Consider the following 53,153-nt stretch of genomic DNA (forward strand, 5'->3'; position numbering starts at 1 on the left):
AGGTGCAATCGGCAATTCCTTGCATATTGACTCGACACTGTAATGCTTGCGGTAAGCATCAATAAAAGCCACGCTTATTTCTGTTTGCGGTCGAGTTCCGCTTGGGCGAAAAAAGCGGCAGCTTGCCTCAAGATATCATTGGTTCGTTTCAACTCTTTATTCTCGCGCTCTAATGCTGCAAGTCGCTCTTCGGCTGATTGAGAGTTTGAAGGTGATTTATGTAGCTGAGCTTGAGACTTCTTTACCCATGCTCTAAGTGTTTCTGGTGTACAACCCAGTTTATCGGAAATCGATACTAGCGCAGCCCAAAGTGAGGGATACTCATGCTGTTGAGTAGTAACAAGTCTTACTGCACGTTCACGAAATTCTGGTGTATAGCGATTTGATTTTTTCATAGTTCCAGTTTCTCAAGTTATTGAGTCTCTGGCAAACTCGGGGCGATTCAAGTTGATAGTTGTTATCTTTCTTATCACTAAGTTTTATCAGTTAAGATGGAAGCTTTTTTTTGGTGCAAGGAAAGACTTACCAACAATACAACATCACGAGCTTCATTCATGTTTTTTGTCTGCACTCTGTTTTTTTGATATTTCACCTGATCGGTACCGAAGTCGCGCGATACGTCTTAAGTTTAGAAATTGATAAGGTAGAACAAATAAAGCTGTTTTACACAAGCAGCATGATTACGACGTTTTCAATGCTTGTGACTCTTTTTGGACTTCACTTAATACGCGGTTGCACTTTCTCTCCCACTGCGCGCAGATGTGCGTATATTGTAATAGCCACTATCTTATTGAACATGATGCAAATTGTGGCGAGAGTGTATTTTGACTATCACGAACTCAATATCGTTTACTTAATCGGTGGATTGACTTGTAACTTCGCAATGGTTGCATCGGTATCTATCTACCCTGTTCGTGAATTTAAAAACTATATAAAACAAAAGCGAGCAACAGAATAATCCAGCACGATTTGACCTATAAACGGTAGCCCAGCCTACCGTTTATATGCCTAACTAGGCTGCAATAAGCTCAGCGCCACTCAACATTTAGCCTGCACTATTTAACGTTAAGGGCCAAATACTTAAACCCAGTAGCAAAAAACCAATATCCACCTATTCTTAACATCAGTCTGAGTAGTCTAGTTCGGTCGCACTTTTAGTGTCTGTCAACAATACAAAGCCCTACATGTATTTGCCGACATAGATGTGCCTGCATTGCTAAAAAATCAATGTGTTCGACATGCTGTTCACTGCCCAGAGGAATGACGCAAAAGTTTGCAACAGACTTGTTACTAAAGGATATAACGATGAAAACAAAAAACATATTGTCACGGATAAGCATCGTGGCGGTTGCCGTTGCACTATCAAGCAGCTGTTCGAATTCTGATAAACCAGCCAGCAACACACCCACTCCAACACCCGTAGCGCAACAAACCTATTCACATTTTGGACCCTATCAACCGCTGCCAACTTGGTCTGATTGGTGCCCAATCAATAGCGACCCAACAAAGTGTACAGCTGCATTAAACAACGCGGTACAACAGCAAAGTAAAGATAGCCGTAAAACCGTTCGCGCACACGGCTGGCAGCTGTGGGCTGGTATTTCTTCTCCCTTAGAGAACTCGGGGTACGATAGCAAAACAAATACCTCAACCATGTTTGGCACTCAAGGTTGCTGGGCTGAAAACACCAGTAAACAAAGCGCATGCAGCGGTGTGTTTCCGCTTTGGCTAAGCTGGCCAAATACGGGCTTACCCTACTCACCTAACAGCACCAGCACTTTAGGGGCAAGCAATACAAACAACAGCAACTCTGCTGTTGCGGGACTTATTCAAATTAACCGCAACTTTTCACATGCGATTGCAGCCGATGCATCATCGACCCAAATTCTTGATGCTCAAGCAAGTAAGCAAAACCCAGATCCAACTAAAACACAAACGGTGAACACCGTTGGCACCATTCCAACATACAAAGTACCTGCACTTGCCATAGTTAAACAATGTGGGTTGCAAGAAGAGCAAGTAAAACCGCAATTGGCGATTGCTTATGACCCTAAAAAATCAAGCAAAGACCAATTACAAGCATGGAAGACATTGGATCAATTGTGTACCGCGCAAGGCTACCCCGACCTCGTTTGCCCAAGCGCCAGCGGTATTTGTGATGGTACTGCCTTTGTGAATCAAGGCGATGTGATGATAGCGACAGAGTCACTCACCACTCAGGCGTGGGATGCCATTCAAAATAACGCGCTGTATTCTGGCTCAGCAACACTCAAAGATCTTTATGCAAAAGATAACGACAAAATAGCGGCCAACAAAGTCGCTAGCTGGTTTAACACGGAGTTTATATCAACCAAACACATGTTTTGGCCAGTAAAAGGCTGTAACCCTAACGCTCAACAAAACGAGCAAGGCTGCCGAGTACGCTATGGTGCACTACCACCATGGGTGCCCAAAAACTTCAAAGATAAAAGCTATGCCAGCAATGCCGACTACCTAGGCTACGAACAATGGGGTGAAGTGGTTGCCATTGATACCTGTGGTAAAAAGTGTACGGCGGCATCTAGCGCAAGCTTAGAACTTGCCCATGTAGAAGGGGCATCGGCCATCACCACACAATCTCCCAGCATATATAAAGTAAATGATTTTATGCACTTACAAGTATCTGAAGAAACGCTTAATAACGCCTTTACTGCCACCGATAGAGCACTGCTAGATCAAGCCACCATCTGGGCCTATGGCGATGATTCTAACGGCTTTGAAGCGGGCGACTTTTTAGTGGTAGTGGCCATGCATGTGAATACCAAAGAAATAGACACGTGGGCGTTTCAAAGTGTGTGGTGGAGCCCAATGAATGACAGCCTAAAAGACTGCCCTGTTGACCAATACAACCACTGTTTTGGCCAAGCTGGCGCTTACAAAGCAACCGCATACAAATACTCCGGTTTAAACCGTAAAACGGTTGCCTCACTGGACAAAAAAGTAGGTAAAACATGGCGCGAGAATTATCTGCTAACAGACAGCTACGGCATCAATTATGAAATCAACGGCGAAAAAGTCGTTGCCAGCAATTACTTTACAGATACCCCGCCAAAGTGGGCAACACAAAGACCTGATGGCGATGCAATCACCATGTTGCCTGTATCAATGAACCCCTACATTGAACCCGTGATCCACCCTCTGGGCACTAACTGCCAAAACTGCCATCGCCGAGCTGGCGCCGTAAGCAAAGCACCAGACCAAGGCGAATATGCCGCAGGCGTTGGCAGAGCCAACTATCAAAATGCACAATGCCCCAGCCTATTAGCAGACTACGGCATGCCAGGCAGCGATCCATGCATGATAAAACCATGGGCATGGAATCAAAATACCCAGTGGGATAAACCCGCAAACAACAACTGCCAAGCAAAAGACGGCACACTATGCAAAGGCAAAGAAGCCTACCCCATCGTTAATACCGACCTCTCTTGGTTTGTGGCCGACGGGCATGTGCAAAAAGCCAAATAATAGCCAGAGATATTGAGCAACCATATCGTCCATAGACATCACATCAATTTATGGTGTCTATGGGTTTTGGGATAAGCGTTTTTTTAATTGCTCCTATACTAGCTTCAGTTACTTGGAGTCAGCGCAAAAGTCGTGTTAGTTTCACTAAAGTTATTTAAACAACCTACCGATAAATAAAGCCTCTTCACGTATAAGGACTATGTTATGAAGATAGGTAACCCAGCCATTAATCAGGCCCAGCTTAATACCACAACGCAAGTATCTGACAGCAAAAAGCCCATTAGCGATGAGCTCAACATTGCCGCCCAACAACAGCATGCGCAAAGCGATATGAACGATGACCCAGCTCTGGTAAACAACCAAAACCTGCACGACATTGAAATAACGTCTGTGAGTGTTTATGAGCCAGAGCGGTTTGCGAAGGTGTCTCAAACACTTTATTTTGGTGAATTACCCAGTTTATTCAGAGATATGCAATCCCATTATCAAGACTTTATGAGCGAGCTGCAAAAATCAGATCCTGAGCTGGCAAAACTGGAATGGGGCTTTTCTGTTGATGAAGGTGGCCAACTGGTTGTAAGTGGCCCTATCAGTGATGAAAACAAAGCATTTCTAGAGGAAAAGCTCAATGAAAACACTGAGCTTGTGCAATTAGCCAAACAAATCCCCGATGTCATGATGAAAGGGCTCGCCTACGACAGAGGCGCTGATGGTAAGGCCAATGCGTGGGGCAAATATGATGTAAACACCGAAAACCTAAAAGATATTCTGGATTTTAGAGAAGTACTAGACAGCACTTACACCGAGCAAGATGATATTTCCTACTTTAAAGGCAACTTTAACACCTTTGAATTTGCCGAGAACGTGGCAAGCCAATTAAAAAGAAAAGCCGAGGTCAAATTTAGTTATTAAATTGATACTCAGCCAAGTGTGCAGTGCTTCACATTAGGGTAAATATGCATAGCTCTGTAAGTATTGCTCCACGCCCTGCCTTAATCCACTTACGATATTGCGCCTCAGTATGGCCAATCTTTCCAGACACACCAGAAAATCAATTAACGTCACATAAGTTGATATTCAAGCCCTATATAACTAAACTTATCTCCAGCGGTATAAAGTAGGATTTAATCCCCCTTAAGGTGTGTGTTTATGGCAATGGTAAAAAAGAGTATCACAGTAACTGAGCAGCAAGAGAAATGGATGCAAATGCAACTTGCGACGGGTGGTTACGCAAGTGACAGTGAATTATTACGTGATTTGATCAGAAAAGAACAAATGCGCAGTAATGAAATTGAACTGCTCAGACAAGAACTCATTAAAGCGGAACAAAGTGGTTTTAGCTCAAGAAATGCAGAAGATATTGTTAACACTGTATTAGCTAAAAAGCAGACGAATGACGGCATATAGATTAAGTTATGCCGCCGACAAAGACTTAGAACTGCTATTTGAATATGGTATCGACAATTTTGGCCTAACTAAAGCTAAAACATATGTTGATGGCTTAATCATTCAATTTCAAAATATCGCAGCAAACCCACTTCACTACCAAACTGTGAATCATATCCGTAAAGGGTATAGACGAAGTGTATACCAAAAGCACATGCTATCTACTTTAAAATAACGGGCGAAAGTGTTGATATCATGCGCGTACTGAGATCAGAAAACCTGTCGACAGCGTTTAAGTAAATGAGCTCAAGTATTGATTACTAGGTTTTTCACAAACAATATTATTGCCAGACCTCGGTCGCTTTCAAAACCAAACCCTTACTTATTCCACCGTGACCTATTTGGCTCGGTTTTTCTATTCGTCGAAAGTTGGGCATTTTACCTGTTCAATTCCATTAATTATAGTAGGTTGCGGTAAGCATTGATAACCATAGTCGCTTATAAGCCTCTTTTTGACCTAGCCCACGACCTTCTTTAACCCACTTTGCATACTTCCTTGCGTTTTGAACATAGTTCGCCATCCGCTTTACCTCCAAATTTAAACGGAAACTGTAAAACCTGATTCAATCCTTGAATCAATAGCAGTTTTTACGTGATCAAATTATAGCAAAATAAGGATCTAAATGGATCTACGAAAAGTCGTTAACTGTCTGAATTACAAAACATAACCATTGTTTTTATTAAAAACTCAGTATGTTAGAAGGTCAAAAAAATTGCAGTTCATGATGAAATAACAACATTTATGTTGTTGAGATACCAAAAATTTAGCTATTCGCGATCATCAAATGACCACTGTTGAGATACTCTGACGATAGTCTTTGCATATTATTGCCAAATTAGCTAATTTAGCTAAATGATAAAAACGAAGTCCTGAACATGTCTGAACAAACCATTTTTGAGCAAATCAAATTGGCACTCGCTAATGCACCACGCAATCAGTATATGGCTGAATTACACCTGCAAATGATCAAATTCGCCGATGAACTCAAGCACATCACGTCAAAAGAATTCTGTGAAGGTGTAGGGCTAAAACAAAGTTTGGGAACTGAGTTCAGCAAGATGCGTAACTTAACCTCCAGGCTTAAGGCTGCGGGTTTGGATACCAATAGAATTTAGGTTAAACGCGCAAATTGTCCCTCAAGTTAGAATTTTTCATACGTGTCGAGTGACACGTATTAGTATCAGTTTAATAGGAATTATAAATGACAAGTTTACAACAACGTGCCGAACTTCAACGCCAAATATGGGCGATTGCCAACGATGTAAGAGGCTCAGTGGATGGTTGGGATTTTAAACAATATGTACTGGGTACGCTGTTCTACCGTTTTATCAGTGAAAACTTTGTCAACTACATCACTGGCGGAGATGAGAGCGTTAATTATGCGGGCATGGTCGATGATGATGAAAACATCAAGTTTGCTAAAGAAGATGCCATTAAAACCAAGGGCTATTTTCTTTACCCTAGCCAGTTGTTTAGCAATGTGGCGGCTAATGCGCACAAGAATGAAAATTTAAATACGGATTTGGCGGCTATTTTTGCTGCAATCGAAAACTCAGCCAATGGCTATGAGTCAGAAAAAGACATCAAAGGCTTGTTTGCGGATTTTGATACCACCAGTAATCGTCTGGGTAATACGGTAGAGGCAAAAAACAAACGCCTTGCAGCGGTGTTAAAAGGCGTGGCAGGTTTAACCTTCGGTAATTTTGAAGAAAACCAAATTGATTTATTCGGTGATGCTTACGAGTTCCTTATTTCAAACTATGCCGCCAATGCGGGTAAATCCGGTGGCGAATTTTTTACCCCTCAGCACGTTTCAAAACTGATCGCGCAGCTCGCCATGCACGGCCAGACCAGTGTCAATAAAATTTATGACCCTGCGGCGGGTTCGGGCTCGTTGCTGTTACAAGCTAAAAAGCACTTTGATGCGCATATCATTGAAGATGGTTTTTTTGGCCAAGAGCTCAACCACACCACCTACAACTTGGCGCGTATGAATATGTTTTTGCACAACATTAACTACGACAAGTTTAATATTCAGTTGGGTGATACCTTAACCGAACCGCACTTTTTAGACGACAAGCCGTTTGATGCGATTGTCTCTAACCCGCCTTATTCAGTGAAATGGATGGGTAGCGACGACCCAACCCTAATCAACGATGACCGCTTTGCGCCCGCTGGTGTGCTCGCGCCTAAATCAAAAGCCGACTTTGCCTTTGTATTACATGCGCTCAGTTACCTATCAAGCAAAGGCCGTGCAGCCATTGTCTGCTTCCCCGGAATTTTTTACCGTGGTGGTGCTGAGCAAAAAATTCGCCAATATCTGGTTGATAACAACTATGTCGAAACCGTGATTTCACTGGCACCTAACCTGTTCTTTGGCACCACCATTGCGGTAAATATTTTGGTGCTGTCTAAACATAAAACCGACACCACCACCCAGTTTATTGATGCCAGCGGTTTGTTTAAAAAAGAAACCAATAACAACACCCTAAGCAATGAGCACATTGAGCAGATCATCAAGGTGTTTGCCAGCAAAGAGGACGTGGATCACTTTGCCAAATCCGTTGATTTGGATGTTATCGCAGGCAACAGCTACAACCTTTCGGTGAGCAGTTATGTAGAAGCGAAAGATAATCGCGAGTTAGTGGATATAGCAGAGCTTAATGCAGAGCTCAAAACCACTGTCGCCAAAATCGATCAACTTCGCAGTGATATTGACGCCATTGTCGCGGAAATTGAAGGTGAGGAGCTTGAAGCATGAGTCATTTGAGTTACATGGAAAAACTGCTAGATGGGGTTGAGGTTGAGTGGAAGCCATTGGGAGAAGTAGCGCGATTTATCAATGGTAGAGCATATAAAAAGCCGGAATTATTGGAGCAAGGTAAGTATCCTGTCTTGAGGGTCGGGAACTTCTTTACTAATGCAAATTGGTATTACTCAGACTTAGAGCTAGATGAAGATAAATATTGCGATAATGGTGATCTCTTATATGCATGGTCGGCTTCATTTGGACCGCGAATTTGGGAAGGTGGAAAGGTCATCTATCACTACCATATTTGGAAGGTTATCCCTAATGCTGGCCAGATATTGAAGAAATTCCTCTTCTATTTGCTTGAATGGGATACAAAAGCACTTCAAGGTGAGCATGCAACTGGTTCTACAATGATGCACGTGAGCAAAGGAGCTATAGAAAGCCGGTTAGTTCCTATCCCATGCCCAGATAACCCAGAAAAATCGCTGGCAATACAAGCTGAAATAGTGCGTATTCTGGACGCATTTACCGCCATGACCGCCGAGCTGACCGCCGAGCTTAACATGCGGAAAAAACAATACAACTACTACCGCGACCAGTTGTTGAGTTTTGAAGATGGTGAGGTTGAGTACTTACCTATGGGGCATGAAAGTGTTGGTGAGTTTATTCGTGGTGGTGGATTGCAGAAAAAGGATTTTACTGAAACTGGCGTTGGCTGTATTCATTATGGTCAGATCTATACGTACTACGGAACTTATACAAGTGAAACAAAAACTTGTGTTTCAATAGAGTTCGCCAAGAAAGCTCGTAAAGCAAAATCTGGTGATTTAGTTATAGCGACAACTAGTGAAAATGATGAAGATGTATGCAAGGCTGTTGCTTGGCTAGGAAATGATGATATAGCAGTAAGTAGCGATGCTTGTATTTATAGACATAAACTTAATCCAAAATATGTTTCATATTTCTTTCAAACAGAGCACTTCCAGAAACAAAAAAGGCAATACATTACAGGCACAAAAGTACGACGAGTAAATGCTGATAATTTAGCGAAAATACTTATTCCAGTTCCAACTCCAGAGGAACAATCTCGTATAGTCTCTATACTAGATAACTTCGATGCAATTACAAACTCCATCACCGAAGGTCTCCCACGCGAAATCGAGTTACGTCGAAAGCAATACGAGTATTATCGTGACCTGTTGTTGAGCTTCCCGAAATCTCATTCAGATGAGGCAGCTTAATGGCCTACCAACCACCTTTTACCATCACCACCGATATTCTTAACTTGGTGGCACAAATCAGCCAGCAGGTGGGTGAGTTAAACGCCAGCCAGCTCAATGCCTCGCCGCAACTGCGCAAGCAAAACCGCATTAAAACCATTACTGGTACGCTGGCGATTGAAGGCAATACCTTAACTGAAGAACAAATCACCGCCATTGTTGAAGGTAAGCCCGTATTGGGCAGTGTGCGTGAGCTGGCCGAGGTAAAAGGTGCAATTGCCGCTTACGATGCACTGCCAACATTTACCCCCGCCACCATTAACGATTTACTCACAGCTCACGGTTTAATGCTGTCAGATATTCTTGTAAATGCGGGTGAGTTTCGCAGTAAAGGCGTGGGTATCCATAAAGGTGGTGTGGTGCACCATGTTGCGCCGCCTGCGCATCAAGTATCCGGTTTAATGGCCGATTTGATCCAATGGCTTAAGCAAACAAAAGATCACCCATTGATCGCCAGTTGTGTATTCCATTACGAATTTGAGTTTATTCACCCCTTTGCCGATGGTAACGGCCGAATGGGGCGCTTATGGCAAACGCTGATTTTGTCCAAGTGGCATCCGTTGTTTTTATCTTTGCCGCTAGAAAGTGTGATTAAAGACCATCAGCAAGCCTATTATCACGCCCTTGAGCAGGCGGATAACCAAGCGGATAGCACGCCGTTTATTCATTTTATGTTGTCGGTTATTCAGCAAACGTTGGTGCAAAACGCCTCTGTAAACGCCCCTCTAAAAGAAGGTAAAAACGCCCCTGTAAATACCCTTATCAATGTAACGGGCCTTAAAACGCCTGAGGCTATTTTAGCCTTGCTTACTAGCACGCCCGAGCTGACCCGACAACAACTCGCTGATACCTTGAATAAAGACGTTAGAACCATTGGTCGCGCCATGAGCAAGTTGCAAAAAGAAGGTAAATTAACCCGAATAGGTTCAGATAAAACCGGCCATTGGCAAGTACAAGAATAATGCGATGCAGTGGCTGGTTCCATTTTGGAACATACCACTGTTTACACGAAAAAAGGATTTAAAATAATGACAACGTATAAAACAGTTGCAGAATCGAACAACTTTATTGTGTTAGATAAATACACACGCCAAGACCAAATTGCTGAGGGCTACCAGAGCGAAGGTGATTTAGAGCGTGAACTGATTCAGGACCTAAGCAACCAGGGCTATGAGTATTTACCTGCGTTAACGACACCCGATGCCATGCTGGAGAATGTGCGTAAACAGTTGCAAGCCCTCAATAAGGTCGAGTTTACCGATGCCGAGTGGGCTCGCTTTTGCGAGCAATACCTGAACACACCCAGCGACAATATTCTCGACAAAACCCGCAAGGTGCACAGTGACTATATCTTCGATTTTGTCTTCGATGATGGCCATATCGAAAACATCTACCTGTTCGACAAGAAGACCATTGCTCGTAACAAGGTTCAGGTCATTAAGCAGTTTGAACAAACGGGAAGCCATGCTAACCGTTATGATGTGACGATTTTGGTCAATGGTTTGCCTTTGGTGCAAATTGAACTGAAAAAGCGTGGTGTGGCGATCCGTGAGGCGTTTAATCAAATACATAGGTACAGCAAAGAAAGCTTTAATAGCGATCACTCCTTGTACAAGTTCTTGCAGCTGTTTGTGATCTCGAATGGCACCGACACGCGCTATTTTGCCAATACCACTAAGCGCGACAAAAACAGCTTCGACTTTACGATGAACTGGGCGAAGTCAGACAATACGCTGATTAAGGATTTAAAAGACTTTACCGCCACTTTTTTCCAGAAAGAGACCTTGCTTGAAGTGATCTTGCGTTACTCGGTATTTGACGTCAGCAATACCTTACTCGTGATGCGCCCTTACCAAATTGCGGCTACTGAGCGCATTTTATGGAAGATAAAGAGCGCGTTTAACGCTAAGAATTGGAGCTCTCCTAGTAATCAAAATAAGGAGAGCGGTGGGTACATTTGGCACACTACCGGTTCAGGAAAAACACTCACTAGCTTTAAAGCGGCACGTTCGGCCACCGATTTAGACTGTATCGATAAAGTCTTTTTTGTGGTGGACCGAAAAGACCTCGACTATCAGACCATGAAAGAGTATCAGCGCTTCTCACCTGATAGTGTGAACGGTTCAGACAGTACCGCAGGGCTTAAGAGTAACCTGGACAAAGACGATAACAAGATTGTTGTTACCACAATCCAAAAGCTCAACAACTTAATCAAAAGCGAAAGCGATTTAGCTATCTACAACAAGCAGGTTGTCTTTATTTTTGATGAGTGTCATCGAAGCCAGTTCGGTGAAGCGCAGAAAAATCTGAAGAAGAAATTCAAAAAGTACTACCAGTTTGGTTTTACCGGTACGCCAATTTTCCCTGAAAACGCCTTGGGTGCTGAAACCACGGGCAGCGTGTTTGGCCAGCAGTTGCACACTTATGTGATCACTGATGCCATTCGTGATGAAAAAGTACTTAAGTTCAAAGTGGACTATAACGATGTTCGTCCGCAATTTAAGAGCATTGAGACTGAGCAGGATGAAAAGAAGCTCAGTGCCGCCGAGAATAAGAAAGCGTTCTTACATCCAATGCGCATTCGTGAAATCTCGCAGTATATTCTGAGCCATTTTAACCAGAAAACGCATCGAGCCTATTCTGGTGCCAAAGGGTTTAACGCCATGTTTGCGGTCAGTAGTGTTGATGCAGCGAAAGCGTACTATGAAACTTTCAAAACATTGCAGGCCGAGGCTGAGAATGGACCCACAAGTAAGCCTCTGCGCATTGCGACTATCTTCTCATTTGCAGCCAATGAAGAGCAGGACGCTATCGGTGATATTTTAGATGAGAGCTTTGAAGTTAGCGCGATGAACAGCAGCGCGAAAGAGTTTTTGAGCGCCGCGATTACGGATTACAACGCCATGTTTAAATCTAACTATGGCGTGGACAGTAATGGCTTTCAGAATTACTACCGTGACCTTGCCCAGCGCGTGAAGAATCAAGAAATAGATCTGCTCATAGTGGTTGGTATGTTTTTAACGGGCTTTGATGCGCCGACGCTCAATACCTTGTTTGTTGACAAGAATTTGCGCTATCACGGCTTGATGCAGGCGTTTTCTCGCACCAATCGCATTTATGATGCAACGAAGACCTTTGGCAATATTGTTACCTTCCGGGACTTAGAGCAGGCAACCATTGACGCCATCACTTTGTTTGGTGATAAAAACACCAAAAACGTAGTGTTGGAGAAGAGCTACAAAGAATACATGGAAGGCTTTAACGATATTGCTACTGGCCAGGCGCGTCGAGGTTTTGTTGATATCGTCAAAGAGCTGCAAGAACGTTTTCCAAACCCGGAAAATATTGAAAAAGAACAAGATAAAAAAGAATTTGCCAAGCTGTTTGGTGAATACCTAAAAGCAGAAAATATTTTACAAAACTACGATGAATTTGCAGGCTTGAAAGCACTGCAAAGCCTAGATACCAGTGATGAACAAGCTGTTGAAGAGTTCAAGTCAAAGTACTATCTGGATGATGCTGACATCGAGGCAATGCAAACCATCGATATGCCAAGCGAGCGTGCTATTCAAGATTATCGCTCTACCTACAACGATACCCGCGACTGGTTGCGACGCGATAAAGAAGGTCAGGACAAAGATAAGTCAACGGTAGACTGGGACGATGTGGTCTTTGAAATTGATTTGCTTAAATCCCAAGAAATAAACCTCGATTACATTCTTGAACTGATTTTTGAGCACAATAAGAAGAACAAGAGCAAAGAAGGCTTGATTGAAGAAGTTCGTCGTATGATCCGCAGCAGCCTTGGCAATAGAGCGAAAGAGAGCTTAGTGGTTGATTTTATTAACCAGACAAACCTAGATGAGATCAATGACAAAGCCAGCATTATCGACGCTTTCTTCAAATTCGCCCAGGCGGAGCAGGTCAAAGAAGCAAAAGAGATTATTGAATCAGAGTCTTTGAATGAAGAAGCTGCAAAGCGATATATTTCTTTTTCTCTAAAACGAGAATTTGCGTCAGAAAATGGTACAGCACTCACTGATGCTTTACCAAAATTGAGTCCTTTAAATCCAAAATATCGCACTCTTAAGCAACTCGTTTTCCAGAAAATTGCTGCTTTTGTTGATAAGTTTAAAGGCGTTGGCGGTGAGATTTAATATTGTTTACACGACAATACAAAGTAAAAGGGCTCATTGAGCCCTTTTACTTTCCAACTTTATTCAGTTGTTTCCATCTTTATTTAAACGTTTCCAACTTTATTCAGAATCTACAAATGTAGCCCCGCAATATAGTTTCATACTGAGCGGGGCTATAGGGCTTATTCTTTGGCTTGGAAATTTGAGGTTAGGAAATAAAGTTTCATACTGGACTTAGATAGCAACATATGTTCGTGCTCAAATCAAATAATAAAGTTCCATCCCGAAAACTTAAAAAAACGCTGACTAAAAAGCGCCTATCAACGGAAAAGAAGCAATCCTAAAAATACCCCTTTAAAAACAGTTGCTTTGACATACCTTATTAATTTATAAGAGAAAAAACAAAAACACCCTCGATTTATTCAAATTCCTGATGTACAATAATAAAAGGGTATGTATATATAAATTTTAAATTCAATGGCAAGTATAGTCGGTGTAGATTTGTTTTGTGGCGCGGGAGGTTTGACTCGAGGGTTAATTGACTCAGGAATTCAAGTCTCTGCTGGATTAGATATTGAAAGCCACTGCAAGTACGCATATGAATCAAATAACGGTTCACTTTTTCACTGTAAAGATGTGACTTCTCTATCTGGTGATGAGCTGACAGGTATGTATTCTGCTGGTGATTTTCGTCTGCTTGCTGGCTGTGCACCATGCCAACCATTTTCAACCTACTCTCAAGGTAGAGACACAAAAAAAGATAAAAAATGGCCCTTACTGTATGCATTTTCTAAATTAATACGAGTAACTCAGCCCGAATTGGTCACCATGGAAAATGTACCAGATGTCACCAAACACACTGTTTATCATGACTTTGTAAGTAGCCTAAAAAAGCAAGGCTATAATATTTGGGCCAATACCGTATATTGTCCTGATTACGGAATACCTCAAACAAGGAGTAGACATGTATTACTCGCATCAAAACTTGGTCCCATTTCATTAGTAGAAAAAACTCACACTCCAAGTGAATATGTCACAGTAAAACAAGCGCTATCAAAATATCAGCTCGCAAAAATTAAAGCTGGTACAGCATCAAAAGCTGATCGCTTGCATAAAACGGCGGCTTTATCCGATTTAAATATGAAGCGAATGAAGGCATCAAAGCCTGGTGGTACTTGGAAAGATTGGCCTTTGGATCTAGTAGCTGACTGCCATAAAAAACCTAGCGGAAAATCATATTCTGGCGTTTATTCAAGAATGCGCTGGGATGAACCTGCTCCCACAATGACAACTCAGTTCTTTGGATTTGGAAATGGGCGTTTCGGCCACCCAAAAGAAAATAGAGCTATATCCTTACGTGAAGGAGCTATTTTTCAGACGTTTCCAGACTGGTATCAATTCATTGAAGATAATGTGCCAGTTCAAATTGGAAAGGTAGGTAAAATGATTGGAAATGCCGTTCCACCCAGATTAGGACAAATAATTGGTGACTCTTTTATAAACCATGTAAGAAATATTGAGAGCCAAGGAAAGCCCTAAATGGCCACAATATACCCTCCGTTTTTGCCAGATAATTGCCCTAGTTCAGAAAAAAAGGTAAGAACAGCATTTTCACAAATTGAAAATATCACTATATTCCACTCTTTGTGCTGGCAATCGCAAAGAAATAACCGCCAAGGAGATGGAGAAGCAGACTTTATTCTTTTGTTACCTAAAATTGGAGTTCTAATCCTTGAAGTCAAGGGCGGCTCAATTACCTTAGAAAATGGTACTTGGTACACAACAGATAGGTTCAAAGCCAAACACGTAATTAAAGACCCTTTTGTACAAGCTAAAGACTCTAAGTATGCTTTGTTAGCTTATCTAAATAAGGAAAACCAGTCGCTTACGAAAGTTCCAATTATACATGCTGTTGTGTTTCCTGATTTGGTTGTAACTAAATCACTATCAATTAACTCACCTCGAGAATTAATTATTGATAAGTACGACTTACAAAACCCCTATCGCGCACTTGTCAAAGTCGCTGAGCATTGGAAAGCCGTATATCACTTTCCAGAGCACTATTTGGATAAAATAAGTTCTCTTTTGGCTCCAACAATGCACGTAAGAAAACTGCCATCAGATGTCATTGAGGAAACTGAAAGAGGTATTATCAACTTAACAAACGAACAAATTAAAACTTTAATTTCTTTAAAAAGAGCAAAACAAGCCATTATTTATGGCACCGCCGGAGCTGGAAAAACGATCTTAGCTGTAGAGAAAGCACGGCAGCTAAATATGGGGAGCTATAAGACACTATTTCTTTGCTACAACAAGCTCCTTTGCGAAAAAATAAAAATAACACTTGAGGACACAGCGGTAGCGGTGGAAACATTTCACTCCCTAGCTGTTAAAGAAGCGAGACAAGCCAAAATAGCAATACCCAAAGAGCTAGATGCACAATGGTATGAAGAGCAAGCCTTAAAACTGCTTATTGAGTCAATATCCTCTAATCAATCACAGTTTGACGCGATTATTATTGATGAAGCTCAAGACTTTTCGTCTGATTGGATTAAGGTTTTACAAGGCATGATAGCCACAGAAGGAGTCTTTTATATTTTTGCGGACTCTCATCAAAACCTATATAGAAGAGGTTGGGCTCCTCCTTTAAATCTAACCCCGTATGATCTATTGAAAAATTGCAGAAATACCAAACAAATCGCGACAACTGTCGCTAATATTTATAAAGATGAACTTTTAGACAATGGGTTGTATGGCCCAGAGTCGGAGTTCATTGAATCCAATACCTACAAGGACTCTTTAGATCTGATATTCACAACCACTGAACGCTTGCTATCAAAGAATGTTGCATGTGAGCACATCGTAGTACTAACGAATTCAAATTTATTGGTAAATCAATTGAGAACTCATTGCATTAATGAATATATGTTTACCAGCTATGGAAAGTTAGGGATCTGTGTTGAAACAATTCGGCGATTTAAAGGATTAGAATGCCATACAGTGATTGTAGCTATTGATGATAGCGAGCTTGACGACCACACAATACAAGCCCTTAGCTACGTTGGCATAAGCAGAGCGAAGTCCAAAGTATATTTTATCGCTTCCAAAAAAGTTAAAGCCAAACTGAATTGGCTTTAACTTTTTTGGGTCAATTTATCTTAAGTAGCCAGATCGTCCAAATAAAGCAGAACGACTTAGGTTCATATTGAAGTGCCTGCACGAAGGCTCCCCTAAATGCAGGCACCCCATACACGCGCCACCAGAGTCACTACATGCTGGATCCATCGCACACCGGTGATCTTCAAACACCACTGCATCAAGTAAATGATGAAGCTCGGTTTCGAACACGGCTTGTAACCCACCTAATACGAAGTCACCTTTAGCAGCACCATATATGAAAAATCCAAGATGATATGGAACTAAAAGCTCAGACAAGCCATTTCTATCAATTCCAGAAAAGACTGAAGCAATTCGAACAAACCTATGAGCATATGAATGAACTAACTTGTGAAGGTTTTCCAGTAATGTATTGTCTTCAGTTGGAGATTCATTATCTGCTATTGCTTTTAATATGTTCTCTCTGGAGGACTGTTCATCAACTCCCACAGAAACATCATAGCCGATTTTTTTTAGCCAGCTAATCACTTCTATCGGGTCAAGTTGAATATATAAAGCTTCGGTTTGAGCCAAATCAGAATATACAGTGTACCCTTTACTACCTTTTGTTTTAAATGGTGTGAGCTTATCTTCTCCCGGTTTATGCCCACCTCTTGTGTAGCCAAATTGCGCTGTTAGTATGGGAAATTTATCGATTAGCTCTACACTTTTCAGCTTCGCCTTTTCCAAGCTAGCCACATACGCTTTTCTATAAATATCAGCATACTGACTTCCTAAAGCTGTTGAATCAATAAGGTTTTTTATTTGTATTCTGGATTCTAATGTTGCGAGCGCCAAAATTACTGCTTGAGCCTCCGCTTCTTCCTGGTGCTCCTTATTTAAAGTCAAATTAGAAACAGGCATAACACTGCTATCATTACCAGCAGCTTCCAACATCTTATCTATAATCTCTTCTGGAAGCCCTTGGCTTTGTAATGTCCTCCTAAGGGACTCAGAACTAGACTTTACTTGATCTATATTTTCCTCAATCATCCCATTAAGCACCCAAGACAAAGCCCTAGGTGGACCTCCAGCTTCGCTAAGAACTTTTATTTTTTCTTTATCTGGAGGGTTGACGATAACAACATTATGAGGTGTGTAGACCGATGCCGCTCTGTGAGGTAAAAACTTCAGATATCCTTGCTTACATTCACACTCAACATTGCCAAACCCTTTTCTCAACACGATGTTGCATACCGGACAGTCGAATATGATCTCGCTGGCTGTTGCGGTTCCAGGGAACCTAACTCTGACTTGTTTATGCTCTTCACAGCTGGGAATATATGGCTCTCTAATAGCACCGCATAAATTATGAAATCCTACGAAATACAAATTACTAGTGCCAATACTTGTTCCACATGGGCAAGGCGCTTGGGGTTGCTTGTGAATTCTGAAACAACTTCGACAAACCCACGTTCTGCTTGGGAAAGATTCAACTTGTACACCATTGTCTTCGTCTAATGTGACAACTTTTATCGGATAGTTCTTTCTCAGGTTAGCTATAAAGCCACCGTCGTTGCCACTCACCTCCCATGCAGAGGCTTGCCTAATGATCGCTCTGCGAATTGAGGCATCATCAATATCATTACGAGTAAAGTAAACCCAATCTTTTACTTTCCAAACCTGCCCTCTTAAGTCGACGGTTTGTTCGGGTAAAAAACCAAACAAAATCTGCGAAACACTTCTAAAATCAGCCATTAACGTCTTCTCCTTGAAGCATTCAAAGTACTCTTACGAATCGGAACTTGCTTTTCTACATCTCGTAGTGATCTCATTGGTTGCCTTTCTGTGGGCGACAGGTCTGATGGAAAAATAGCATCATTAGGTGGCTCTTTTATATTTGCTTCAAACCCCTCTAACCACTCTTTTATGTCAGCTCGGATATAATGGTCTAGATCGCCTTCCAGATCCAAAGCACTAATCAGTTTCAAAGACTCAATCTCACTATCAAAGTTGCCCTTTTGGTAGTAATCCTTTAGTGCTCCAACAGTAGTTAATGCATTTCCTCCATTGTACTCATGAATCATAAGTAGCCGAGCCAAGAGTAACCCAGATATTGTTCTATTAAGTACCTGTCTACTTCTCTTGCTTATTGGGATTGGGTCAACAAAACGATCCCCCTGAGAAACAAATTGTTTAAACGAACGGTAGATACCTGCGTCGCGCTCTCTGCCAATCTTATGAACAACAAATACTAAGCTTGGATAACGGCGACCAACCCGAGCTGTAGCCTGAATAAACTCTGCAGCTGACAGTGGAATACCTAACATAACCATTACATTCAATCGATCAATATCTACCCCATGAGACATCATTGAGGAAGCAGCGATTATATGTAGCCTATCATTAAAATTAGACTCAGGATTGTCTAACCTATTCAATATCTTACCGACATCTTTAAAATCCGTTTTACCAGTTAGCGATTCAATATTTACGTTTCCTTTCACTTCTGAAAGCTGAGTTTCAGCCGAACGAGTTACTGCTTCAAGGTCTCTAATAGTATTTCCGTAAACCACATTAGTCCCATATAGAGAAATAAGTTCATCTGCAAACTCTAGCGGAACTCCGATTTCTGAACACATATCTGATGGGTTGTCTTGTAAGCTTCTAATAGCATTCTGTAACTCAGCTAAAAGCCTGTCCACTGTGTACTCTATCGTCACTCCTTTAGGCGCTACAGCAATGAATTTCCTCATTTTTTCCGCAGAGTCAGCAGTCCAAAATCCCGCACCTTCTTTAGGTGGAGGTACAGGGAACACACGCCCTTTACGCCGATAAAGAACATCAACTTGCTTTTCATAGCCAGTTAAAGTTGCTGATGAAGCAAGTATTTTTGGCTTTCTACCACATAAATCTTGTTCTAGAGAGTCAAAAATAGCCTCATAGTGAGCATCCACAGCACCAAGACTATCTCGCAGAAGGTGAAGTTCATCCTGTAGCCTAAAAGAAGGTCCAAACCTGTGCTCATCCATACCCAAATCGATGATTTCTCCTTTACAACCGGGAACTAAACACCCGTTAGGCTTTTTGCTCCTTGGTGCATAGGTATAACCATGCCCTTTGGAACACTTCCCTTTTGGGGCTCCGAGTAAACCTCTCATGGCTGCTTGCATAGATATGGATGCAGCCTTATCAAGTGTCCCAACAACCACGGTAGGAAGAAATCTATATATTTCTTCATCAACAACATATACAGGTAAAGGCTCCCCCTGCGTCAAACATGAACTAGATTCGCACTTATGAATTAGCCTCCAACTGGCATTATCAAAATCCATTGTTATTGATTGCTCATGACAATATGGACAGTGATCAAGTACTTTATATTGGTTTGGCATATTTGCATCATATCGATCAGGATCGCCTGGCTGCGGGTCGACAGGAATAGAGTTAGGAGTAGCACCATTACCAACAAAAAAACCTAGTGAAAATCTAGCGCCACCAATTTTGTGCTTCTTCCTCACTATATCAGCCGCAGCGATGGCGTTTGCGAACCTCTGTGTCTGCTGCAAAGATAACATTCTTAATGGAAAACGACTCCAAGCGGTTATTCCAGAGCTCTTACCTGTCAAACGATCATAAATAGCCGCCGTAATTAAAAGCCCCAAATAGGTTTCCGTTTTGCCGCCACCAGTTGCAAACCAAACAACGTCTGCAACTTCTGGTTCAACTTCTTGATCTACTATGGAAGACAAGTTGGCAAGAAGAAAGCCAAACTGAAAACTCCGCCATGAGGAATATTTGCCATTAGAGCTTAAGCCCATTGCTTCATTCATACATTTAAAAGCCATAAGCAGGTTTTCATTATGCTCAAGTAGAGAAATTCCAGTTTCTATCCTAGTACATTCAACCGCAAACTCCTTTGCAGCCTCCTTAGCGCTAGCAAAAGCTTCAGGTGACCATTCTTCAATTTTTCTCCGAGTTTCAAGGGCTGTCTTAGACCAGTTTGATTCTCCCCATTGATACAAATAGCTGAGTAGTTGCCTAGATGATTGCAAAGGTTCATCAGCCAGAGAAGCAAATTCAAGTGAAGGAGGAACTTCATTCATGTTCCAATACTTAGGTCGATGCTTGTCTACTGTAATTGCATCTTCAGTATGAAAACTCCCATCATCAGCTACTATCACTCCACAATTTATCCCGTAAGCTGGCACCTTTCTATCATAACGAAAAGAGTCTTCAAGAGCTGATTGAATAAATGACTTTGTGGCTAATCCTTTAATCGACATATCAAATTGATAAAAGCGAGTATCTGGTATTTTTGCGCATTCTTTATCTTTCGGAGAAGTATTAACCAGAGTGACAAACAACTCGTATTCTGAATACTGATCTTTTTCCACTTCAATTTCTAATGCTGCGGATAACCCTTCAATTCCAATAACTTTTGCTATCTCTGAGGTAAACTTTTCTTCAAGGTGCCTCTTCTTTCCAACTTGGACTGGAATAGATATGTTCTCAGTGATTGAGATTTTCTGTGATTTAACCCAATCAGCCCCTCTTTTAGATTTCATCCACACATGAAATCCTGTAGAAACCTCAATATTCCATGTTTCTAAATCCAAATGTTTTGGTTTTAACTTAATACCAAAAGCACACGGTTCTAGCCTCTCGCCTTTTGTTCCCCATTCACTTTCCCTAACAGCTTTTTCTGACTGAATTCTTCCAAGCCAATATTTTCCAGAAGGTTTAACTGTTATTGACTGATCTAAATCTCCACGGCCAACCTTGGTCATTCGCTGGCCGAGCCATGTCACAAACTTTTCTTGAGCTTCATGTATATTCATGTAGCTTCCTTCTCTATAAATCATCTAAAAAGTTATTTTTTAAAACAGAAGCACTACTTGGTCGCCGGAGTTTTTTCAAAGCTTCAGCTTCAATCTGTCTAATTCGTTCTCGAGTAACACCAAACTTTTTGCCAATACACTCTAAAGTTTCCTCATCTTGAGATTCAGTCAATCCAAAACGATATTTAAGAACCTCGATTTCTTTTTCTTTCAATATCGACAAGTGCTTTTTTAGTCCTGAAACTAATTGTTGTGTGTTCATTACCTCTTCCGGTGAAGGAATTTCTGCAACTAGTATGTCTTTTAATGATTGCCCTCCTTCAGCCTTTGATTCATCAAGAGAGCTTGGTTGCATAGACGAAATTGCCCAGCAGAACTGGACGTCTGCAACGTCCCAGTTTAGTTCTTCCGCGACTTCTTTAGGCGAAGGGGTTTTGCCATAATTCAGAGCTGATAAACAAGCGACAGCTTTTCTATACTGAAGAATCTTTTTGTGCATATGCACAGGTACTCTAATCGTTAAGCCTTTATCTATGATCGACCTTTCTATTGCCTGTCTAATCCACCAAACTGCATATGTTGAGAACTTGTATCCAAGGTTAGGGTCAAATTTATCCACAGCTTTACTTAACCCAATTACTCCTTCTTGAAAAAGGTCTTCAATAGTGAGTTCAGCATGAACAGTAAAAAAGGATGCAACCTTTCTCACTAGCCTTAAATTAGCAAGCATCATGACTTGCTTAGCGTTTTTCCCATTTTCGAGAATTGTATTCGCGTGCTCACTTGAGTTCAGGTTTTCTTCCGCTACTCTGATCCCCAACTGTATAGCTCTACCTAACTTAATTTCTTCTTCTTTAGACAAAAGATCATAGTTATCAATAAATCGGAAACCTGACAATTCAGCCGCAACAGTGCTACCTTTTTGGTCATTTGTCTCATCAATTTCAGCCCATTCAACTGGTACATCAAGAGATATTAGTGTTTCAATAACTATCGCACTTTCATCTGCGGTCAAACCTCTTTGCAAAAAGATTCTTGTGAGTTGAGTTTGCGCTATTCTCTCCTCTGTTCTCTCAAAATCTCCAATTAAGTCTTTGATAGTTTTATCTACTAAATCACTTCTCATTCTGTTCCTTGCAAGAGTGTCCATAAAATGTAGACTTCGCCCACGAAGCTCTCGGCCATCAGTGCTCATCTATAAGTTGATAAACAATAAATATAGCTACTCTGTAATCACTCACACTACGCTTACTTATTCATAGTTTGTTTAATCATATCTCTCAAAGGCTTGTATAAGCCGCTCAGCCCACCTTTCTATCTTTTCCTCGGTCAGCTTTCCTTTATCTTTTGAAGGCTGATGCGACACACTCTTGTGATTGCCTTCACCAACCAGCGCATCAAAGTATTTCTTTGGCCAGCAGAATTGGTTGCTGAGCAATCTTCTTTCTATCTCCGGTATAAAGTCTCGTAACTTGCCTTTTGGCGCTAATGCTCGCGCTGAAATCACTTTGGTGGCAATGGAGGCTTTGCCATCGGAGGTATCCACCTCTAGTAAGAAATAACCTTCGCTTTGATGTTCAATCTTTACAATAGCCATACATCTAGGCGAACCGTCTACCATAAGGTGACTCTCGCTGCGCCCCACTTCTGGCAGCTTGCGAACGATGGGCTTACTTTGTTTAACACCGTGCTCTTTTTCTAATATCTCCAGCATTTTGAAGAAACTATCGAATTTGTTGAGATATAAATCGGCGTTGTCGGTTAAGTCATCTAAACCATTGATGGCGGCTCTGGGTGTATCGCCTCGCGAATTTGGATCGTCGGTGCTTACGGCAGGTGGTAAGTTGTTGGGTTTATCTTCGTCTTCTTTACCACCAGGGCTTTTTCTAGGCTGTGCATTGACTTTACGAGTGCGTGGCACCCTGTTGTATATTCGCTGTGTCGCATCACAGAATATCAATGCAGACTCGTTATCTTCGCTACCGTCGCTGTTTTCATCGATTTCTCGCTGTGTAGGCAGTTGTGGGTAGGTACCGCCTTTTCCTTTACCCGAACCTGGTTTATTTTCGGTGAAATCTGGATGTGAAAAGCCAACATCCGAAATATCAGGGAAGAACAAACCATCTAACAATTCTATACGATTGATAAACCATGTGCTTTCATCACGTGACTTCCAGCCTCTTGCCGCTACTTTTACACCCTTGAGCTGGGGTGGGTCGAATCGAAACGTCCAACGCTCAACGTTAGGTGCCCTAACTCGCTCTTGCGAAAAATACTGATAGATACTGTTAAACGCGTTTTTAATGTCACTGTTTAGTAATAACCAAGCGATTTGATGTCTAAACCCTTCATTATCAAACAGTACTTTTGGGCATAATGTTGTTGGTAAGGCGTTGATCACAAGATCTAAAGGAAACTCTTTATCATCGTTGTTTGGGTGGTGGTCAACGTAAAACTCTAAGTCGAGTGCACTGTTAATGAGTGCGGCGTTTGCCAGATAGTTGTTTGTAAAAAACAACGCTCTGGCCAGTTCCAACTGTGGCAAGTAAATGGTTTTGCCTGCACTTTCAAACACAAAGCATTTTTGCGATTGCTCTTCGCTCAGCTTATACGTCACTAAAGCGCTGTCGCCCACCGTGGCGGTTTGCCAAAATGCACGGTCGGGTAAAGTAAATTTAATCGGGAAGCCCGGAGGGGTGGCATCAACTGTTTGGTTTAGTACGACTTGTCGGCTTAAATAGGGAAGCTGGCTAAACTTAAGGGCTTTGCGAGTGGATTGCTTAAAACGAACACCAATATCCCACGTTTTGCGGTTATTGTATTTAAACAGATTGCCTATCGCCTGTATTCTGGCGTTGTCTGGTAGTGTTTTAAATCTATCAACTTGGTTCATACTTTACTGCAAATCCTAGCAATTGCGACGCGAGTGGTCGGGTCCTTTTCTCGTTTAGCCCTGCCATACGTTCAATTCGCCAAGTTCTGTGTATTTGATGTTTTGCAATACAACGAATACATGCCACAGCGATACGACGGCATTGGTATTCCTCTATAGTTTCACAATATTTATTAAAAAACAATTTACATAACGGCAACTTTTCTAAGTATTTGATCTGAGACAAAGGGATGTGTGCATGGGTAACTAGCCAAGTTACTGTATGACGGCTTGCACCAAGCTGAGTTTCTACTTTATTAATCAGTGAAATAAGTTGCCTTACGTATTTTTTGTCTCGTTTTGACCAATCAACTCGGTCTGTTTTTGCAACTTTTGGCTTAGCTGAGTCTTGATTAAATTGCATCAACCATTGTTTATCATGCCGATATAACCATGTGTACAGGTGAGCAAAACCGTTTTGCCTCGCGTCTTTAACGCCAAACTTGGCTGTAGCGTGTTGCCACTTTGCGCGACGAGTTTGGTCAACCACCACAGGCTCAGTGCTCAAGGCCATTTCATCGTATGGGGTATGCGGCAATGCTGAAGCTGTAGTGAGTATGTTCGCTATATCCAACTGCTGCTCATAGCATGCTTGCCATACCAATAGGTGCTGAAGGTAGCTAAAGGATTTTCTGTGCTTTCTAAACAAACACTTCAACCAATTACTTTCATCCACTTTGCTTAAGTTGAGCCCAAAGCTTGCTAGGGTATGACTGCCCCAATACCCTAAAACCAATTGTGCGATCAGCTCGTGCTCAACCAGCTTCCCCCTAACAAACCCCAGCTGATAAGCCAAATGATGATAAAAATAACGCCATTGCAACGGATGTATATGGTGCTCTGACAAGTTCAGCAACTGCTGCGCATATTCCGCTAGTAATGTGATTTTGTGGTTTGTTTGATTTGGATTTAAATGCAAAAGCACATGAGGACTTAGCGCAATAAATTGGTGCCTATGCAACTCGCTTATCAAAATAGGGCTGTTTATCAATTGCATGCCATGCTCTGCACATATCGATAAACCTGGCAGTTGCCAGCGCCGTGTCCAAAAAGGCTCGCCATATTGTTCTATTTGCGTTGTTACGCACAATGGGCAGTAACGCAGATAGTGTGGGCTTTTAACTTTAGATGCAGCTTTGCCTAGTTGTACTTCTGCCGAGTGCCTGCAATCAGTCAGCAACTCATGTTTAGCTTGAGCTTCAATCTTGGGATGCACAAAAGGTGAGTACAACGGAAAAAGCGTATGCCTCTGTAACAGCTTATATGGTTTTAAATCAGCGTTACCTTGATAATGAGCGGAGATCTGCGATAAATGCCCTTGAAAGGCTACTGAGGCGATTATTTGGCGGTTTTGGAATACCTCATCAAGCAATTGCTTGGGTGACGTGATGCCTGCATGTACGCCGTACCTTGCGATGACGCTATACAGCAGCTCATCAGGGTAAGGTACGGGTAAACAGGCCATGCTACACGCTTTGTTTAAGCCAAGCGGTCATATCAAAAATCTTTCCTTGTTGTTTGTAGTATTGATAAAGCTCACCCGATTGCTTTTTGTGTTGAGAATAGCCAAAACGCAAATCGTCACTCGGCAGTGTATGCCAGTCTTTTGGCTTGATGAGCACTGGCTTTTCTTTGAACTCCTCCACTTCGTCTGGCGTTTGCTCATACCATTCAAGAACGAGTGGAATAAGCGCTCTTACCTGCAGGTTTGGGTGATCTTTAATGGCTTTTTGCACTAATGGTACCAATAACTCTGATTCACACCCCATGCCTAGCAAAAGGTTATAAAGCCTCATGGCCTCTGAGTCGCTCGCAAAAGGGAGTGTGTCTGACTTAGCAGCGGCAACTTCAGAGATCTGCTGACTGAGTTCCAACAACCGCTTATCAATCTCTTTGTATTTTAAGTCTGAATACTTGGCAATGCTCTTTGCTTTACCAGACTTGAGCGCTTCAATCATGGGATGGATCGGCTGTAATTCAGATTCATACACCTTCAAAAATAGTTTTGAAGATAGCCGTTCAACGCCAGTAATAATGGCGCGTAGTTGTGCAAGCACGAATAACTTAACCACAATATCTAACACACCTTGTGACAGCTCAAACCAAGTATTGCGGATCTCTTCTGTGAGCGGTTCATCGCGGTGAATAAGCCATTGGTATTGCCACAGCTTGTCAGTCAACAACCGCCACTCTGTTGGCTTTGGTTTACCTGTTGCTTTATCGATTCGATTTTTGTGCTGTGGCAGGGGCTCCCACACCATAGAGCCAATGCCAGTACTGCGCCTTGCAGACTGCAACTCTAGTTCGAATATGGGCCTTGCTTTGGGAGTCCCCACTAAAATCACCGGCACACCAATAATATTCACCAAAGCCACAAAGAACTCGAGCATGCGTTCTTGCCCTTCTTTTTGCTTTCGAGCCAACCTTTGAACTTCATCAATCACTAACACGCCTATAGCATATTGATTGGCGACTTGTCCCATAAATGCTAAAAGCACTTCGGGACTATGCCGCTTATAGCAATACCTTTCTGTGAGTTTAGTATTTAGATGCTTATCAACCTCTTGAAAGAAATTTAAACATAGGCTTTTTAATGACCCATCCACGGGGCATTCGATACGCAAATAGGTAAGCTGGTACGTATTATATTTTTCGTGATAAATCGCTTGTGGGTAGGTGGCTAATATTCTTAGCACGCTGGAGCTTTTACCACACCCAGAGCAACCGATAAGTGACAAGCAACGTGCCGTAGAGGGCGCTTCGGCAAAACGAAAACTGCTTATATCGCCCGTCATCAAGCGCTCGTAACCGTTTTGCAAGTGTTGCTGTAGCTGGCCAGTTGCAATATTTCTGGCTACATAGCCGCCGCGGATCATCAGCGCTATTTTTTCCTCAAGCGCCACATGCATCGAAAGCGGTTGAAAAAAGTCATCAAGCAAACCACATAACTCGTGAGCACGCTGCCTTGCGTCTAAATAACCTGCCGCTGGGCTGTATTTTACTTTACCCTCCAGCTTAGTTTTTAGCTCTTCAATTTTGTTCACTTTTGGTAGCGCTTCAATAAACGGGTTGCCTTTATAACGCTCGATCTCAGACTCCTGATACACCGCGCGGAAGATATTAGAGGGTAAAGTCATACGTCGTCATCCTCCTTAAATAGCTGATCCGAAAAGTCAGGAAAGTCCAAATCGTCATCAGGCTCAGAGAGATAATGCACTTGCGCTGATTTACTGGTGTCGATGTCCACTGGTTTATAGGCCCGTTCTTTACGCTCTTTGGCTTTTTCTTCTGCTCGGTTGTCACGAATATTGCGAATACGCTCCGCATCCGACAAACCAATGTGTTTTGGCGCGGCCTTTTCCGCCTGCTTAACCACCTCTATCACTTGTCGCTCCAAGGCACGCTTTTGCTCATCGGCTACTAATTTTGCATCTGCATGAGTCTGTTTTAACTCATCATTTTGCTGCCACACATCCCAAAAGCTCGCGCCTGAAAACTGCCGTGAGCGTGTTGCCAACTGGCATACAAAATAGTCATTGCTGCTAGGGCCGTGATAAATGTAGATGTAGTCTGCGGTTGCTAAGTCATAGGCAACTTCTACACTTTTAGGGCGTTTAACCTCCTTGCCCCGATGCATCCAGCCTAATTTTAAAAGCTCTGCGCTGGTGTAATACACGCCAAATATACAAGCCCCCGAATCAGATATCGTTGCTCGAATTCTTGGCATCAATGCCACACGAAGATGCTCAGTTGCTGGCTTTTTCAACCGACCAGTGCGATGCTGCAAGCCCCAATTCCATAGTGCCAGAGGGTTATTTGGTAGGTCCGTTGGCATATCAGCCGCTTTGTCATAGCTTTCAATTACGTGATACTGGTTGTGGTAAAGCACTGCCGCTAAAATAATGCGAGTGAATTCTTGAATAGTCAGCTTAGCATCCAAGCGGTAATCTCTGTCACCTTGCTTTTTAATTTTGGTACCAGTGACCACGCCAGGTGCAAACGGTTTGAACGCTTGTTGGAAGGTGCGAAACGCTCGCTCGACAACCCCTTTGGCCTCGCTTCTAAATGGTGGCGTATTTTCAACGCGCACACCAAAGCCCTTTTCAAGGCATTCAATTTGATGACCCATCAACTCGCCTCTATCGGCCAACAATGCTGAAGGCAAGCCAATACACGGCCATTGCTGCGGGGTTACGTCAAAACCAAACTGACGGCAGTAGTCTGATTTATCCATCGTGGCCATATGTATTGCCTGAATGGCGGCAGCAAATGAAGGGTTTTCAAAACCAATATAAAACCCAGCCACCATGCGACTAAATACGTCAATCACCATGTAAATCACTGGGCGGCCAACAATATTGCTTCTTTGGGAGTCAGAGACTAAATAAATATCTGCGATTGTAGCGTCAATTTCATAGCGCATACCTGGGCCCAAAACATCTGCGGCGGCGGTACCTGTAAGCGGTCGAATATCTTTTTTCCGCTTTATCTCACCCGCCTGCGCTTCAATTTTGTCTACTTGGCGATATTCACGTTTGTAGAAATGTTCCATTTGCCTGAGTGTTGGCAACTCCTCTTCTGGTAAGTCAGGAAAGTACTGCTCATAAATATCTTTAAGTCGATTGTGCGCGTATCTAAATGATTTACCTTTGTCGGTTAATAGGTGTCGCTCAATGGCAATACGAAATAACTTCTCTGCAAAATCATCAATTAAAGCGCCAGTGCCTGACATGTACTTACGAGGCCGACCTAATTTTGTTGTTATGGCTCGGCGCTTTTGGCCCTTGGCACCTGAGTTTTTATAATCGGGTAATAATGCATTGGGGATCTGGCCACGTTGCCAGTATCTACGGGCAAAACGATAAATAGACTGTTTGGTTTTGCCTGTCTCAGTCATTATTTGATTTACCACTTTGCCACGCGCTTTCGGTTCATAGCAGTTCTCAAGTTCTACCAATGGCTTGATTGCGGCATAGTTTTCATCACGTTTTAACTGAGCGGTAGAACCTGCTTCTGGAATAACAGTAGCAATGTCGCTATATGGGTCGGCTGCACGTTTGAGCACTTCATCTTGAAAGCCCTGTTCTAACTCAGTTATTTCAACAAGCTCAGGAAAGACCTTGTCATCGTGCACTTTTATCCAAAGCACGTAATAATCAAACACCATTAAAATGCGATACAAGGTTTGTTCGCATTGCAATACTTCATTGATTTGAAACACGAAACACCTCCTGAATTTGTTCAACATCACCTAGCTTAAGATGACCAACTTGCAGCTTTTGGACTGGCGTAAAAATATCAAATGTAAAGTAACGGTCAGCCAGCAACGCTCTTATCTCAAACAACGACTCTCCTAAGTCTAGTCCATAGGCGGTATCTATCTCTTTGCAGGCGTTTATGAGGGTTTTGGTTTGGTGTTTTGCAAAGTAATCGGCATAGAATCTAGCTTGCTCAATGGCTGAGTCTTGAGCTTCTTCATGTTCACCTTGCAATGGGTAAATCCACTCAACATTCGCTTTAACAACTTTTGGGATCTCTTGCTCAGTGACTATTTGCCAAGGGGTCTGCTTTTCATGCCAAAAACGTTTCTCGAGTTCAAGTATCTCTATCTTTCGCTGCTCTTCAAAAGCGCTGACATATTTGGCTTGTAGCGCAAAATAGGGGAGATCTCGCGAGGTTGTTTCAACAAGAAAGTCGCTCGAAAGGTATTGGTCAACGCCCCGAACATTTGGGTGTTTGATGCCAGCAGATTCTGCTAACTCTTGTGTTATCTCACGTTCAAGCGGAAACTGCTCTTTGACTTGCAGCACATCCTGCCGCCACTCGAGCAAATAAAACATGGATAGTTCAAGATCGGATAATAAATGATGGGTTCGTTTGGACTTATAGCCGAAGACTCGATGTACACGGCCGTCGGATGGCGCATCATAAACCGTTAACCACGGCTTGTAATCCTGATACTCGCCAGTACCGCGTCCCTCTTTAATCCACTTAAGATATTGCGCCTCAGTATGGCCAATCTTCCTAGACATAATATACCGCTATAACTGATTGAAATTTCAGCATAGCTGATTTGGGAATGTATATGCAAACGAGTTGTTTAGTGCTTAGTAAAAGTCCATATATCTATTTAGCGAAATACTTATTCTGGTTTAGACAGCAAAGATGTCAGTTCAATTAAGGTATAGTTTTGCTCAGATATACCCAGCCCCAACAATATGTCCTCGATTTTTGCTTTCTCTTCTTCACCATAGTACGAGACATTCCATTGGCAATGTTGGGAAGCATGCTCTTTAATAACTTCAAAATACTCAATATCTACATCTGACATTGAGTGACCTAGAGTAAAAATATGCCTTACTTCTCCTAATCTGTTAAAAGTGCTCGAGTTAGTTTCAATGATTTCGCTAGCATTTTTAAAAGATCTGCCATAATAAGAAAACAATTCTTCTCTAGCTTCATCAAGAAATGGTACATACTGATTAGACATCTCTTCATACCATTGTTCCAACTGTTCAGAAGTTAAACCTTCAGGTGGGCTCTGATCATCTTGCTCTTCTATAAATATACTTGGATCAACAGCATGTCCCAAGACTATATTTTCTTTGTCATCATAAGTACCATGCATATACAAAATATTTTCGGCAGAGACGCCATATTGTTTTTCAAGTGTTCTGGTAAAGTTAAAACTGATGAAAAAGGCATCTAAATCTAAGTTTAATAAAAAATCAGTATCCACCTGGTATGAATCAGCTTTACGGATGTATTCTGCGAACTCATTTCGTAGCTCATGTGTCAAATAACCAACCAGCCTCTGAGCTTCAAGGACACAAGCATCCATATCTCTATCATAGTCATCGCTGGATGGGCAGGGTATGTATTCACTTATATGGTCCTCTAAATAACTAATATCAATCAATGAAAGATTTTCCTCAAAACGACTCCATAGATCATTATCGGTAATGGGGTAAGAGATGACATGAGCTAATATGTCAAAAATAGAGGGGTTCTTGCTTTTCAAATACTCACTAAAACCAACGTAAGTTGTGGGTAAATCATGATGCAAATCAAAACCGTTTCCAACAATATAAAGCGTTTCCAAAATAAATCCTTCCGTGTATACAACAAACTTGGATAAGTCTAGTTGGATTCAGAAAAAGGCCCAATACTTGATAAAGCAAAGTAGCGAGAAAAACAAATTAGTATGAAACTTTATTGTTTGGGATGATACTTTATTGTATGGGGTGAAACTTTATTATTCACCCACAACAAAAGGCGCTTTCGCGCCTTTTCTTATTCCACCGTGACCGATTTTGCTAGGTTTCTAGGCTGATCCACATCGGTGCCTTTAATCACCGCAACGTAATACGATAGTAGCTGTAGCGGGATTGTATATACAACTGGTGCGAGGATGTCTTCTACGTGGTTGACGTTGATAACACGCATAGTGTCGTCTGATGCAAAGTGTGAGTCTTTGTCAGCAAATACGTAGATGATGCCGCCGCGCGCGCGCACTTCTTCAACGTTTGATTTTAGCTTTTCAAGTAGTTCGTTGTTTGGTGCAACGACAATGATTGGCATATCAGCGTCGATAAGCGCCAGTGGGCCGTGCTTTAGCTCACCTGCTGCGTAGGCTTCGGCGTGAATGTATGAAATTTCTTTCAGTTTCAACGCGCCTTCCATTGCAATTGGGTATTGTGAGCCGCGACCTAAAAACAGTGAATGGTGTTTATCGGCAAACTCTTCTGCTAGCTCTTCAATGCCACCTGCCAGTGTTAGCGCTTCTTCTAACTTGTTTGGTAGGGTTTTAATAGCATTAACGATTTTGCTTTGATCTAGGCCTTTTTCTTGTGCGATTGATGCTGTTAGCATCAATAAACCCACAAGCTGTGTGGTAAACGCTTTGGTTGATGCCACGCCAATTTCAGCACCGGCTTTGGTCATAAAGGCTAAGTCTGATTCGCGCACCAATGATGAGCCTGGTACGTTACAAATAGTCATCGATGCCATGTAACCTTGCTGCTTAGCTAAGCGCAATGCCGCAAGCGTGTCTGCGGTTTCACCCGATTGTGAAATGGTCACAAGTAGGCTGTTTTCGTGTACAAATGACTGGCGGTAACGGAACTCAGAGGCAATTTCTACGTTGCAGCTTACGCCTGCAAATTGCTCTAACCAGTAACGCGCAACCATACCTGAATGGTATGACGTACCACAAGCGATGATCTGTACGTGTTTTACGTCTTTAAAAATTTGTTGTGCGCTGTCGCCAAAGGCATCAACGGCAACACGGTCATTGTCTAAACGACCTTCAAGGGTATTACGTACTGCCAGTGGTTGCTCGTAGATTTCTTTGAGCATGTAGTGGCGATATTCGCCTTTGCCTGAGTTATCTTGAACAATGTTCGATTCAATCACGTCACGCTCAACTAATTCGCCGTTGATATCGTAAATTTCAACGCTGTCGCGGGTAATACGTGCAACATCACCTTCTTCTAAAAAGATAAAACGGCGTGTAACTGGTAGCAGCGCAAGTTGATCAGAGGCAATAAAGTTTTCGCCTAAACCTAGGCCAATAACCAATGGGCTACCAGAGCGTGCCACAATCATTTCTTGGTCATTCGCTTTATCAAATACCACCGTGCCGTATGCACCTTCAAGCTGCTTTACCGCCGCTTTTACTGCGTCTAACAAGCTGTCGTGTTGCTGACGAAGTTGGTGAATGAGGTGCACCATGACTTCGGTATCGGTGTCTGATAAAAACTCGTAGCCGTCGCCTTTTAACGCATCACGAAGCGGCGCGTGGTTTTCAATAATGCCGTTGTGTACTAAGGCTATTTCGCTGTTTGATACATGCGGGTGAGCGTTGTTTTCAGTCACACCACCATGGGTTGCCCAACGTGTATGTGCAATACCTGTAGTGCCTTTTGCAGCTGCCTTTTCAAGCGCCTGCTCAAGGTTGACGACTTTACCCACCGCTTTTACTGTGTTCAATGTGCCAGCCAAGCTTAACGCTACGCCTGCTGAATCGTAGCCACGATATTCAAGGCGCTTTAAGCCTTCAATCAAAATTTGGTTTACTGGACGTTCTGCAACCGCCCCTACAATACCACACATAATCTCTCCATTTTGCACGTGAAGTGTGTTGTCATAATGATGTTTACTACGCACGATGTTGTCTCTCATGCGTAACGTTAAATTCTTTAAACGCTTGCGCGAATTACTGTTACACCGCTGCTTTCAATCGTTTGGCACAGCGCCAACGCTAAATTGTCGTCGGTTATCAAGGTTGTGACTTGCGACCAAGGCAATTCTAAGTTGGGAATTTTGCGCCCCACTTTGTCTGATTCCACCATTACGATAACTTCTCGGGCAGATTCAGCCATAACTTGGCTTAAACCCACCAGCTCGTTAAAGGTTGTTGTACCACGCGCAACATCAATGCCATCGGCACCAATAAATAGCTGGTCGAAGTCGTACGAGCGCAATACTTTTTCTGCCACCTGCCCTTGAAATGACTCTGAATGTGGGTCCCAAGTGCCGCCGGTCATCAAAAGTGTTGGTTCATTTTCTAGTGATAACAATCTGTTAGCTATATTCATTGCATTGGTCATCACCACTAGCCCGTGTTTGTTAGCAAGCTCGGGGATCATCGCGGCCGTTGTTCGACCACTATCGATAATGATGCGGTTGTGATCTTTAATCAGGTTAGCGGCCGCTTTAGCGATTGCCATTTTGCGAAGTGAATCGCGTTTATCGTTGCTTTTTGCAACGATCTCTTGCGGCAGAGCCACCGCACCACCGTAGCGGCGCAGCAACAGTCCGCTTTTTTCCAGCGCGGTTAAATCCTTTCGAATCGTAACTTCTGACGTTTCAAACTCAACGGCCAATGCATCCACACTCACTTCACCGCATTCGTTTACTTTCGATAGAATGGTATGGCGTCTTTGCTGGGTGTTTCGTTTAGTCATGTTTAGTTCAGGTAAGTTTCGTTTCGTAATTTAGATATAGTTTAAACGAAACTTAAGAGTTTTGACAACGTCGATTTTTAGTTTTGTTAAAATCAGCCCAAAAAAAGCAGGCTCTCGCCTGCTACCCAAACAGGAGGAGGGATTAATGGAGAAGGTTTAAACTCGTTTTTACATTGCCCACAGAGGCTGAGGCAACCATTTCATCATAGGCGCTTTGCATTTCGAAAGTCGCAATTTGCACACCTAGACTGGCTAGCATTACTTCGGCCTCTCGCAATGAGTTAAAGGTCATGGTTTTACCTTTGGCATCACTGAGCAAGTGATAGTTGCCTTGCGCATCAATACCGCCGGCTAAGTAATGATTAGAGTCGGCATAACTTAAAATTACCGCTTCAAGTGCTTGCTGATTTAGTTGGGCTTTTAGTTCACTTACACGCATGTCAAAACACCTATTTTACTTTGGTTGAATTTTAAACGATCAAAGCGTGTATTTAGATCAGCTGCAATTAAAGTTTTTATTCTGCATTTTGCTCTGTGTCATGGTTTTGTCATAGCGACTTATTAGGCTGGTTTAGTTGTATCTGCGTCTGAATAAAATGAGCTGCAGTAATAAAAGAGTTGGGCGCTGCAAACCCCTATGATGAAAGAGGTAAAAAGGAAGATCATGAGAAGAATTGTTGTGACTGGCATCGGCGCTATTTCTCCTATTGGTAATTCAGCACAAGACAGCTTTAAAAATTTATTGCAGGGTAAGCATGGTATTCGCCCCATCGAACACTTTAACCCTGAGCAATTTGCCTGCAAAACGTCTTTTGCCGCCCAAGTAAGTGCCCATTTAGACCCATCAACGCTTGCGCCTTTTAAAGATATGGATGACAGCACCCGCACTAAGTTATTAAAAAAATTAGACCGTCATCAGCTATTTGCCATGATAGCGGCTGCTGAAGCCATCACTGAAGCTGGCCTTGATAAAATCACTAATGAGCAACAGTTGCATCGCATTGGCGTAAACATTGCCACTGGGGTTGGTGGGCTCAATAGCCTTGAAGTATGCGCAGGCAAGGCCGCCAACGGTAAAAAGCAATCGCCATTTGGTAATTTGATGTTTTTGCCCAACTTGGCAGCGGGTTATGTGGCCAGCCACTGGAACTTTGGTGGCCCTAATAATTCACACTCAACAGCGTGTGCGGCAAGTGCCCACTCAATTATTGATGCCTGCAATGCAATTAAGGGGGGCGAGGCAGAAATCATCGTAGCAGGTGGTGCTGAAGCATCGGTCACTCCGGTGGGGATCTCAACTTTTAACGCGCAAAATGCGTTATCTACCAGAAACGATGACCCCCAAGCTGCATCTAGACCCTTTACGCAAGACCGAGATGGTTTTGTTATGGGTGAAGGGGCGGCTTGCTTAGTGCTAGAAGAATACGACCATGCTATCACCCGTGGCGCGCCTGTTTATTGTGAAATCGTCGGCTTTGGTCGCACCAGTGATGGGTTTACCGGACAAGCACTCAGCGCGCCCCACCCGCAAGGTTTGGGAGCACAACGTGCAATGCAAACCGCGCTTAATATGGCTGATATTAATACCACAGAAATTGACTACATCAATGCCCACAGCACCAGTACTGCGGCAGATAGCATTGAGGTCATGGCAATCAAAAATGCTTTTGCTGACCATGCCAAACATATAGCGGTATCGGGCACTAAGTCGCAAACGGGTCATTTACTCGGTGCAGCGGCTGCTATCGAAGCGGTGTTTACCGTGCTGGCGCTCAAGCATCAAACCCTACCTTATACTTTGAATCTCACCCCTGATAACGTGGACGCAAATTGCCAAGGCGTTGATTTAATAATGCAAAAACCAATGCAAAAACCTGTTCGTTACGCCTTATCTAACTCATTCGGCTTTGGTGGCACCAACGCATCGCTTGCGTTTAAAGGGTTTTAGCCACTGCAACAATGATGCAGGCAATGCTATTTGCCTGCATTTGTCTTGCATCTCGCTACTCGCCATTTAAAATACCTTTATTTGGAACGTGGTGTCTCGCATGCAAGAGTTCAAAGCCCATATCAGCACACCTGATCAACGTACAAAATATCAGTGGCTACTTTGCGCTTTGGTATGGACCTTAGTTATCTTAGTGCTCAGTGCCATTGAGGGCTTGCACGATCTGCTGGTTGCTGCTGACAAAAAATACAACAACCCATGGTGGTGGGCACTGCAAGAGTGGTTCATCTGGTATCTATTCTCACCCATTACTTTTATGCTGCTAGATAAACTACAGCATCTTAACTTACTCAATAAAAAAGGTTATTTGCTCACTCTGCTACCCATGTTTTGCACCACCATGACGTATCAAGCTATTTTTGATGTGTTTGTTTATCGGGATCATATCCCAAGTACCATGGTGTACTTTGCCCCATCACACTTTCTTATTCTTCTTATCAGTACGGTGATATGGCATAAACTCTGGAAAACCCCACAGCTAGATCACCAGAGCACCATGCTACTGGTTGATCAAGGCCGACACAAAACCCTACTGGCTTTGGATGATATTGTTAATATTAATGGTGCAAGCAACTATGTTGAAATTCACACCCAACAAGATACCTATATCAAACGTGCCACGTTGACTCACATAGAGCAGTCTCTGCCCGCTTCATTGTTTCTGCGCTGCCATCGCTCTCACTTGGTTAACCTTCGCTGCATCGCCCACATTGAACGCAAACCTTCCGGTAGTGCTGTGATCCATTTAAGCAACGGGCAAAGCGTACCGCTCAGCAAACGCTACTACTCACAAGTAAAGTCTTTAAGCGCAGCGTAAGCGTGAATCCTACCGCTAACACTGCGGTGCATTCGTCCCAGCATATCTCCAACCAGCCCTAATCTATTGTTTTATATAGTTTGATATTTTCAAATGGCAGACAGGATCACATGGAGTAAAAATACAGACAATGAAATCAATTCAGATAACCGCACTGGGTGCGCTGTTATTTTTCAGCGGCTCGGCACTTGCAATAAGCGAATCAACGGATGACAAACACCAAGCCCAGCGCTTTTTAGCAAGCCATTTTAACCAGTTTAACGCCCAGCACGCTTTGGATATGATCACGCAAACGCCGGGGTTTGTATTACAAGAAGGAAGTACACAAAGAGGCTTAGCAAATACATCTGGCAATGTGTTAATTAACGGCATAGCGGTACAAAGCAAAACCCAATCGTTGAGCGATATATTGGCAAAGCTCAGCCTTGATCAGGTGGAATATATTGATTTTTATCAGGCAAATCACCCTTTTAGCAGTGCATCTCAACACACCCAAGTTATTAATATTAAAGTTAACAATGCATCAACTACCATTGATGTGCAGTCAAGCCTAGCGCTTCGAGACAGTAAGCGTGCTGTGACAGGGCTCGATGCTCAGATACGCTCACCTTGGTTAAACTGGCAACACCAGTTAAGTATCAAAGCACGCAATAATCGTTATGAGTCTAACTACATTGCCGACGAATATACTCAGCAAGGGATGTTACTTGAGCAACAAACAGAAGACTTCATTGAACAGCTTGGCGAGTTTCAACTCGGCACGCAATCCACCATGGCCACCGATACAAGCAACCTGCAACTGACCAGTCAGTTTTGGACCGAGCGCTGGCAAACCGACTTTATACATGCCTATTTTGAGCCCAACAGCGCTGCAGCTTATGATAACTCACACACTCTAGAGTGGCTTGATATGGATGAGTATCAACTAGGCGTTGATTGGCAAACGACCGTGTATGACAGCTTTGAGTTGCAGCTAACAGCTTTAGTAACCGACAACCAACAGGCTAAAACTATCACCGAGTTAAATGTGCAGGCTGAGCCATTTATTCAAAATAAACACCATAAAGAACATGCAGTTCAGTTGTCTATACAAGCTAAAGATTGGTATTTTGAGCCACAATGGGGTTTAGAGTTTAGCCACAATCAACTACAGGCAAATACGCATTCAGCCAACCAAGTGGTGTATAACCAAGTATCGGAAACACGCTATCAGCCCTTTGGCGCTATAAACTGGCAAATCAACGATGCTTGGCAACTTTATAGTAAGTTAAACGTCGAATTTGCCACTTTGAACACACATACACACGACGCAAACGAACACTCAAAGCGCCATATTAAACCTTTGCTAAGACTCTCTTACGATACAGAGCATTGGAATATAAACTGGCAATTTAAGCAGCATGTTGAGCAATTAGACTTTGCCTTGTTTGTGGTGAGCCAAGACATCAGCTTTGATCGTGTTCAACTTGGCAATAACAATATAAAACCGAGTCGTTATAGCGAGTTATCCATGCAGTTAAATTACGCTACGAGTGAGTATGTCACCATTAACAGTAAGGTATTCAGACAGTGGCAGCGAGATATTCATGAATCGATGCAACTCAATGACAGCAACGAAGGCATCGCCAATGCAGGACGTGCTCACCTCAACGGCCTAGATGCTGTTATTGATCTTAAAACGGATGTGTTATTAGCCAATAGTACCCTCTCGCTTGACTATCAATATCGCCAAGCTCGCTATCATGATCCGCTCGGTGGTATACGCGCTATCAATGAGCTTACCCCGCATACCTTGAGCGCCGAGTTTAGACATAACTATGACACGCTCTCATGGGGCATTGAATTGAGTGCACGCACGCGCGAAACACAATACTACGTTGCTGAAAAGTCGCTTGAGCGCGATAGCGCAAGCACATCGATATTTTTCGAAATGCCTTTGGCCAGCAAAACTCAACTGCGAATTGAAGCAAACGCCGTTGAAAAAGAAAAGACCCAGTACTTACGACAATTTTACCAACCAACACGCGCGGGTAAATTAGATGGCTATCAAATAACGAATGAAACAACCCAAAGCGAGCTGAGGTTGACGCTGCGAAGCCAGCTTTAATTAGTGCGATTTTATAACCAATGAAGTGCTTATTTGTTATCTAGTCAGGCATCAATGGTGTTGGTAACTTTGTACCTAAATTAATAAAGGAGTGATACATGTCTACTAACACCGTTTTGCTTACCGGCGCGACAGCGGGGATTGGTTTAGCGACCGCCAAACATTTACTGCAACTAGGCTGGAGCGTCATATTTACCGGTAGAAATAGCGATAAAATAGCAGCGACTATCGACCAACTGAGCCCTTTTGTTGGGCAAGAACAAACCCTCAAAGGGGTACTTTGCGACAACAGCAATTATGATCAGATCCAAACCCTCGCAGCCTCGTTAGAGTACGATAACATCACGCTAGATGCTGTGATACTCAATGCTGGCGTGTTTTATCCGAATCAATTTGAGCATGAGCAATTAGCTAATTTTGAAAAAACTATGAGCGTCAACTTCACCGGGCCTGCAATGATGCTGCAAGCTTTGCTACCACACCTGAATAATCCAACCAGTGTGGTGTATGTATCGAGTATCGTAGTTGAAAAAGTATTCGCTAACACCGCAATTTACTCAGCGAGTAAGGCGGCATTTGAGGCGCTTGCCAATACCTTGAATGTTGAATGGGCTGAGCGTGGCATTCGCATTAATTACCTGCGCCCAGGTGTTACCCTCACAGAAATACAAGCAAAAGCAGGGATGCAACCTGAGCAAATTGATGAGTTTGAACAAAGCCTAGCCACTACACCTGCAGGGCGTATTCTTGAACCACACGACATGGTCAGCGCACTTGCATTTTTAATCTCTCAAGGCTCTAACATGATGCGCGGCGCCCATATTAGAGTGGATGGTGGTCATTGTTTATAAGTTTTTAATGAAGCCCTCCGTGGGCTTCTGCTGCTATATTTTCAACATTCATACCTGATTAATCCCACCACTTTAGAGTAAGTGAGCCTTATACAACCCGATCACCTTAAGTTACAATCGGTACAAACAACGATAAATAATATGGCTGACTATGCATTTTTTTCGACCCTTTTTCTTAGTGCTTGCGCTGTTTTTGAATGGCTGTGTAAGCGTCTCTAAACAGCATGTTGAACCGCAAGAGCCTGCGCACACAAACCCCTCGGTTGCTAAGCAACAACCAAGTTCACCCAAACCAGAGCGCACTCAAACTACGCCTTTGCAACCTCATGAGTATCAGGACGTATGGCAACGCATTCGCGCACAATTGGCCTTTGCACCGAGTAACCATCAAGCGGTGCAAGATAGGGTTGATTGGTATATGTCTCATCCAAACTATATGGATGTAATAAGCCAACGTGCCGCACCATTTTTACATTATGTGGTAAAACAAGTAGAAAGCCGTGGCTTACCGATAGAATTGGCGCTCATGCCACTGATCGAAAGCGACTTTGATACCTCAGCCTATTCGCATAAGCATGCTTCGGGTCTTTGGCAGCTAACGCCTTTAATCGCCAAACATTACGGTGTAAAAATTAGCCCTTGGTATGATGGTCGCCAGGATATCGTTGATGCCACCAACGCTGCACTTGATTTTTTAACCTATTTACACAAGCGCTTTGATGGTAATTGGTACCATGCGATTGCTGCCTACAATACTGGTGAGGGCCGAGTCGCCCAAGCAATCAAAAACAATCAGCGCCGCGGTAAATCAAGCGACTTTTTTGCTTTATCTTTACCCAAACAAACCCGCCACTATGTGCCTAAGCTACTTGCTGCAGCGCAGCTATTGCGTGAGCAAGAGATGGTTTTTCCAAAAATAACTAATCGACCAGCAATTGCTATCAGGGCATTACAGCAAGGTGTGATTTTAAATACCGATAAGCAATGGCAAGCGCTACAAACACTCAACCCCGGCTATACCCGCTTTCCTGCCCTATTAGATGGGCCCAAACATATCGTCCTGCCAATAGAACAAGCGCCTCAATGGCAGGCGTATTTAGCGCATTTACCCGCAATGCCCAGCTCACAATGGCAGCAGTACACTGTACAGCGTGGGGATAGTTTAAGTGTGATTGCCAAGCGCCATGCTTTGAGTGTGGCTCAGCTGAAAACCTTTAATCAATTGAACTCTAATCATATACGCGCAGGAGACACGCTGTTACTGCCGATTTTGGCAGATCAACAGCTTGATTACACCGTTCGCTCGGGGGATAGTTTATGGCGCATCGCCAAACACTTTAAAGTCTCAATCAGCAATATAAAAAAATGGAATGCGTTATCTAAAGATACATTGCGTGTTGGCGACACGCTGACCTTGTTTTTAGCTGACCGTTAATAAAATGACGGCCGAGCATTAATAAACACTCGGCACAAACAAGTAACTTAATGAAATTTTACGGTTTTATTTGAAGGTTCATACTCTCGCGTTTCGGGCTTGGTCCAAGTGCCATATTTAAGATATTGCGTGGCAACACGCAATTTCCCATCAACAAAACGACTGGAAGATTTTACCTTACTAATACCATCTTGGTTGCCCGCAACATCTTCGTAGGCAATAAAGCTGCCATCATCTGAAGTAGTAATGGTGCCTGTGGTATAAAACCCCGCGGTAGTAAAGTAATAAAATACAATCTGCTGCTTGGTTTTATCCCAGAAAATAAGCGACTCGCCCCCATACTCGCCAGCATTAATTGAGTGTAGCGTTCGTACTGCGGTGCCATTTAGCGTTCTTTCCCAGTGACTAACATCTTGCATCACTGGCTTGCCTTGCTCAACAGGAAAGTCAGCCTGCCACGTGCCTAAGTAAGGCTCGAATACCTTCAGCTCATTCACCAATCCCTGCGCCCAAGCGCTTAGGCCATAGACTAACATGACTGCGATAAGCAAAAAGACCTGCGCCTTTTTCATATACTTGCCTCTAAGAACCCATTTTGTTTGTTCAACTGTAGTCGAATATCGTCAAAAATGTGCGGCTCTGTGACTAAGCTGCACATTACTCAATGATATTATTGCTGTTTATTGGCCGAGAAATACTTTCTGCGCAACAAATCGTGGATCACCAGCTCTTGCTCACGGCCATAGGCTTTGAACATGCGGTTATTGTGCATATGCAATAGTGACCCTAATAAAGAGTCTCTGCTACAGTTTAGAGCGTCATCACTAATGAGTTGATTCAATTGTTCCACCACAGGTTCAGCCTGCTCTTGCCACTGCACAAGCAAAGCAAACAAATCATTTTGCAGCTCATCGCTGGCTTGTACCGACGACTGATTAAACTGCGCAAAATCTTTGTCTAAGTCTTGCTGATAATCTCGATAACGATTGCCAAGCTGTTTTCTCAGTACACTACTGTCGCCAAACTCTTGCCCAAATCCGTCTCTAAGTCTGCTTATCAACGCCAATTTAGCATCGTGATCATAGTTAAAGAGCGTGAGTAACCTGTCGGTGTAGAGGAGCGCAGCACGCCAGCGTACTTGCTCACCATGCTCTTCAATGAGCGCGCACACTTTGGCTATAAATACGCTGTCGAACATAAACAAAGATTCAACCAAGGCCATTGACTGCGGCCCACCATAACGCTCCACCTCGCGCTCGTAAGTCATCAACTCCACTTTATGTAGCTCACCTTGCTCAATCATCGGATCAAGTAGCTGATTAAGCAGAGGTAATAGCTGACCACATAGCACCTGCGGCTCACCAAAAAAGCGCAACCTTAAGTGCCAATCGGGATCGCTATAACGAATAAAAAACCACTTGTCGTATAGCTCACTATGTTGCTCAATCAGTGGCTGTAGTTGCTCACTGAGCAGTTGTTCAACTAACGAGTTACCCGAGTATATTTTTAAGCTCAACCACTGCGAACCGGCACTAAAACGACGCTTAATCGGCTCTGCTGTAATATTGGCAATCGGATTGTCGGCAAAGTGTACATGCTTAGCGGCATTGGCATTGAAAAGAGGTACTATCAGCTCGTTGTTATAGTGCTGACCTTGTGCGTCTACTACCCTTGATTGATATTGACTGCTAAGTACTTCTTTGAGCTCAACGCGCGTTGCGCCTTGGGTTTCGGAAAGTAAAATGGCAAACATATCTGGATTGGTTAAATCCAACTGCAAGACATTGTCTGACATGGCATAGCTTACTTGGGCATCAAGTTGATACTTGGCCATTAATGCGTTGAGCTTGTCTTTATCAAACTGTCCCTTTGGCGCGACCGCTTCTAATTGCGCTCGCTCAATGCGCCATGTTTTTTCGCTCAAGATTAAGTTATCGAGCATGATACGAGGGACAAACGCACTTTGCGCGGTACTGCTTGGCATGTGAAAGTTTGGCGCTCTGCCCGACTGATGTTGCAACATACACAGAAATTTATAAGCACTTAAGCTTCTTGCTGAGTAGTTGTGTGCGCTAGATAACCTTGGTACCACTTGCTTATTTAAGCGTTTACTCCATAGCTTAACCTTCTGCCCCTCAACCCAAACGTGTAAGTCACTCAATGGAATTTGATATTCACCAGCCAACGAACTGTCAGCCATAAACACGATTTCGTATTCACGTAAGTGAGGACGCGCTATCACATTACCAGGTCGTCCTTCTGGCATGTGTACCACTTCAGCGAAAATAACATCCGGCGAATGGGCTTGCTCCTTGTGCAACTGCGCAATCACATGCTCTTTTAATGATGTATCTAAATGACAAAAACGACCTAACAGATTTGCCGATGACGGCCCATAACATCCGTTCAGCTTAACAACGGGGTTATGTTTTTCATCTTCATACACGCTGAGCATGGCAGAAAATGAACTGGGAAACTTGTTCACCGCATCTTTATTGGTCACTTGCGATTTGAGCTCTTTACTTTTTAAAACGATACAATCTTTTGCTCTATTTTCTGGTAGGCTGATCGCATCATCAATAATACGATCTAGTATGTTAACTGGCGGCGCAGATCTGCCATTTTGCGCTTGTCGATTACCCAGCGGTAGACCGGCAATCAATGGCGCGTCGTAGCCAGTTTCATCTGAAATACCAATCCCCGACTCGTCATCTAAAATAACGTCCAGTGGTACAAATTGACCTTCAAAGCGGGCATTAAATTGCGTCATAAATTCGCTCATGACAGGCGTTGTTGAGTCTATGCTTAACCCAGCAATAAGATCTAACTGTTTCTTTAAACGGCTGATCTCCATTTCACTGAGCTGGCACTGCTCAAAATGGCGATAAACATCCGATTGAAAAAGCTTGTTCTCCTGAACTTTAATCGGTAAGCGCTCTAGGTGCGCTAAAATCTGCTTATAAGGTGTTATCTGTCCAGTTTTTTGCTCATCTAAAAGCTCAACTTGCGCAAGTGCAGTAGCGAGGTGATCGGCTGTCTCGCGCTCTTCGATTGCTTGCAAAGACTTAAGAAGTGCCAAGTCGGGAGAATCCCCTGTCAATGGCAAAGGAATATCAGCTTGCAGAACGCCTTCATCAATTAAGTCTTGAATATAACCTTCAACGTCTTCTTTATCTGCTTCGGGGTATTGCGCACAAAACACGTCTACCAGCGCATTAAAGCTTAAACCGGGTTTGGCGCTTTCTAAGGCAAATTTGAAGTATTCGTCGCTCTCTACTGCACTCAAACGATACTGCATACTGTCATCAGAGAGGTATGTTTCGATGTATCGACATTGCTGAGCAATAAAATAATGAGATGAGTTAGGCTTATATTTTAAAGCGTCTGAGCGCGATGCGTGCTTAATAAAATGCTCTTTTAAAGCCGATAAATAAAACATATCAAGGCGAGTGCTACGGTCATCTTGGGTATGTTCGCCGCCAACCAATGTCGTTTGATTGCCAACTTGCCCCATATGCACACCTGAGAATAAGCCAAATGGCGTCGGACGCGAACACATACGTATCATGTATTTTATCAGCGCATGCGCAACCTTTTTACCTTGTTTTGAATCAGGTTTATTGCGCCATTGTTCAATACGTTCAAGTAGTGAAGGACTCGCTAAATATAGCGCTTCAAGCACGCCTGGGATCTCTAGCCAGTCATTGAGCACGGCATTGCTATCTGCATCAGGCGCCGAAAATGCATGTAAGTGTTCGACTGCAAGACGCGGAGTGCGCACAACAAAAAACGGCGCATTTTCAATCGGCTGTAAAGTGGTATTGGCTTGTTTTGAATTAGTCGTCATACATCCTCCGTTAAGCCATCAACAAACAGTCAGTCCAGCTAGTGTCATCATTGAGCACACCGAGTAACGCCATGCCAATACCTGAGTAGCCCATTAAGAACCCAAAATCCACCACATATTTTTTCTCTCTACCATCAAAGCAATACATTGCTTCAATACCGCGCTGCTCGAACTGCTCTAACGTGTAATCAAGCCAAGTTTGCATCGCAGATGCCAACTCTGGATGAGGCATTACTTGATTGAGCAATTGATAAATAGTCACCATTCCGGCAAAACCATGGCAAAGACCGGCATCGTTGATTTGACCCGCTTTAGCATCTCTTTTAGTGGTGTGTAACGCTATCTCTAAAGCTTTCTCGACGTAACTTGGTCTATCTATTGCCTTGCCGACACGGGCTAAAGTCAAGGCAATGGTTAAGTCGCCATAACACCAACCCAACCGCGAGTCGTGATGTTCGCTTGGTACACACGTCCCATAGCATGAACTTTCTGTATCGGCGTTTTGCTGCGCCAATAACCAATCACAGCTACCTTGGAGCAACTCACCCACTTGTGCTTTTAATTCGTCAATTGCTAATGCCGGCAACAAAGCTGCAATTATACCCGGCACACCATGTGCCAAGCCGAGGTTATATTCAGGTTCATCAGCTACCTCTTTATTGAGTCGATAAACAGAGTTGCTAGGTTGAGACCACGTAATGTGACCGTTATCGAGTCGACTTGCAACGCTGCCCAAGCCTCTCACTATCACCTTCCAAAGCTCAGCTTGGTCACTATAAAGCGCGCGTCTTGCTGCGTAAGGACTGTAACCGGCAAGACCAAGCACAGACTCAATTTCTCCCGGCCATGGGTCATGCGCCAATGCATTACAAAACAATTGATCAACGTCTTCTAATAGCTCAGCATCATAGTCTTCTTTATCTGCTTGGTTTAGATACTCTAACAGCCAAGCTTGGCCTGCTAAGCCATAACTCAACTCAAAAGTCTGTTCTGCTAGCCCCTCTTGAAGCTGCTCTAGCTTTTGCGTAAATACCGCTTCATCAACCCAATCAGCATTCCATTGGTGAGCTTGGTACAAAAATAGCAAATGGCCTGCGATACCGCTGAGCAAGCCATGGTTGTGTTCTGAGGTATCTAAGTGACTGACCTCGGAGGCGAGAAGGTGAACGATTTTCTCTATTTTTTCTTTGTTTTCCAAAAGGTTACCATTCTTATTATTCATACTTTTCCTTAAGCCTTTTTATTATAAAGCTGCAAAATGAGTAGTTCGTTATTGTTATTTTTGTCACTACGCCTCTGTGGGGCTTGGCTCTTTATATTTACTTAGTTTGATTTCACGATCTGCGGACGCAATGGTTTCTTTACGGTGAGCGATTATCACTCGCGTAATTTTTAGCCGTGATACGGCATCATTGATGTCTGACTCTAAACTGGTATCAAGGTGGCTAGTCGCTTCATCCATAAATAGGATTTTGGGGTCTTTGTACAAGGCTCTTGCAAGAATAATACGCTGCTTTTGCCCCCCAGACAGACTCGAACCCATATCACCAATCAAGCTGTCATAGCCCATGGGCATCGCACTAATGTCATCATGAATCGCCGCAAGATCAGCACAATACACCACTTTTTGCATATCAATCGGCGTGTCAAAAAAGGCGATATTATCTGCTACAGAGCCTGATAACAGCTCATCATCTTGCATCACCGCTGCGATTTGCTGACGATACTGGCGAGCACCAATTTGCTCCAAAGGAATACCGTCGATAAGCACTTCGCCGCTTTTAATTGGGATCAAGCCCAACATGATTTTAAGTAACGTAGACTTACCACAGCCTGACGGGCCCGTAATGGCAACAGACTCACCCGCGTTAATTTTTAAGCTTAGATTATTCAAAACGTTAGCCGATGCGTCTGAATAAGCAAAACTCACATTCTTTATTTCAATATTACCTTCAATAGTATGGCGCTTCGTTTTATCTGGCTGAAGCTGTTCTTTTTCAGTGAGCGCGATATCTGCGATACGATCAAAGTGCAACCCAAGCATTTTAAACTCAATGAATTTTTCAATCAGATTCGCGGTTTTATCCATAAATTGACGCTTATAAGACATAAACGCAAACAACATACCGGTACTAAAGCCACCTTGAATAACTAATTGCGCAGCTAGGTATACAACAACAATATTCTCTATGCCAAACAAAGCTCGGTTAATGGCATCATAACCGATTTGAAAGTTGCCTAAGCGAATATTCTGATTGATTGCATTGGCATAGCGGTTTTGCCATTGACCTTCGCGCTTAACTTCAGAGCCAAACAACTTAATGGTTTGAATGCCGCGTACCGTCTCCATAAAGTTGGAGTTTTCTTCAGCGCGCGCCATGATCTCTTGCTCGCTGATGGTACGAAATGGTTTGTACATCGCCACGCGGACCAAGGCATATAGCACTACGGCAATCAACACCACTAATGACAACATAGGCGAGTAGAAAAAGATCATCGCCAATGTAATGATCGCCATCAAACCATCGATAATGGCTTCAATTACTCCGGTTGTAAGTAGCTGTTTTACCTGCTGCAACGATCCAAACCTAGATACCACATCACCCATATGACGAGTTTCAAAATAGCTTAAAGGCAAACGGACCAAATGATGAAATAAGTTGGCGCCCAGTTGAATGTTCATTTGGTTACCAAAATGCAACAGCGTAAAGCCCCGTAAAGCATTGGTTGCTATTTCGAAGGCCAATACCAAGAAGAAACCGACAGCCAACACGGTCAGTAATGAGGTGTCCCCTGTAAGGATCACATCATCAATAACCAACTGAATATAATAAGGTGATGCAAGCGTAAATACTTGCAACAAAACCGATAGCGCAAAAATAAGTAGTAGCGAGCGCTTAAGACCTGTGATCCGGCTCCAAAAATCAGAAAACTTTAAGGATGGCTTAGCTTCTTGTTTTTCAAAATTCTTCGTGGGTGTTAGCTCAAGCGCTATGCCAGTAAAATGCTTAGAGGCCTCTTCTAGGGTAAAGGTTTTTTCTCCTGACGCGGGGTCATGGATCACAATGCGTTTTTCATTGGCCTTTTTTAATACCACAAAGTGGTTCATATCCCAGTGCAATATGCACGGTGTTTGCAGCGCATCGAGATCTTCAAGTTCAATACGCAGCGGTCGAGAGGTCAATTCGAGCTTTTCAGCAAAATGCATAATATCTAGAAGCGTTGCCCCTTCTAAAGAGATACTAAATTTTTGCCGCAGCGAGATCAGATCGCTGTTATAGCCATGATAAGCCGCAACCATGGCTAGACTAGCTAAACCACATTCAGCGGCTTCTGATTGCAAAATAATAGGCAGAGATTTTCTTGACCAAAACTGTAGCTTAGCTACGGGTGATTCATCTTCAACATGCATAATAAGCCGCCTTTTCCTTTGTTTACAGCTTACAGCTGACCTTTGATGCTAAATACCGGATCGAATAGCCACCTTAATAACGAGCGCTCTTCGATAATAATGTCTGCGTCTAGTGTCATACCTGGACGTAACGCTGAGTCTTTCCCATACGCTTGCACAGCTTGCTGCTCTAATGCCACAACCACGCGATATGCAGGAGCAGAAATGATACCTGGCGTGTTGGTTTCATCAGGAAAAATAACACTTTGGCTTACCTCAATTACGTGTCCATCGTAAACACCAAATTTTTCATGAGGAAAAGCATGATATCTTAAACGCGTTGGCTGCCCTTCTTTAACAAAACCAAAGGCACTGGTTGGCACAAAAATAATGGCCTGCATTTGGCTATTTTCCGGTAATACCGAGAGCAAGTTCTGGCCATTGGTGACATTTTTACCCACCTTAGCCATTAAACCACTGACCACTCCGGCTTTTGGTGCTCTAAGCTCTCCAAGACGTTGTTGCTCTACTGACGAGAGCTGAATTTGCAACTCCGCTTTTTGTGATTGCAGTTGTGATAGATGATCGCTTTGCTCTAGCGGTAGTTGCTCAAGTTGATTTTCAAGTTGCTCAATTTGACTTTGCAATGCCAAGCGCTCAGATTGAATGCTCGACGCCTGCTGCTTTAAAGACAACAAGGTATCTTTTTGCCTTTGCAGCTCTAGCTCAGAAATATAACCAGTTCCCTTCAAAGTGCCTATTTGAAATACCATTTGCTCGTTTAACGTCAAACGTTCAGCAAATGTTTGGGCTTGCCCTTCAAGCTCTTTTAAACGCGCTTGTGCTGATGCTTTTTGCTGAGACAGTTCATTGAGCGCGAGTTTATTTTGGCGCTGCTGCTGAGCAATGCGTTGCTCTAATGCACTTAATTGAAAGTTATATTGATTCAACAACGCCTGATTCAGTTCCACAGCATGCGTGCTGTGCTTAGCAGAGGCAATACGCAATAACGGTTCACCTTGCTCTACATACTGGCCTTCTTTAACCAAAATTTCTGAGACAACACCTGTTTGGGGAGCTTTAAGTCGCAAGATACCCGTATTAGGTTCAATTACACCTGATACTCGCTCTTTTCGCGTATACTTGCCTAACGATAAAAAGACAAGACTGACAACAACCACTGCCACTATCATCACAGCTAGCGTGCTAAAAAGAGGGGGCTGTACCAAAGAGACTGCACCTTCTAGTCTGTGCCGCTTGTTTTCCATCACTTCTTTGCGGAATAAGTTTTCCATAGCTCTACTTCGGGTAACATTATTGTTAAATTTTCTTCATCGAAGTCACAATGTACCATGGTAAGCGACAAAAAGGAACGCGCCCAATATACGGCGTGTACCTGTCATTTTTAACGTTGAACATTCTACATTTAACGCAATTAAAAAGCCTTGGTAGATATCCGTTGGATAATTTTGTAAGCACTACAATTCAGTGATTGACCATATGCCTTAAACCAAAAAGAGCGCCTTTTAAGCGCTCTTTTAACAACATGACACAGTTAGTTAAGATTTTTTTGTCGGCCTTTGCCAACCATTTAAATTTCTTTGTTTGGCGCGAGCCACTGCAAGCTGTTCGTTCTCTACGGTTGCGGTGATCACCGAACCAGCGCCAACCGTTGCGGTTTCACCTATGGTGACAGGGGCGACTAATGCGGTATTAGAACCGATAAAGGCATTATCGCCAATAATGGTTTTTGATTTATTCACGCCATCATAGTTACAAGTTATTGTGCCTGCACCTATGTTCACTTTCTCACCTATCTCAGCATCACCTAAATAGGTCAAGTGATTGGCTTTTGAGCCCTTGCCAAGTCTGGTTTTTTTCATCTCAACAAAGTTACCCACGTGAGAGTCTTCTTCCATAATTGCACCCGGTCTTAGGCGTGCAAACGGGCCCAATGTGCACTTGGCAGCAACCTGTGCATCTTCTATCAGCGTATTCGCTTTAATAACAACACTATCACCAATCACACAGTTTTTAAGTACACAATTTGGCCCAATGATAACATCATTACCTATGTCTACTTTGCCTTCAAAAATCACGTTGATGTCGATTGAGACATCTTGCCCCGTGGTCACTTCACCACGTACGTCAATTCTGTTCGGATCTGCCAAACTCGCACCATTGAGCATCAATTTTTCAGCCTGCCAAGCTTGATAAGCACGCTCAAGCGCGGCTAACTGCACGCGGTTATTAGCCCCTTCAACTTCCATCGGGTGCTCAGGTTGTGCTGATGTGATCTCAACACCTTCGTTATGCGCCATCGCAACAATATCTGTCAGGTAATACTCACCTTGGGCATTATTATTAGATAATGCACCTAACCATTTTTTAAGTAAGCGACCATTCGCAGCCATGATGCCGGTATTGATCTCTTTAATTGCTAATTGCTCCGGAGTCGCATCTTTTTGTTCCACAATGCCAACCAACTTGCCATTTTCTCGCAGCATACGGCCATAACCCATGGGGTTTTCAAGTATAACGGTTAACACTGCAAGGCCATTTTTTGGTGTTATGGCTAATAGACGCTCCAGTGTTTCGCGTTTGGTCAGTGGCACATCACCATATAGAATCAAAACTGTATCATCATCACCAATGTGCTGTTTTGCGACAGCCACAGCATGACCTGTACCCAGCTGCTCCTCTTGCAGCACCCAGTTCACATCGTTATGAGACAATGCTTCTTGCAGCTGCTCTCTGCCATGCCCATATACCAAGTTAATGTTTGTCGATCCCAACGCAAATGCGTTATCGATAACGTGTTGCACCATCGGCTTGGCTGCAACAGGGTGAAGCACTTTAGGTAGTTTTGAGCGCATGCGAGTGCCTTTACCCGCAGCAAGAATAACAGTCGTTAATGACATCGTAAGAAAGTCCCGTATTTACGTTGTATGGTTGATGCATAAGCATTGATACACGCATTCTAACTGATATTGCGGGTTTTTAAAAAGAGAAGATAGGTAGACCAGAGGCAATCACAAAGGTGTTTATATCGCATTGGTTTATGCGCTTTCTAAGTACAGCTCTTTTAAGCTTTCGTTCAGAAAATGACTGCGCTCTGCGGCAGAAGAACAAAATTGCCTAGATGCACTTTTCACTTCATCACAACGAGCATGAACCGTTAAAATACAGCTTTTATCGCGCAGCGGACACGATTTATAATTATTATTGGGTCCACACGCACAGCACTTTTTAAACGCTTCAATATCAGTGTGCTTAAGGTAGGAAAACGATACTGGCAGAATGTCCAACGCTACACTGCTAAACAACGTTGACAAGCCATTTTCAGGACTGGGTTTAATAGTTCCTATTAAAGATAAATCTTGTTTAATCGCTTGCTTTAAAACATACTTTTTCAATCGGCTATAGATACCTCTGCCTCTGAAATTAGGGCTAATCCAAGCTGTTCCTATTTCAGCAAATCGATCTGATAACTTTCTTAAACAAGCATGTCCTATTACCGTCTCACCCTCGAAGTCGCTCGTTACAACAACATATGAGTCACCATTATCTAAGTCTTGTTTTACTTGCGCATAGCTGCGCTGCAACAAAGCCGGCTCCTCAATAGAAGCTTCACTAATCGTGGTTGCAAGCATGCATTTCAACTCATTTGATAACGACAACGAACTAACGATCCTTTCCATAATTAAAGCCCTTACATTCTATTTAAGAAATCAAATTGACTCTTATGGGGTGAGCCTGACTGTGTATTTTATTGCGCTATCAAAAATTAAACAGTGGCGGATCTGACAGTATGACGCTCATTTTTTGTTCGCTAAGATACGGTGAGCTGTAGAGTTTAAAACTAAAATGAAACTAAAGATGAAAGGTTTATTATGGAAAGTGTAATAAGGTCAATTTTTGGTAGTACACACGGTACACAAAAAGTTGCACAAGGGGATACTAGCGGTAACATTTGCTCAGTAAGTGGCCAAGTTATCGTTCAAGATGATGCTACCGTTGAGTCAATCGTATCTATTAGTGGCAGTATTAGAGTCGGTAGTAATTGCAAAATTGGTGCAATAAAAAGCGCAAGCGGTAGCGTAAAGATCAACGAGAGTAGTCACATAGGGAAAATCGAAATAGCGAGTGGTTCACTCAGTATCGCACAACAGTGTCAAGTTGAGTCTATAGCGGTCTTGAGTGGTAGCACAAAAATTGATAAAAACTCTCAAATAAAAGAGAGCCTTATTTGTTCAAGTGGCACCTTAAGACTGATGCCTAACGTAACTGTTGATGGTAATATTCAAACAGATAGTGGCAACATTATAATAGAAGAAAATGCGAGTTTAGGTGGTGATATAACGTTTACCGAAATGCCAAAACCTAAACTTGGCTTCTTCCGAGCGAATTACTCAAAACCTAAACTTATCATCGCTTCAGGTTCACGCTTAGAAGGCAATATACATTTGTATAGAAAAGTGGATGTAACATTACCACCAGAAATCTCACCTAATAAAATTATACGCCACTATTAAAAGCCCAATTTAAATAAACAAATTGCTCGTTAATATAAATAAAAAAGAGGCTTTCGCCTCTTTTTTAACTACTTTTAAAATCACTACTTAGTCGATTCTGAAAATCTCGGTTTTTCAAAAAACTGAGGTTGTTCAATTTGGATTGCCATCTTTAGAGTCGGTTAACCATCTAACGTTTTTGTTGTTTGATTTTCACGTGCCAATGG

At 42.9% G+C, this 53,153-nt stretch carries 39 protein-coding genes and 1 other annotated feature; of the genes, 18 read left to right on the forward strand and 21 right to left on the reverse strand.

Annotated elements, in window-relative coordinates:
• Positions 1–117, reverse strand: a sequence feature (AL1L pseudoknot).
• On the reverse strand, positions 75–395 hold the full coding sequence (locus HC733_RS13225) for a transposase (RefSeq protein WP_190365519.1): 321 nt from the start codon (positions 393–395) through the stop codon (positions 75–77). (Overlaps the previous feature by 43 nt.)
• 299 nt (positions 396–694) lie before the next feature.
• Here HC733_RS13225 and HC733_RS13230 point away from each other — a divergent pair, with 299 nt between their 5' ends.
• The 5 genes from HC733_RS13230 (at position 695) to HC733_RS13250 (ending at position 5,125) form a co-directional block, all read left to right on the forward strand.
• Complete coding sequence (locus HC733_RS13230) at positions 695–958, forward strand: hypothetical protein (protein WP_190365520.1); 264 nt, start codon at positions 695–697, stop codon at positions 956–958.
• Between the two features lie 347 nt (positions 959–1,305).
• The gene (locus HC733_RS13235) at positions 1,306–3,504 is read left to right on the forward strand and encodes a hypothetical protein (protein ID WP_190365521.1); all 2,199 of its coding nucleotides are present in this window, start codon (positions 1,306–1,308) and stop codon (positions 3,502–3,504) included.
• 204 nt (positions 3,505–3,708) lie between these two features.
• On the forward strand, positions 3,709–4,416 hold the full coding sequence (locus HC733_RS13240) for a hypothetical protein (protein ID WP_190365522.1): 708 nt from the start codon (positions 3,709–3,711) through the stop codon (positions 4,414–4,416).
• Positions 4,417–4,653: 237 nt separating this feature from the next.
• Complete coding sequence (locus HC733_RS13245) at positions 4,654–4,911, forward strand: ribbon-helix-helix domain-containing protein (RefSeq protein WP_190365523.1); 258 nt, start codon at positions 4,654–4,656, stop codon at positions 4,909–4,911.
• The gene (locus HC733_RS13250; protein WP_238937543.1) at positions 4,898–5,125 is read left to right on the forward strand and encodes a type II toxin-antitoxin system RelE/ParE family toxin; all 228 of its coding nucleotides are present in this window, start codon (positions 4,898–4,900) and stop codon (positions 5,123–5,125) included. Before HC733_RS13245 ends, HC733_RS13250 begins: the two co-directional genes overlap by 14 nt.
• Positions 5,126–5,345: 220 nt before the next feature.
• Here the strand turns inward: HC733_RS13250 and HC733_RS23405 are convergent, their stop codons facing one another.
• Complete coding sequence (locus tag HC733_RS23405; protein ID WP_274602031.1) at positions 5,346–5,471, reverse strand: hypothetical protein; 126 nt, start codon at positions 5,469–5,471, stop codon at positions 5,346–5,348.
• A gap of 355 nt (positions 5,472–5,826) precedes the next feature.
• Between HC733_RS23405 and HC733_RS13255 the strand changes: the two genes are divergently transcribed.
• The 7 genes from HC733_RS13255 (at position 5,827) to HC733_RS13285 (ending at position 16,257) form a co-directional block, all read left to right on the forward strand.
• Positions 5,827–6,066, forward strand: coding sequence for an HTH-like domain-containing protein (locus HC733_RS13255; RefSeq protein WP_190365524.1), 240 nt, complete (start codon positions 5,827–5,829; stop codon positions 6,064–6,066).
• Between the two features lie 86 nt (positions 6,067–6,152).
• Positions 6,153–7,712 carry a type I restriction-modification system subunit M gene (locus HC733_RS13260; protein ID WP_190365525.1) on the forward strand — a complete coding sequence of 520 codons (1,560 nt, stop codon included), beginning with the start codon at positions 6,153–6,155 and terminating at the stop codon, positions 7,710–7,712.
• Positions 7,709–8,944, forward strand: a complete 1,236-nt coding sequence (locus HC733_RS13265) for a restriction endonuclease subunit S (protein ID WP_190365526.1) — start codon at positions 7,709–7,711, stop codon at positions 8,942–8,944. The genes HC733_RS13260 and HC733_RS13265 overlap by 4 nt, the downstream gene beginning before the upstream one ends.
• Complete coding sequence (locus tag HC733_RS13270; RefSeq protein ID WP_190365527.1) at positions 8,944–9,945, forward strand: Fic family protein; 1,002 nt, start codon at positions 8,944–8,946, stop codon at positions 9,943–9,945. The genes HC733_RS13265 and HC733_RS13270 overlap by 1 nt, the downstream gene beginning before the upstream one ends.
• Before the next feature lie 66 nt (positions 9,946–10,011).
• Complete coding sequence (locus tag HC733_RS13275) at positions 10,012–13,140, forward strand: HsdR family type I site-specific deoxyribonuclease (protein ID WP_190365528.1); 3,129 nt, start codon at positions 10,012–10,014, stop codon at positions 13,138–13,140.
• A gap of 456 nt (positions 13,141–13,596) precedes the next feature.
• The gene (locus tag HC733_RS13280) at positions 13,597–14,658 is read left to right on the forward strand and encodes a DNA cytosine methyltransferase (RefSeq protein ID WP_190365529.1); all 1,062 of its coding nucleotides are present in this window, start codon (positions 13,597–13,599) and stop codon (positions 14,656–14,658) included.
• Positions 14,659–16,257 (forward strand): nuclease-related domain-containing DEAD/DEAH box helicase, encoded by a 1,599-nt coding sequence (locus HC733_RS13285; protein ID WP_190365530.1) that lies wholly within the window; start codon positions 14,659–14,661, stop codon positions 16,255–16,257.
• 15 nt (positions 16,258–16,272) lie between these two features.
• On the opposite strand, the gene HC733_RS13290 is transcribed toward HC733_RS13285, so the two are convergent.
• The 12 genes from HC733_RS13290 to HC733_RS13345 all read right to left on the reverse strand — a co-directional run bounded on the left by HC733_RS13290 (position 16,273) and on the right by HC733_RS13345 (position 34,395).
• Complete coding sequence (locus HC733_RS13290) at positions 16,273–17,973, reverse strand: hypothetical protein (RefSeq protein ID WP_190365531.1); 1,701 nt, start codon at positions 17,971–17,973, stop codon at positions 16,273–16,275.
• Entirely contained in the window at positions 17,973–21,056 is a 3,084-nt protein-coding gene (locus HC733_RS13295; RefSeq protein ID WP_203219211.1) for a C-terminal helicase domain-containing protein, read from the reverse strand. Before HC733_RS13295 ends, HC733_RS13290 begins: the two co-directional genes overlap by 1 nt.
• A gap of 13 nt (positions 21,057–21,069) precedes the next feature.
• Positions 21,070–22,182, reverse strand: coding sequence for a sigma-70 family RNA polymerase sigma factor (locus tag HC733_RS13300; RefSeq protein ID WP_190365533.1), 1,113 nt, complete (start codon positions 22,180–22,182; stop codon positions 21,070–21,072).
• 141 nt (positions 22,183–22,323) lie between these two features.
• A complete protein-coding gene (locus HC733_RS13305) occupies positions 22,324–23,949 on the reverse strand; it encodes a Tn7-like element transposition protein TnsE (RefSeq protein WP_190365534.1) in 1,626 nt (541 codons plus the stop codon).
• The gene (locus tag HC733_RS13310; protein WP_190365535.1) at positions 23,936–25,453 is read right to left on the reverse strand and encodes a TnsD family Tn7-like transposition protein; all 1,518 of its coding nucleotides are present in this window, start codon (positions 25,451–25,453) and stop codon (positions 23,936–23,938) included. Before HC733_RS13310 ends, HC733_RS13305 begins: the two co-directional genes overlap by 14 nt.
• Position 25,454: 1 nt before the next feature.
• A complete protein-coding gene (locus HC733_RS13315; protein ID WP_190365536.1) occupies positions 25,455–27,125 on the reverse strand; it encodes an AAA family ATPase in 1,671 nt (556 codons plus the stop codon).
• Positions 27,122–29,209 (reverse strand): Mu transposase C-terminal domain-containing protein, encoded by a 2,088-nt coding sequence (locus HC733_RS13320; protein ID WP_190365537.1) that lies wholly within the window; start codon positions 29,207–29,209, stop codon positions 27,122–27,124. Before HC733_RS13320 ends, HC733_RS13315 begins: the two co-directional genes overlap by 4 nt.
• Positions 29,193–30,020 (reverse strand): TnsA endonuclease C-terminal domain-containing protein, encoded by an 828-nt coding sequence (locus tag HC733_RS13325; RefSeq protein ID WP_190365538.1) that lies wholly within the window; start codon positions 30,018–30,020, stop codon positions 29,193–29,195. Before HC733_RS13325 ends, HC733_RS13320 begins: the two co-directional genes overlap by 17 nt.
• A gap of 110 nt (positions 30,021–30,130) precedes the next feature.
• A complete protein-coding gene (locus HC733_RS13330; RefSeq protein ID WP_190365539.1) occupies positions 30,131–31,090 on the reverse strand; it encodes a bacteriophage abortive infection AbiH family protein in 960 nt (319 codons plus the stop codon).
• Positions 31,091–31,281: 191 nt separating this feature from the next.
• Positions 31,282–33,102, reverse strand: coding sequence for a glutamine--fructose-6-phosphate transaminase (isomerizing) (glmS, locus tag HC733_RS13335; protein WP_190365540.1), 1,821 nt, complete (start codon positions 33,100–33,102; stop codon positions 31,282–31,284).
• Positions 33,103–33,188: 86 nt separating this feature from the next.
• The gene (locus HC733_RS13340; protein ID WP_190365541.1) at positions 33,189–33,956 is read right to left on the reverse strand and encodes a DeoR/GlpR family DNA-binding transcription regulator; all 768 of its coding nucleotides are present in this window, start codon (positions 33,954–33,956) and stop codon (positions 33,189–33,191) included.
• A gap of 142 nt (positions 33,957–34,098) precedes the next feature.
• Positions 34,099–34,395 (reverse strand): DUF6482 family protein, encoded by a 297-nt coding sequence (locus tag HC733_RS13345; RefSeq protein ID WP_190365542.1) that lies wholly within the window; start codon positions 34,393–34,395, stop codon positions 34,099–34,101.
• 225 nt (positions 34,396–34,620) lie between these two features.
• Here HC733_RS13345 and HC733_RS13350 point away from each other — a divergent pair, with 225 nt between their 5' ends.
• The 5 genes from HC733_RS13350 (at position 34,621) to HC733_RS13370 (ending at position 41,174) form a co-directional block, all read left to right on the forward strand.
• Complete coding sequence (locus HC733_RS13350; RefSeq protein ID WP_190365543.1) at positions 34,621–35,904, forward strand: beta-ketoacyl-[acyl-carrier-protein] synthase family protein; 1,284 nt, start codon at positions 34,621–34,623, stop codon at positions 35,902–35,904.
• A gap of 100 nt (positions 35,905–36,004) precedes the next feature.
• Positions 36,005–36,781 carry a LytR/AlgR family response regulator transcription factor gene (locus HC733_RS13355; protein ID WP_190365544.1) on the forward strand — a complete coding sequence of 259 codons (777 nt, stop codon included), beginning with the start codon at positions 36,005–36,007 and terminating at the stop codon, positions 36,779–36,781.
• 130 nt (positions 36,782–36,911) lie between these two features.
• Positions 36,912–38,888: a hypothetical protein gene (locus tag HC733_RS13360; RefSeq protein WP_190365545.1), complete on the forward strand. Its 1,977-nt coding sequence runs from the start codon at positions 36,912–36,914 to the stop codon at positions 38,886–38,888.
• Positions 38,889–38,986: 98 nt separating this feature from the next.
• Positions 38,987–39,739, forward strand: a complete 753-nt coding sequence (locus tag HC733_RS13365; RefSeq protein ID WP_190365546.1) for an SDR family NAD(P)-dependent oxidoreductase — start codon at positions 38,987–38,989, stop codon at positions 39,737–39,739.
• A gap of 151 nt (positions 39,740–39,890) precedes the next feature.
• Positions 39,891–41,174 (forward strand): LysM peptidoglycan-binding domain-containing protein, encoded by a 1,284-nt coding sequence (locus HC733_RS13370; RefSeq protein ID WP_190365547.1) that lies wholly within the window; start codon positions 39,891–39,893, stop codon positions 41,172–41,174.
• 47 nt (positions 41,175–41,221) lie between these two features.
• Here the strand turns inward: HC733_RS13370 and HC733_RS13375 are convergent, their stop codons facing one another.
• The 7 genes from HC733_RS13375 to HC733_RS13405 form a co-directional block, all read right to left on the reverse strand.
• Entirely contained in the window at positions 41,222–41,710 is a 489-nt protein-coding gene (locus tag HC733_RS13375) for a hypothetical protein (protein ID WP_238937545.1), read from the reverse strand.
• A gap of 134 nt (positions 41,711–41,844) precedes the next feature.
• Positions 41,845–45,021: a lantibiotic dehydratase gene (locus HC733_RS13380; protein ID WP_190365549.1), complete on the reverse strand. Its 3,177-nt coding sequence runs from the start codon at positions 45,019–45,021 to the stop codon at positions 41,845–41,847.
• Positions 45,022–45,031: 10 nt separating this feature from the next.
• Complete coding sequence (locus HC733_RS13385; protein WP_190365550.1) at positions 45,032–46,243, reverse strand: lanthionine synthetase C family protein; 1,212 nt, start codon at positions 46,241–46,243, stop codon at positions 45,032–45,034.
• A 66-nt stretch (positions 46,244–46,309) separates the two neighbouring features.
• Positions 46,310–48,433: a peptidase domain-containing ABC transporter gene (locus HC733_RS13390; protein WP_190365551.1), complete on the reverse strand. Its 2,124-nt coding sequence runs from the start codon at positions 48,431–48,433 to the stop codon at positions 46,310–46,312.
• 29 nt (positions 48,434–48,462) lie between these two features.
• Positions 48,463–49,707 (reverse strand): HlyD family efflux transporter periplasmic adaptor subunit, encoded by a 1,245-nt coding sequence (locus HC733_RS13395; RefSeq protein ID WP_190365552.1) that lies wholly within the window; start codon positions 49,705–49,707, stop codon positions 48,463–48,465.
• Positions 49,708–49,971: 264 nt separating this feature from the next.
• Complete coding sequence (gene glmU / locus HC733_RS13400; RefSeq protein ID WP_190365553.1) at positions 49,972–51,333, reverse strand: bifunctional UDP-N-acetylglucosamine diphosphorylase/glucosamine-1-phosphate N-acetyltransferase GlmU; 1,362 nt, start codon at positions 51,331–51,333, stop codon at positions 49,972–49,974.
• Positions 51,334–51,471: 138 nt separating this feature from the next.
• On the reverse strand, positions 51,472–52,113 hold the full coding sequence (locus HC733_RS13405) for a GNAT family N-acetyltransferase (RefSeq protein WP_190365554.1): 642 nt from the start codon (positions 52,111–52,113) through the stop codon (positions 51,472–51,474).
• 192 nt (positions 52,114–52,305) lie between these two features.
• Between HC733_RS13405 and HC733_RS13410 the strand changes: the two genes are divergently transcribed.
• Complete coding sequence (locus HC733_RS13410; RefSeq protein WP_190365555.1) at positions 52,306–52,947, forward strand: hypothetical protein; 642 nt, start codon at positions 52,306–52,308, stop codon at positions 52,945–52,947.
• Positions 52,948–53,153: the final 206 nt, after the last annotated feature.

Origin of the sequence: Pseudoalteromonas sp. S16_S37, from assembly GCF_014694405.1 — a bacterium.
Classification (GTDB): domain Bacteria; phylum Pseudomonadota; class Gammaproteobacteria; order Enterobacterales; family Alteromonadaceae; genus Pseudoalteromonas.

Bases quoted from the DNA above. Each gene is read 5' to 3' on its own strand.
- HC733_RS13225 (WP_190365519.1), bottom strand. From the start codon at position 395: ATGAAAAAATCAAATCGCTATACACCAGAATTTCGTGAACGTGCAGTA.
- HC733_RS13230 (WP_190365520.1), top strand. From the start codon at position 695: ATGCTTGTGACTCTTTTTGGACTTCACTTAATACGCGGTTGCACTTTC.
- HC733_RS13235 (WP_190365521.1), top strand. From the start codon at position 1,306: ATGAAAACAAAAAACATATTGTCACGGATAAGCATCGTGGCGGTTGCC.
- HC733_RS13240 (WP_190365522.1), top strand. From the start codon at position 3,709: ATGAAGATAGGTAACCCAGCCATTAATCAGGCCCAGCTTAATACCACA.
- HC733_RS13245 (WP_190365523.1), top strand. From the start codon at position 4,654: ATGGCAATGGTAAAAAAGAGTATCACAGTAACTGAGCAGCAAGAGAAA.
- HC733_RS13250 (WP_238937543.1), top strand. From the start codon at position 4,898: ATGACGGCATATAGATTAAGTTATGCCGCCGACAAAGACTTAGAACTG.
- HC733_RS23405 (WP_274602031.1), bottom strand. From the start codon at position 5,471: ATGGCGAACTATGTTCAAAACGCAAGGAAGTATGCAAAGTGGGTTAAA.
- HC733_RS13255 (WP_190365524.1), top strand. From the start codon at position 5,827: ATGTCTGAACAAACCATTTTTGAGCAAATCAAATTGGCACTCGCTAAT.
- HC733_RS13260 (WP_190365525.1), top strand. From the start codon at position 6,153: ATGACAAGTTTACAACAACGTGCCGAACTTCAACGCCAAATATGGGCG.
- HC733_RS13265 (WP_190365526.1), top strand. From the start codon at position 7,709: ATGAGTCATTTGAGTTACATGGAAAAACTGCTAGATGGGGTTGAGGTT.
- HC733_RS13270 (WP_190365527.1), top strand. From the start codon at position 8,944: ATGGCCTACCAACCACCTTTTACCATCACCACCGATATTCTTAACTTG.
- HC733_RS13275 (WP_190365528.1), top strand. From the start codon at position 10,012: ATGACAACGTATAAAACAGTTGCAGAATCGAACAACTTTATTGTGTTA.
- HC733_RS13280 (WP_190365529.1), top strand. From the start codon at position 13,597: ATGGCAAGTATAGTCGGTGTAGATTTGTTTTGTGGCGCGGGAGGTTTG.
- HC733_RS13285 (WP_190365530.1), top strand. From the start codon at position 14,659: ATGGCCACAATATACCCTCCGTTTTTGCCAGATAATTGCCCTAGTTCA.
- HC733_RS13290 (WP_190365531.1), bottom strand. From the start codon at position 17,973: ATGGCTGATTTTAGAAGTGTTTCGCAGATTTTGTTTGGTTTTTTACCC.
- HC733_RS13295 (WP_203219211.1), bottom strand. From the start codon at position 21,056: ATGAATATACATGAAGCTCAAGAAAAGTTTGTGACATGGCTCGGCCAG.
- HC733_RS13300 (WP_190365533.1), bottom strand. From the start codon at position 22,182: ATGAGAAGTGATTTAGTAGATAAAACTATCAAAGACTTAATTGGAGAT.
- HC733_RS13305 (WP_190365534.1), bottom strand. From the start codon at position 23,949: ATGAACCAAGTTGATAGATTTAAAACACTACCAGACAACGCCAGAATA.
- HC733_RS13310 (WP_190365535.1), bottom strand. From the start codon at position 25,453: ATGGCCTGTTTACCCGTACCTTACCCTGATGAGCTGCTGTATAGCGTC.
- HC733_RS13315 (WP_190365536.1), bottom strand. From the start codon at position 27,125: ATGACTTTACCCTCTAATATCTTCCGCGCGGTGTATCAGGAGTCTGAG.
- HC733_RS13325 (WP_190365538.1), bottom strand. From the start codon at position 30,020: ATGTCTAGGAAGATTGGCCATACTGAGGCGCAATATCTTAAGTGGATT.
- glmS (WP_190365540.1), bottom strand. From the start codon at position 33,102: ATGTGTGGTATTGTAGGGGCGGTTGCAGAACGTCCAGTAAACCAAATT.
- HC733_RS13340 (WP_190365541.1), bottom strand. From the start codon at position 33,956: ATGACTAAACGAAACACCCAGCAAAGACGCCATACCATTCTATCGAAA.
- HC733_RS13345 (WP_190365542.1), bottom strand. From the start codon at position 34,395: ATGCGTGTAAGTGAACTAAAAGCCCAACTAAATCAGCAAGCACTTGAA.
- HC733_RS13350 (WP_190365543.1), top strand. From the start codon at position 34,621: ATGAGAAGAATTGTTGTGACTGGCATCGGCGCTATTTCTCCTATTGGT.
- HC733_RS13355 (WP_190365544.1), top strand. From the start codon at position 36,005: ATGCAAGAGTTCAAAGCCCATATCAGCACACCTGATCAACGTACAAAA.
- HC733_RS13360 (WP_190365545.1), top strand. From the start codon at position 36,912: ATGAAATCAATTCAGATAACCGCACTGGGTGCGCTGTTATTTTTCAGC.
- HC733_RS13365 (WP_190365546.1), top strand. From the start codon at position 38,987: ATGTCTACTAACACCGTTTTGCTTACCGGCGCGACAGCGGGGATTGGT.
- HC733_RS13370 (WP_190365547.1), top strand. From the start codon at position 39,891: ATGCATTTTTTTCGACCCTTTTTCTTAGTGCTTGCGCTGTTTTTGAAT.
- HC733_RS13375 (WP_238937545.1), bottom strand. From the start codon at position 41,710: ATGTTAGTCTATGGCCTAAGCGCTTGGGCGCAGGGATTGGTGAATGAG.
- HC733_RS13380 (WP_190365549.1), bottom strand. From the start codon at position 45,021: ATGACGACTAATTCAAAACAAGCCAATACCACTTTACAGCCGATTGAA.
- HC733_RS13385 (WP_190365550.1), bottom strand. From the start codon at position 46,243: ATGAATAATAAGAATGGTAACCTTTTGGAAAACAAAGAAAAAATAGAG.
- HC733_RS13390 (WP_190365551.1), bottom strand. From the start codon at position 48,433: ATGCATGTTGAAGATGAATCACCCGTAGCTAAGCTACAGTTTTGGTCA.
- HC733_RS13395 (WP_190365552.1), bottom strand. From the start codon at position 49,707: ATGGAAAACTTATTCCGCAAAGAAGTGATGGAAAACAAGCGGCACAGA.
- glmU (WP_190365553.1), bottom strand. From the start codon at position 51,333: ATGTCATTAACGACTGTTATTCTTGCTGCGGGTAAAGGCACTCGCATG.
- HC733_RS13405 (WP_190365554.1), bottom strand. From the start codon at position 52,113: ATGGAAAGGATCGTTAGTTCGTTGTCGTTATCAAATGAGTTGAAATGC.
- HC733_RS13410 (WP_190365555.1), top strand. From the start codon at position 52,306: ATGGAAAGTGTAATAAGGTCAATTTTTGGTAGTACACACGGTACACAA.